Origin of the sequence: Rhodococcus sp. 27YEA6 (assembly GCF_044908235.1) — a bacterium.
Classification (GTDB): domain Bacteria; phylum Actinomycetota; class Actinomycetes; order Mycobacteriales; family Mycobacteriaceae; genus Rhodococcus_F; species Rhodococcus_F qingshengii.
Genome location: NZ_JBIYCY010000001.1, coordinates 797,721 through 855,391, shown reverse-complemented (window position 1 = coordinate 855,391; position 57,671 = coordinate 797,721). Strand labels below are relative to the sequence as shown.

The window sequence follows — 57,671 nt, the reverse complement described above, 5'->3', positions numbered from 1 at the left end:
CTTTCCGGTGTCGGCGACGACGATCCGGGGACGTCGCGCCGCCCCGACGACACAGCGCTGATCTTCTACTCGTCGGGAACCACCGGTCACCCCAAGGGAATCGAACTCACCGGCGCCAACCTCGGCCGTGCCCTCGCCACCATGTATCACCTGCTCGATCTCGACACCGACTCCGTGGCTATGTGCCCGGTTCCGTTCTTCCATGTGGCCGGACTGGGTCTCGCCCTGGTCACGACGCTCGGCGGTGGCGCTCTACTGCTCGAGACCATCGCCGGACCTCTCGAACTCGTCGCGCTGATGCAGGAGTACAAAGTCACGCATGCGGTCGCCGTTCCCGCGGTGATCAGCGTCCTGACCTCCCTTCCGGCTGTGCGCGAGGCAGATTGGAGTGCCCTGCAGTTCCTGGTCTACGGTGCCGCGCCGATGCCACTGCCCCTGTTGCAAGACGCGACCGAGGTCTTCGGGTGTAGTTTCCTGCAGGCATACGGTCTCACCGAGTCGACCGGCGGCGTCACCATGCTGACCCCGGAAGATCATCGGGCGACCGACGAGTCGACCGCGCATCGGTTGAAGTCCGTCGGGCAGCCGATGTTCGGAGTGCCCATCCGCATCGTCGATCCCGTGACACTCGAAGACGTCCCGGTCGGTACCCGCGGAGAGGTCGTCATCGGCGGCGCTCACGTCATGAAGCGTTACTGGCGTAACGAAGCAGCCACTGCGGCCACCATGTTGGACGGCGACTGGCTTCGCACCGGAGACGGCGGATCGTTCGACGAGGACGGCTATCTCTACCTCCACGACCGCCTCAAGGACATGATCGTCTCCGGCGGTGAGAACGTCTATCCGGCCGAGGTGGAGAGTGTTCTCTCCGGGCACCCCGGCATCCGCGAGGTGGCGGTAGTCGGCGTTCACTCCGATCGGTGGGGTGAGACTCCCCTTGCCGTAGTCGTTCGAGCTGCTGATTCGGATGCAACCGAAGCGGAGATCATCGAGTGGTCACGCGAGCGACTGGCTCACTTCAAGTGCCCCAGTGCGGTTCGGTTCATCGAGGAGCTGCCACGCAACGCTAGCGGGAAGCTGCTCAAGACTCGTTTGCGACAGGACTTCGCTTGAGTCCATGACACGAATTCGGGGCCGGTCGCTTCGAGCGATCGGCCCCGATTTCTGTCGTTCGATGTGAAGCACGCTCAGCGTGGGTGAATCCGGAACTCCACGCCGCCGACACTCAGCCCGGGCTCGACGGCAGACGCGCCGCTCGACGCCGCCAGATCGATTGCAGTGAGCATCGACCGCTCCCCCGGAACGAACGACACGACGCGTGATCCCAGCCTGATCGAGAGTGGTTGCGCCGAGACCGGTTCCTTTCCGAACACTTCGGCCCACAGCGTCGCCGTCCTGGCCGGATCGGGCGAGGACACGTCGACGCCGAGGATGTCGTCGACCCAGGGATCGAGGGAAACTTCCTTCTCCGTCTCATCCCAGAACCACTCGTCGGCGTCGGGAATCTCGTCGAGTTCCACGAGCAGTCCGAGATCACCGGGATGAAGTTGGACGATCCGGTGACCGTAGGCCTCGAGATCTGCCACCGTCCGAACATCGGCCGCAGCTGCACGTTCCAGATAGGGCTCGATGTTCGAAACCTGGATCGAGAGTGCATAGCCGCCCTCCCCTCCGCCCTTGCGGATCCATCTCGCCAGCGAGACCGTCTCGTCGAGCGGTGCGACGATCTCGAGAAATGCCTGCGGCCCGACGGCCAAGGTCTCGTCGGCCAAACCGATGTCTTCGAGCAGTGGATCTGTGAATCCTGGTGCCAGATTCAACGCTTCACGTAGTTGTTGACCGGTCTTGTCCAGGTCTCGTGCACCGATCACCACCTGCCGCAGGATCTCCCACGTGCCCGCGTCGTGCGTGCCCGTCACAGTCCGACCGCTTCGGCTGCGGTGTCGGCACTCTGCCAGCGTCGGAGCTCGGCACCCGGCGCCCACGTCGAGTGGGTGCCACTCGAAATCCGTTCGGGAAGGCGAAGTTTGCACAATGGTCCGTCTCCGACGCGGGCAGCGTCGAAGATCAGGCAGAAGGACGCGTCCTCGTTCATGTCGGTGGTCAACGTGATGAGATAGCCGTCGTCTTCGGCGGTACCACCCACGCGTGGTGCCATCGAGGTCTCGCTTCCATACACGCCGTCACCGAAGGAGAATCGTTCCTCGTTCCCCGTAAGCAGGTCGTGTTTGACCAAGCCGTCGAACAGGAACCACGACGGCTTACCAGAAGCCGCATAGGCGTATCGGTACTTCTCACCCGCGAAATTGCCGTTCATCATGCCGAATTCGGTGATCGAGTCACTGAGTTGCTCTTCACGCGTGGCTCCGGTGACCAGGTTCAAACGCCAGCGGTGAAGCCGGGTCTGCATGCGATCGAGAGCGAGGAAACGGAAGGCGCGCTCCCACTGATTGCCCATACCGTTGTCCGACGGCTCCGGATCACCCTGGTAGAAACCGTCCAGAACAATCTCGTCCCCCTCTTCGTAGGCGTTCACGAAGTGCAGGACATAGGTCGAATCGGCTTCGAACCACTTGATGTCAGAGGTATTTCCGCGGCGTGGGATGACTCCGAGACGCAGCGGGATATCGGGATGGAAATTCGCGACGTGCGCGCCCTTCTCCAGCAGAACCGGATCCCAGAACAAGGGGCAGTCGTTGAGGATCGCGTAGTTCTCCGTGAAGGCCATGTCGTGCGGCAAGCGCGGACCGGGAAGTGGGACGTCGACGTAGTGGACCAACTCGTTGGCCGAGTCCACCACGCCGTAGTGCATGTACGGCGCTTCCTTGCTGTAGTTGAAGAACAGCATTTCTCCGGTCTTGTCGTCCACCTTCGGATGCGCGGACACACCCCATTCGAAGGGGAACTTGCCGTTCCAGCTTTCCTTGCCGAGTGTCTCCGCCGACATCGGATCGAGACGATACAGATCTCCGCACTGGTAGAAGCTGGTGAGAGCAGTCCCCCGGTGAACGACGACGTCGGTGCTGGACGCGTCCTTCATCCGGGTGCGCGCACCCTTGCCGCCCTCGGGGCGACTGAGTTTGGGAGACTCGGCAAGCCCGGCCCACAACGCAGCGCCGGCATCCTGCTCGGCCGCCAAGCCGTCGGTACGTACGAATCGGTTGCGGTAGAACGACTCTCCGTCGCGAAAGCCCACGATGTGAATCATGCCGTCACCGTCGAAGGGGTGATACGCCTTCATCGAGGGATGGAGCGGATTCTCGGTGTTACGCAGGTAGACACCGTCGAGGTCTTTCGGAACCTCACCGAATACGACTTCGAGGTTGTCCGCTTTGAACTCGGTGGTCTGGGGTTGCCACGGGCCGGTGCGATACGGGTGATCGTCATCGGCGGGAAGGGTGGACAACAACTTGCCTACGATTTCGACGTCCATGGAATTCTCTTTTCGACTGATGGGGAAAGGCTGGGTTGGGCTGCACTTTCAGGAAACTGCGTCGACAACAAAACTGACGGTGGTGGCCGTACTTCCACCGAAGTTGAGCGTCGCAAAGCGGCTCGCACCCTCGACTTGGAAACCGCCGGCCGTTCCCGTCACCTGATGGGCCGCGTCGAGAAGCATTCGAACACCACTGGCACCCACCGGATGACCACCGCCGATCAGACCGCCGCTGGGGTTGATCGGTAGCTTGCCGCCCATGGCGATGTCACCACTCTCGATGGCTTTCCACGACTCGCCGGGCGCGGTCAGACCGATGTGGTCGATCGCGAGATACTCACTCGCCGTGAAACAATCATGTGTTTCGATCCCGTCTATCCCGGCCAGGTCGACTCCGGCCCGGGAGAAGGCACCCATCACCGCATCCCGAACGTGTGGCATCACGTAGGGATTATCGGCGTCGCGGGCCAGCTTCTGCTCGAGACCTAAACCAACTGTCCGGTGACCCCAGCCCGCGATCTGGGCCAGCGGAGTCGCCGCGGCATCAGGATGCTCTCGGAGGTACTTGTCCGTCACCAGCACAACCCCGGCGCCACCGTCGGTCACCTGACTGCAATCGAATCGTCGAACACCACCTTCCACAACGGGATTGGTGGTGTCGTCACCACCCGCATTTCCGAGTAGATCGGGCACCGCCCAACCGCGTGTCTGCGCGTTGGGGTTGTTCTTCGCGTTTGCGAAGTTGATCTGCGAGATCGCGCGAAGGTGAGATTCGTCGATCCCGTAACGCCGCCCGTACTCCTTCGACACACGGTCGAACATGTACGGCCACATGAATTTTGCTTCCTGACCTTCGTGTCCGACCCAGGCTGCAGCGCCCAGATGGCCAGCCGCGTCATCACCCGGAACCGTCTTCTCCAGTTCGATACCCATCACCAGAGCCACGTCGTAGTTGCCGGCGCGCAGGTCTGCCATCGCTGCAAGTACAGCGATACTGCCCGATGCGCACGCCGCCTCGTGCCGAGACGAGGGCACACCCCACAGGTCTGGATGCACGGTGGCGGGCATCGCGCCCAGCTGACCTTGGCCGGCAAACAATTGCCCGAAGGCATTACCGACGTGGATCACCTCTATGTCGGTGGCAGGAACCTTCGCCGCGTCCAGGGTGTGGTTCACCACCTCTTCGGCAAGGTTCGCGAAATCGAGTTCCTCACGGGTGAAGTTCCGTGCGAAGTCGGATTGGTACCCGCCGAGAATCCAAATGTTCGAAACAGTCATGACCTCTCCCCTTGCCGATCCGGCCTCGGTGACGTCACCGAGATACCCGCGCAACGGCGGTTGTAATTTCACCGCAACCGTACTACAACTAGCAGAGTAACTCTACTAATTGAAGGGTTGAAAATGACTGATGCTTTTGTCCTCGACTACGTGCGAACGCCGCGCGGTCGAGCATCGGCGCGAGGCGCCCTCCACGAACACAGCCCAGTCGATCTTGTCGTCCACCTGGCCAAGGCTTTGCAGGGTCGAACGAACCTCGCCGCAGAACAGATCGACGACGTCGTTCTCGGTTGCGCATCGCAGGTGGACGAGCAGGGCGCGAACATCGCGAGAACTGCCGCACTCCTTGCCGGTTGGGGCGACTCCGTCCCCGGCGCAACCCTCAACCGATTCTGCGCATCCGGCGTCGACGCAGTCGGCCAGAGCGCGGCCCGCATTCGCGGCGACGACGTGTCCCTCGTCGTGGCCGGTGGCGTCGAAAGCGTCTCCCGGACTCCGATGTTCAGTGATCGAGGACCGCTGTGGACCGATCCGGCAACTATCGCGCAGATCGGTTCCATCCATATGGGTGTTGCCGCCGACTTGAATGCCACGATCGAGGGGTACTCCCGCGACGAGTTGGATGCGTTCGGCGTCGAAACCCAGCACAAGGCTGCCGAGGCCTGGCGCAACGGCGCATTCGAGCGGTCCGTTGTGCCTGTCCCCGGCAGAAATGGTGAAGCCGGAATCGCGCACGACGAACTGGTCAGGGCAGAGACGACGGCAGAGGGACTCGCCGCGCTGCCTCCGGCCTTCGAAGGGCTCGGCGCCGCCGGTCAGGATGCACTCGCGCTCGCCGCCTACCCTGAGGTCGGCAAGATCGAACACCTGCACACCGTCGGATCCTCTCCCGCCATGGCCGACGGCGCAGCGCTCCTACTCCTCGGATCCGAGAAAGCCGCGGCGAGAGCCGGCTTGACCCCTCGCGCACGGATCATCGGATCCGCCTCGACTTCGGTGAATCCGGTCCTCATGCTCACTGCGGGCCAGAGCGCCGTGGAGGCAGTCATCGCGCGAGCCGGGCTTCGTCCACAGGACATCGACGTGTTCGAGTTCGCAGAGGCGTTCTCCGCACTCTGCCTACGGTTCCGCCGCGATCTTGACGCCGGGCCGGACCGCATGAACCCCAACGGAGGCACGATGGCGATGGGCCATGCATTCGGCGCCACCGGAGCAATTCTCGTCGGCGCATGTGTCGACGAACTGGTACGGAGCGACGGACGCTACGGTGTGGCCGCGGTCAGCGGCGCCGCCGGTGTCGGAGTCGCGGTGCTCGTCGAACGGATCGCCTCATGACCGTCAGTTCACTCTCCGGCCGCGTTGCCGTCGTCACGGGAGGGGGTAAGGGCCTCGGCCGTGCCGTCGCACTGCATCTCGCGAGCCGAGGGGTCACGGTGATCGTCAACAATCGGAATCGCACACTCGATTCGAGCGGCCGAGGCCCTGCAGATCAGGTTGTCGACGAAATCCTCGAAGCCGGTGGACAGGCCGTCGCCAACCACGACGACGTCACCGACCCCGAGGTCGGCCGAAAGTTGGTGGACGACGCTCTCACTCGGTTCGGACGACTCGACTTCTGCATCACCAGCGCCGCGGTCAGCTGTCCACAGATGCTTCATCGCACCACCGCCGAGAACCTCAGCACCGTCATCACGACAAACGTCGTCGGAACCGCACTGGTCGCCGCCGAAGCCTCCCGAGTGATGCGCGAAGCCGGATTCGGGCGCATCGTGATGATTGCCTCGACCGCAGGACTGCACGGAGAACCCACCGTGTCCGCCTACGCCGCCAGTAAGGGTGCCGTCATCGCACTGGGCCGCACCGCGGCCGGCGAAGGCGCGAGTCGCAATGTGTTCACCAATGTCGTACTGCCCTATGCCACTACGCAGATGACCGAGTCCGGAATGGATCCACGATTCATCGACATCATGGGGGCCGACCTGGTAGCCCCGGTGGTCACTGCTCTCGTCGATCCCGAGTCCACGACCAACGGGCAGGTGATCGTCACCGCAGGTAACGGAGTGCGTTCGGCCGACGCCGTCGAGGGCTCGACCGAATTCTTACCCACCACCACAGAACTCGATGCCAAAGCGCTCGACGCACTGCTCGTGACCAGCCGGCTCGGCACTCCTCACACCTATCCGAGCGCACAGGAAGCCTTCGCGGACTTCGCTTCCGAACTGCTCGACCACCACAATCAGAAAGCGCGCGCATGACCGACATCCCACTGGGCGACCTTGCACTGAACTTCGGTGTGAGCGCACTCGCCGTGCTCGTCTTCATCGCAGTCGTGATGGCCGTAGCCATCCGCATGAACAATCACTCGATCATCGACATCTGTTGGGGGCCTGGCTTTGCCGTCGTCGCCGCCGTCTCGTACCTGACGTCCATCGGATCGGACGGCAACGATCTGCGTCGCCTCGTCGTGCTGGCACTGACCGTGGTGTGGGGAATGCGACTCGGCCTCTACATCGGCTTCCGAAACCGTGGGCACGGGCAGGACAAGCGCTATACTGCCCTGCTCAAACATCAACAGGGACCGCTGGTTCCGTTCCTGATTCGCAAAATTTACGGCCTCCAGGGCGTCCTCATTCTCGTGGTGTCGCTGCCCGTCCAGTTCGCGATGTACGAGTTTCGCGCCCTCGGAGTCCTCGGCGCGATCGGCATCGCGGTCTGGACCGTCGGCTTCGTCTTCGAATCGGTTGGAGACTACCAACTTTCCCGCTTCAAAGCTGATCCGGCCAATGCCGGGAAGGTGATGGACCGTGGGCTCTGGGCCTGGACCCGCCATCCCAACTACTTCGGTGATGCATGCGTCTGGGTCGGACTGTTCATCCTCGCGCTTGGTGATCCATTGGCGCTGATCACGATCGTCTCTCCGATCGTCATGATCAAACTGCTGGTGAGCTACAGCGGTAAGGCCCTTCTCGAACGCGGCATGCGCAAGAGCAAGGGGCAGGCCTACGACGACTACGTCGCCCGGACCAGCGGATTCTTACCTCGTCCACCCCGTCCGGCACGAAACCACGCGTCGTGAGCGCCCCCACGAGTGGTCTCGCCGACGTCTTCGATCTGGAATCGACCGGCCCGGACCGGTGGCAAGGGTCGAACGACGGCGTTCGGCTGCCTCAGCTGTTCGGCGGCCAACTGGTAGCCCAGTCGATTCTCGCAGCCGGGCACACGGTTACCGACGGCAAAGCGATCAGTTCCGTCCACACCCACTTCCTTCGCCCGGGGTCGACGAATCGCGCGACCGAGTTCTCGGTAGATCGCCTTCGGGACGGAAAACGCCTGTCCACCAGAGGCGTCGACGTCCACCAGGACGGACGACTCGTCTGCCGTTCGACGGTCTCTGCCTCCTCGATCGACGAGGGCATCACTCACAGTCGCGCAGTACCTACCGCACTCCCGCCCGCTGAGTGCGTGACGTTGCAGGAGTTGGCCGAGGCAGACGGCGGGCTGGGAGAGGTGTGGGAGGAGTTCTCCGCCATCGAGATTCGTGTGTCCCCCATCGATTCGCAGGCCCCCACGACGCATTCGGCGGCGCCTCCGCGCAACATCTGGATGCGTTCGGCTCAGCGGCTGAGCGACGATCCGCTGATTCACGTGGCTGCTCTCGCCTATGCCAGTGATCTGATGCTGATGGCAACCGCGCTGACTCCGCACGGCTACGACATCGGGCAGGAGCACTCGCTCGACACGGACTGGACTGGTGTGTCCCTCGATCACACGATGTGGTTTCAACGCCCTGTGCGGGCGGACGAGTGGCTGCTCTTCGAGCACTCGACCCCCACAGCTCACACCGGCAGAGCAGTAGTGAATGCCGCGGTCTTCGATCAGTCCGGACTCCAGATCTGCCAGATCACTCAGGAAGCGTTACTCATTGCCCGCACCGAGTGATTCCCGACTCTTTCTGCAGACCATTCGGTACGGTCTCGCGGTGCCGCAGGGTGCGCGGCCTATGATTTCGGGGTGGTACGAGTGAATGCAGCCGGATCTTCGACACCCACCGCGTCGGCGGGCGTCACCGAGTTGCCTGCCGGCGGTCCGAACGCACTGGCCGTCACGCTCGGGTTGTTGGGGGACGAGTGGAACCTCTGGATTCTGCGATTCGCCCTGTTGGGGTCGCGGCGATACAACGACTGGCTCGCCCTCGGGGGAATCTCCAACTCCGTATTGTCCTCACGGTTGGCGGTCCTGACGGCCGGCGGAATGCTCGAGCGTCGTGAGTATCAGCAGAACCCGCCCAGGCACGAATACTCGGTCACCCGCAAAGGGCAGTCGATCTGGCCCGTCCTCATCACCATGTGGTCGTGGGAGAAGCAGTGGGCGCCCAATGAAACCCAGCCGCTTCCACCACTGCGGCACAGCACCTGCGGAAACGACTTCACCCCGATCCTGCGCTGCAAGGAGTGCGGCGAGGACGTGGACGTACGATCCCTGGACTCCCAAATGGGTCCGAGTGGGGACTTCTCACGCAGTGTCCCGGAAGCAACATCGCGGCGACGCTCCACCAAGTCCGAACGCCGTCCGGAGATTCTGGCTCACACGATGGAACTTGTCGGCAATCGCTGGTCAGCGGCGATCATCGGTGCAGCTTTCCGAGGCGCTCGCCGCTACGGAGAGTTCGCCGAGATCACCGGTGCACCACCGGCGATAGTCGCGGATCGCTTGAAGCACCTCACCGAGATCGGTGTGATGGAAACGCGTCCGCTTCCGGATCGCCCACAGTGGTCGGAGTATCGACTCACCGCCAAGGGCACGGCGTATTTCCCCGTGGTGATGTGCATGATCTCCTGGGGTCAGCGTTGGTTCAGATCCGCGGACGGCCCGGACATCGTTCTCCATCACAAGGCCTGCGGTAAACGGTTCGAAGCGCGCTTGGGTTGCAGTGTGTGTGGTGAAGAGTTGAGGTCTTCGGACATCGAGGCCGTCGACCTCACCACCTCGGTTCACGTACCCGGGTCCGGTTGGTCCTGAGGTCCCCGCTCAGCCGGCAGTGCGGATCCGGTCGAAGCTCCGGCCTCGGTGTTCGAGCGGCAGCCTGTCCCCTCGCCCGAACAGTTTGTTGCGCAGCGTTCCCTCATCGTAGTCGCCCTGGTAGGCACCTCGTTTGGTCAGCTCCGGAATCACATGCTCCACAATGTCTTCGAAGGTTCCGGGAGTTACCGCGTACGCGAGATTGAAACCGTCGACGTCGGTCTCGGACACCCACTCCTGCAACTCGTCGGCGACCTCCGCGCCGGAACCGACAACGATCGGGCCGAGCCCGCCGATGCCCGCCCACTCCGCGATGTCCCCCACCGTCCATTCGCCGCCTTTCTCGTCGGCCTGACGAAACGATGCGACCGCGGATTGAATGGCATTGCTCTCGACGTTCCCGATCGGCTCGTCCGCTCGGTATCCGGAGAGGTCGATTCCCATCCACCCCGAGGTGAAAACGAGCGCGCCTTCACTACTCGCGTAGCTGCGGTAGTCCTCGAGCTTCGCCTGGGCCAACTCAGGGGTTCGGTCGGTGATGATCGTCAACAGTGTGTAGATGCGGGCCGAGTACGGATCTCGCCCGACCTTCGTCAGTTCGTTTCGGATTCGAGCAACGGTGTCTTTGAGAATCGCCTTTGTCGGTGCACCCACAAAGATCGCCTCGGCATTCTCAGCGGCGAACCGCACCCCACGAGGCGACGCGCCGGCCTGGAAGATGACCGGCGTCCGCTGCGGAGAAGGTTCGGAGATGTGGATGCCCGGAACCGTGAAGTGCTTGCCTTCGTGCTCGATCGGATGAACCTTGGCGGGGTCTGTGTAGACCCCGGTGGTTCTGTCACGCACCACCGCGTCGTCTTCCCACGACGTTTCCCACAACTTGTAGAGAACTTCGAGGTACTCGTCCGCGTGGTCGTAGCGATCGTCGTGCTGGAGTTGGTCGTCCTCGCCCATGTTCCGCGCGGCCGAGGGGAGGTATCCGGTGACCACGTTCCACCCGATTCGCCCGTTCGTCAGGTGGTCGAGGGTGCTCAAGCGCCGAGCGAACGGGTAGGGATGCTCGAAAGCTGTACCTGCGGTGATCCCGAAGCCCAAGTGCTCGGTCACGGCAGCCATCGCCGACGCCAGCAGTAGCGAGTCCGAGACCGGTACCTGCGCGCCCTGCCGCAGCGCTGCGTCGTGATTGCCGCCGTACACGTCGTACGTTCCCAACACGTCAGCCAGGAACAGCCCGTCGAATCGTCCACGCTCGAGGAGCTTCGCCAACTCCGTCCAGTACGTCAGATCCGTGTACCTGGACGACTGGTCCTCCGGGTGGCGCCACAGACCTGGCGATTGGTGGGCGACGCAGTTCATGGCAAAGGCGTTGAAGCGGATTCTGCGGGTCATTCCCGCACGATGCCGTGCCTGCTCCGCGGTGAACACCATTGCGATCAGTGCGATCGGTTCGGCTCCTGCTTGCACCCGGCGATACCGTCGACTTCGCGACCTCGTCGGCGGGCCGCTACACTGACTAGCGCAGCTGTGACGCCCGAGGCTTCGTGCCGACAGGTCGAGCGGATGCAGCAGCAGTATCGGGAAGCGAAAACCCCGGCAGCACAGGGTTTTCAGCGCTTGTCGGTACGCTCCCCGCCCTCGTAGCTCAGGGGATAGAGCATTCCTCTCCTAAAGGAAGGGTCGCAGGTTCGAATCCTGCCGAGGGCACCAGGTGGGACTCTCCCCACATCGGCGCGACCAACGTGCCATTCTTGAATTCATGACGACGCCTCACTCCACGGCAACTCCCCCGAAGAACATGTCTTTGATCCCGGGTGGGACGTACTGGATGGGCTCCGAAGATTTCTATCCGGAAGAACGCCCAGTTCACCAGGTCACAGTCGACGGATTCTGGATGGACACGACGGCGGTGACGGTCGCCGAGTTCCGACGCTTCGTGAAGGCAACCGGCCACGTCACCACTGCTGAAATCGCCCCGGACGCCGCCGACTATCCCGAGGCCGATCCAGCCCTCCTCGTCCCGGGATCGTTGGTCTTCAATTCGCCACCCGGCCCGGTTTCACTTGACGACTACACCCAGTGGTGGTCGTTCACTCCCGGCGCCGATTGGCGCCATCCCGAGGGCGCCGACAGCAACATCGGGGGACGTGAACGGCACCCCGTCACCCACGTGTCGTACTTCGACGCCCAGGCCTATGCCGCGTGGGCCGGCAAGGAACTCCCGACCGAGGCCGAGTGGGAGTTTGCCGCCCGCGGTGGACTCGATCGCCAGGCGTACGTGTGGGGCGATCACGACTCTCCGGGCGGGCGGCCCGGTGGCAACGTGTGGCAGGGCCAGTTCCCCCGGGAGAATCTGCTCGAGGACGGTTACGAGCGCACCGCTCCGGTCGGAAAGTTCCGGCCCAACGGCTACGGACTGTTCGACATGGCCGGGAACGTGTGGGAATGGACGGCCGATCACTACACGTCCGACCACGCCCACAGTTCCAAGAACGTCGCGCCGGCCTCGTCGTGCTGCATTCCTCGTAATCCCCGAGCGGAGTTCGCCACGGAGGCGTTGGTGGGCGAACCCTACGCACGACGGGTGATCAAAGGCGGCTCACATCTGTGTGCACCGAACTACTGCTTGCGATACCGCCCCGCCGCGCGGCAGGGCGAATCCGAGGAGTCCTCGACCTGCCACGTCGGCTTCCGGTGCATCATCCGCATTCCGCAGGAGTAGATCAGAAGGGCACGTCCCCCAGGATGGCCACCCGCTCCATGACGCGACGATGCGGGAAGTAGTCGCTCGCAGCGTAGTGCTGGGTGGCCCGGTTGTCCCAGAAGGCAATGGAATTCGGCGCCCACTTGAAGCGGCACTGAAAGTCCGGGACCTTGACCTGCGCGAACAATAGGTTGAGCAGATCGTTGCCTTCGACAGGATCCATATCCGGAATGTGGGTGGTGAAGAGGCTGTTGACGAACAGAGTTTTACGCCCGGTCTCCGGATGCTTACGCACCATCGGATGCAGAACCGGCGGGTACTGCTCCTTCATCTGCTCCAACTTCTCCGGGCTCATGCCGCGTCCGAAGGACGGTACAAAATCGTGGATGGCGTCCTTGCCGTCGATCAAGTCCTTGATCTCGTCGGGGAGGCAGTCGAAGGCGTTACCCATATCGGCCCAGAGCGTGTCACCACCGGCAGGCGGTACGTCGATCGCCCGAAGTACTGAACCGAGCGGCGGCGTCTTCGTCCAGGTGACGTCGACGTGCCAGATGTTCTCCGTTCCTGGACTGTCCTCTCCGCGTTCGAATCTGACGACTGCCGGGACCTCTCCCTGCGGGAGAAGTGGATGAACCTCGAGTTCACCCCAATGGGCCGCGAAGTCACGATGATTCACGCTCGAAATCGGCTGGTCCCGAAAGAACACGACCTTCCATTCGAGGAGGGCCCGACGCACGTCCTCGATCTGCTCCTCCGACGGATCATGCAGGTCGATGTCGCCGATCTCGGCACCGATGAACGGTGTGACGGGTGTCAGAGTGAACCGCTCGTACGGCCTCGATTCAACGCCTTCCGGATTGCGCCTCATTCCGCGTGGTCCGAATTCGATTGTGTGATTGCCGATTTGGACTGTTCTTGATGATGTAAGGGTAGCCATCGAATGACTCCGTCCTGTCGTGTCGTGTCGCGGGGTCACAAGTCAATCGACGCGTGCAACCGCTTTGCTCGTGTGCGTTTGTGTGCGCTTTGGGGCGCGGTCAGTGCTCCTACCGCGAGATCGACCAGATGATCCACCGTCGTATCGAAATCTGCCTGCACAACGGGGTTTTCGTCTTCCCGGCGTTGCTCGAAGATGGCCAGAGCGGAGACGCTCATGTTGAACGTCAGATCGATCCGTTCGACCGCGACGCGGCGAGATAGATGCGGCAACGCCCGCGTCAACCTGACGACAACTTCGTTGATCCCCTCGCTGACCTCGCGGAACTCAGCACTCTGCGTATCCACCGACGGTGAGATTCGGGCAATGAACCTCGCATAGTTGGAACCGTCGACCGTCGCCAGAAAATCTGCCAGCGGGTACAGAAAGGCTTCGACCAAAGCACGGACCAAGTCGGTCCGCCCACTGGCGTCGATGTCGTCGAGATACGTCAGTCGCGCTGCGTTGATCTGATCCATCCGATGCCGGAATACGGCCAGCACCAGACCGTCTCGCCCACCGAAGTGATACTGAACTGCAGAGTTGTTGCGCTGCCCGGCCGCAGTCGCCACGTCCCGCATGGACACTTCGTGAATACCTTGCTCGGCGAACATCCGCTCGGCGACGGCGATCATGGCGTTCTTGGCATCCAACGAGGCAGGCATACACCGACCATATAAGTCACTGTCTTAATTCCGCAAGCCCCATCCCCTGTGCGCGGTTAGGGAGTGCAGGGACTCCTTAACCACTCACGGGGGTAGTTGTCCCAGTCAACGAGACATGCGCCGCCAACTGAATTCCGATCGATACGCTCCAGATTAAGACGACCGCTTAATCCGCCCGGTTTTGCACACGCCAAGGAGCCTGCTGGTGAATCGCCATTCCATTCCGATCATTCCCGAGACGCCGAACGTCGCGGCCGCCGTGTACTACCCCGATCAGAATCCCCCGTACACCCGCCCGGAACCGCTTCGCCCGCCGGCCGGGGCCCCGAACGTGCTGCTGATCATGATCGACGACGTCGGATTCGGCGCACCCTCCGCGTTCGGTGGCCCGTGCCGCACCCCCACCGCCGAGCGTTTGGCCGAAACCGGCGTGAAATACAGCCGATTCCACACCACGGCTCTGTGCTCGCCGACGCGTGCCGCCACACTGACCGGGCGCAACCACCACAGTGTCGGTATGGGTGTCATCTCCGAAATGGCCAACGCGGCACCGGGATACAACGGGACCCGCCCCGCCTCTGCCGCCACGGTCGCACGCGTCCTACAGGGAAACGGCTATGCGACAGGTGCTTTCGGCAAGATGCACCAGACCCCGACGTGGGAGACCACCGCTGCCGGGCCGTTCGATCGGTGGCCGGTCCGTGAGGGTTTCGACAAGTTCTACGGTTTCCTCGGTGCCGAGTCCGACCAGTTCACCCCGGTTCTCTACGAGGACTTCACGATGGTCGACTTACCCAAGACACCACAGGAGGGTTACCACCTGTCAGAGGATCTCGTCGACCACGCGATCGAATGGATCGAGGGCGTCAACACGATGGACCCCGACAAGCCGTGGTTCTGCTATCTCCCCTTCGGTGCGTGCCACGCTCCACTCCAGGTTCCGGACCGATACCTGAACAAGTACGTCGGCGAATTCGATCACGGGTGGGATCGCCAACGCGAGATCACCCTCCAAAAGCAGAAGGAACTGGGCGTCGTCGCTCCTGATACCGAATTGGCCCCGTGGGCTCCAGGGCTCCCACACTGGGACGAACTCGACGACGACCAGAAGAAGGTCTCGGCCCGTTTGATGGAGTTGTACGCGGCGTTTCTCGAGCACACCGACGACGAGGTAGGCAGGCTCGTCGACCGGTTGCAGGACATGGATGTACTCGACAACACTCTGGTGCTCTACATGATGGGTGACAACGGCGCTTCCGCGGAAGGCGGAATGGAGGGCTCGTTCAACTACCTCGCCGGCCTCAACGGTTACAAGAGTGCGACATCCGACGTACTGGCGCGCTACGACGAATTGGGGACCGAAACCAGCTACCCGCACTATCCGGCGTCGTGGGCTCTGGCTCTCGACACCCCTTACCAGTGGGCCAAGCAGGTTGCGTCCCATTACGGCGGTACCCGAAACGGTCTGATCACCCACTGGCCCAAGGGGATCGACAAGCCAGGAATCAGGGAGCAGTGGCATCACTGCGTCGACATCACGCCGACAATCCTGGAAGCTGCCGGTATTCCGGCACCGACCAGCGTCGACGGAGTCACCCAGAAACCGATGGAAGGCGTGGCGATGAACTACACCTTCGCCGAGCCCGATGCCGAAGAGCGCCACACCACACAGTATTTCGAGATCTTCGGCAACCGCGGAATTTACGATCACGGTTGGACCGCAGTCACGGCCCACCGCGCACCCTGGCTGATGGCCACTCACGGCCTCGAGCTCACACCGATGAGCGAGGACCGTTGGGAGCTGTACGACACCTCGGTCGACTGGTCGCAGGCCCGCGATCTCGCGGACGAGCATCCCGAGATCCTCGCCCGGCTCAAGGAAAAGTTCCTCGTCGAGGCGGCCAAATATCAGGTGCTGCCGCTGGACGACAGAACGGTCGGTCGCCACGCCACCGCGGAATCACGACCCCCGCATCCGATGATGGGCCGCAAGACCCTCACGCTGTACCCACACATGAACGGTCTGGTCGAGAAAGCCGCGCCGACGTTCTTCAACCGCTCGTACACGCTGACCGCAAGTCTGGGTAGCGTCGCCGACGGCATGCTGGTCAGCCTCGGTGGCCGGTTCGGCGGATTCGCTTTGTACATACTCGATTCCGTCCCCGTCTACTGCTACAACTTCAGCGGCGGTGGTCGGACCTTCGTGCGTGGGCGCAACCCGCTGGCACCCAATGCACGCGAGGTGTCCGTCCACTTCGAGTACGACGGCGGCGGAATCGGCAAGGGTGGAACCGCAACCCTGAGCGTCGACGACGAGGTGGTCTCCGAAGGCCGGATCGAGAAGACCACTCGGGCGATCTTCAGCATGAACGAACAGCTCGACGTCGGCATCAACCGGGGAAGCCCGGTCGCGGAAGAGTTCGCGGACAAGGGCACGTTCCGCTACGGCGGCAAACTCCACAGCGTGACCGTCGACTTACGATCCACCCGAGATGTGGTGTCCGCAGAGGAACGGGAGAAAATCTCACTCGCCGTGCACTGATCGACCAGGCGACGCTCGCCGATTGTGCAGCCGCGCGCGATATCTGCCGTGCGGCTGCACAATCGCCCTGCGTCTATCCGACCGTGTACATCTGCAGGCACGGCCCCACCGGGCGAGCTTCCAGGATGTCGCGGGCCTTCTCACGCGCTGCGTTGAACTCCCAGGGCGCAGTGGTGCCCGGCACTCCGAGTCGATATCTGCTCAAGGCACATGAACGCTGCGGTTCCGGTAGACGATCCAAGGCAGGTACCGCGTCGACGGAGAGCCCGCGTAAGTAGGAAACGTCGATGCTCTTGCCGCCCTCGAACCGTTCCACGTTCTTTTGCGCGATGTACGCGTCGGGGTTGAACACCGCGAAGGCCAGCAGCGCGGCGGCCGAAGTGGCGAGAACAGCTGTGGGCAGCCACTTCCCGGACATCCGAATACCTGCGACGAGCAACAACACGAACACGAAGCCAAGAAGCAGCTCGGTCGCGAAGACGCTGACCCGGAGCACCGTGAAACCGTACTGATTCTCGTACAACCACATCCGGTGCACAGCGGACGCCACGATCACCAGGCTGAAAACACACAGGGCACCCAGCAGTCCGCGGGCAAGACGCCTCGATCCAGCGTCGCGGCGGTCGATGTACCGCACTGCGACGGCGATGACGAGCAGCGTCAGCACGGTAACCGCCATGAGCTGCCAGAAACCCACACGCGCATAGTCCGCATAGGTCAGTCCATCGGTCACCTGTACGTGCTCGTCTCCCCCGAACAGCGTCTTCGTCTGTACTGCAACAAAACCGAGGAACAGCACGTTGAGTACTCCGAGCGGGACCGCCCACTCCCACATCGGCAACGGCGTCGCCTGCGCAGGTGCAAACGCGTCCACCGTCGGCGTTCTGCGGCGCAGATACACCGCAACCAGCGTGCCGAACGCCATCACGACGCCGGCAAAGATCCGTGCTCCCGGGTTCGACACCGAGATGGCAGGAGCGAAGCCGTCGAAGATCTTCGCGAACTCCGGATCCGCACTCACGAACAAAGATCCGAAAATCAGCAGGAGAAGAATCGATACTGCGCTTACGACGACAACTCGCGCCGCCGGCACCCGCGGAGCAGAGCGGGTAGCAAGTTTTCGACGACGAACGAAGTTGACCGTCCGGTGGGGTGCCCGCCAGGGAGCGACCGTTCCCAGAAGTATTCCGGTCCACGTCCGCCCGCCGATCAGAGTCCACGTGAACAGAACCCACGCAGCTACGACGCAGAGGAACACCAACCACTCCGCACCGCGAACGGCGGCAACACCCAGCAGTGCGAGCATCCCGATGGCGGCGACCCACTGCGTCACGGTCATCCGCGGCGGCGTCAGAATCCCGAAGACGATCACCACACTGGCACCCACGATCACGTACGCGATACTCGCGAACCCTGGGTCGAGGATCAGGGCCGCAAGCACCCCTACTGCGGCCGCGCCGAGGAGCATCGAGCGGGTGGCCATCGACGTGCGATCGGGACGCCAGAACCGGCTGGGACGCTTGGGTTTTACGGCCGGCATCGGCGGTTTCGGTGGAATTACTATCGGAGCGCTCATGTGATCTCCTATGTGTCTGGTTCAATTTTCAGGGTCGGAAGTACAGACGAATGCCGATGAAGACATGCGCCATCGCGAGATCTCTCGATCTCGTCAGGGACTTTGATTCAGTTCTGCGGCAGCACTACTCGAATGCAACAACCCGACGCGGCATCGACGACGGCAATCCTGCCGTCATGTAATTCGACCGCCCACTTCGCGATCGCGAGGCCGAGTCCGGTGCCCCCGTCGGTCGAGCCGCCGCGGATGAAGCGGTCGAACACTCGCTCACGGGCCTGTGGTTCGATGCCGGGGCCGTCGTCGTGGACGTCGAGCACCAACTCCCCCGCGCTGCCGGTACGTACTCGGATGACAACTTTGGTGTCGACGTTCCCGTGCTGAACCGCATTGTCCACCAGGTTGGTCACCACCTGGTGGAGGCGATCCGGATCGGCGACCACGGACAATTGTGGAGGCTTGACGTCTATCTCGATGTCGCCCGCACTCACACTCGACAGCTCGCGTAAGAACGGCTCGACCTCGAAACGGCGGCGTTTCAACGGCATTGCGCCACCCTCGAGTTTCGAGAGATCGAGAAGGTCGGCTACCAGCGCGCCCAGTCGTTCCGTTTGCCGCAGCGCCGATTTCATCATCGCCGGATCCGGTTCTTCGACACCGTCGACGACGTTCTCGAGCATGGCTTGCAAAGCGGTGATGGGCGTGCGCAGTTCGTGGGAGACGTTGCCGATCAACTCGCGGCGGTACCGGTCGTCGGCCCCGAGGTCCTCGGCCATCCGATTGAACGCATGGGCGAGTTCGCCTACTTCGTCTCTGGAAGTCGCTCGTACTCGCCGCGAATAGTCGCCGCGCGCCATCGCCTTCGCCGCGGCCGTCATCTCGCGAAGCGGTGACGTCATCCCGTGTGCGAGCACCTGAGTAACGCCTAGAGCGACAACCAACGCCGTCAGTAGAGCAAAACGAAACGGTTGTTGCGACGTCAGCCAGAAACCACCCGCGGCGAACACCAGTGCTGCGACAACCAGGAGGCCGACCTTCACCTTGAAGGACCGCATCGGGTCCAGCGGCCGCGGCCACCGTGCAAAAAGACGGTCGACGACGCTCATCGCGGCACGTCCCAGGCGTACCCGACCCCGTGAACGGTCCGGATCACGGAAGGTCCGAGCTTGCGTCGCAGCGCCTTGACGTGGCTGTCGACGGTCCGACTGCCCGCTCCCTCACCCCAGCCCCAGATCTCCTCGAGCAGCGACTCCCGCGGGATCGCGGCTCGCGGCCGCTCCGCCAGATAGGCGATGAGATCGAATTCGGTGCGAGTCAGGTGAACTTCTTGCGCATCACGGCGCACTCGACGTTCGGTCAGGTCGATCACGACGTCACCGAACTCGAGGAGGTCGGCCACCGGGCGAGCAGCGTGCTCCGCGCGATCCGCACGCCGAAGCAGAGCCTGCACCCGGGCGACGAGCACACGCATGCTGAACGGCTTGCTCAGATAGTCGTCGGCCCCGACGCCGAGACCGATCAGCATGTCCGTTTCATCGGCGCGAGCGGTCAGCATCAGCACGGGCACCGGGCGCACGGCCTGGATGCGGCGGCAAACTTCGAGGCCGTCGAATCCCGGCATCATCACGTCGAGCACCACTAGGTCGGCATCCATCTGCTCGCAGCGGGTCACAGCGCTGGGACCGTCGAATGCCAACTCGACGTCGTAGCCCTCGGCACGCAGCCTCGCTGCGATGGACTCGCAGATACTGACCTCGTCGTCGACCACGAGCACTCTTCGCTGACTCATGGAACTGACTGTATTCGGCCCTCGTGGATGAACCTGGGAGGACTTGTGAAGGTTCTGTGCAGGTTCTAGAACCTGCGGATGTTGTTGATCGGCAGATCCGCCAGCGGCGTCAGTCCGGTCGGAACACCAACTCCGTAGGCGTTGAACACCATTCCGAATCCGGCGTAGATGCCGACGTGCGTCGCACCGGGGTAGAAGGTGATGACGTCGCCGGGCGCGAGGGCCCACCGAGGAACCGGCTGTCCGACGTTGGCCTGCTGTTGGCTGGTCCTTGGCAGATTCACTCCGGCCTGCCGAAACGCCCATTGCACCAGCCCGGAGCAGTCCCACGAGTTCGGCCCGACTCCGCCCCATTGGTAGGGCTTTCCGGTCTGAGTGCTCGCTGCTGCCAGCGCGATCAGGCCTGCCGGACTCGGAATGGGGAGTGCGGCTGATCCGCTGCTGATGCTTCCTGCGCTTCCCAGGCTGCCGGAGCTCCCGCTACTGCCGCCGCTGCCGAGGCTCCCCGGGTCGGCCGAGGCGGGGGCAGCGGAGAGCAACAGGACGCTTCCGGTCAGCAGAGCAGCGACCGTTCCCGTGCGGAGTGTCGACTTCTTCATGCATCCGTCCTTCGTGGGAGTCGTTTCGGCGCGCGGCAGCGCACCTCGATAGCCGTGAACTGGTAAGACACGTGAAAACAAACACTTCGTTCGGATGTTAACGGCGTAGACGTGGTGTTCGGACAGGAATCATTGATCCCATTTGTCGGTTTTCGACAAACAGGCCTTACGTCCCGGCCTGGCAAAGATCAGGGAATGATCGGGGATTTCCCGGATCCGTCGGAGCCGGCGGATCCCTAGATTCGAAATCATGCGCTCATACCTCCTTGTCGCCGCGGTCATCATCGGAGCCACCACGGCACTCGTCGGTTGCTCGACGCTCCAGCGCGCAGTGGAGATTCAATCGGATCTCGACGGACTCACCAGGTCGGGTGTCGTCGGGTCGATCGCAACACTCGACGACGGCACCACGACGGCTGTCATGACCAGCGGCGTGCCCAACCGGACCAACGGCGATTCGATCGGCAAGAATGATCGCGTCCGGATCGGAAGTGTGACAAAGACATTCACAGCTTCGCTCGTTCTGCAGTTGGTCGCCGAGGGCAAGGTCGACCTCGACGCACCGATCGAGCAGTATCTCCCGGGCCTACTGCACAGCAGTGACATGGACGGCAGTGGCATCGACGGTAGCGCGATCACCGTGCGGCAACTGCTGCAACATCGCAGCGGCCTTCCCGAGTTCGCCGGAGAACCCGGCGCCGACGAATGGATTGCAGCAAACGAGAACCGAACGCTGACGCCGTCCGCCGCGGTCGCCATCGCCCTCGGCAAACCGGCGCAATTCGTCCCCGGAACGTCGTTCGTCTACACCAACACCAACTACATCGTTCTCGGAATGCTCGTCGAATCCGTGAGTGGCCGCAGCTACGCCGATGAACTCCGGTCTCGGATACTCGATCCGCTGGACTTGGAAGACACGTACCTCCCGCCGGCCGGTGAGCTCGACATCAGGGGCGATCACCTGACGGGCTATCAGGATCTCGACGGTGGCCTGACCGACGTTTCCCGCACGGAACCGTCGATCCCCTGGTCTGCCGGAGCGATGGTCTCGACGGGCACAGACCTGAACACGTTCTGGCGTGCACTACTCGACGGGCAGGTGGTGCCGGCCGAGCAGCTTGCCGAGATGACCACCCCTCAGGTCGCCGCCACCGAAGCCGAGGGACTCGGGTACGGGATGGGCGTCGGCGCCACCGAACTTCCCTGCGGCGTCACCTATACCGGCCACAGTGGCGGGATCTACGGGTACTACACACTGTCCGGCGCGACGCCGGACCGCGCGTTCACTGTGACGCTGACGTCGACGCCGAAGGACCAGCCGGACACCGTCGCGATACTCTCGCACGCACTCTGCCCCTGACGCTGTTACCAGTATTGATAACGTTTTCCATCAGTGTCCGCGACGAAAATGACCGCGTCGGCGCCGTCCAACTCCGAAGGTTTCAGCGGCAGGTGGCCGGGCAGGATCGCCTCTCCCGCGGTGACGGACGGGTCAAGTGCTGCGCGAAGTGCGGGCGCCGGAAACAGGGCACGCCGACTGGTCGCATCGGCCAACGCTCCCTGCAGAGTGCCCGGATCACTGTCGGGGTTGGCGTCGGTTGCCACGAATACGTAGCGCTCCCCGAGGACAAGTCCGACAAGTGAGCCGGCGCTCCCCCAGCTGACCACGTCGCCGTTGACGGGCATGTCGGACGGCACTCGCAGGAGATGGGCATTGTGTGCGAAGAGCAGGATCGGCCCGCGTCGCTGCTCCTGGGCGACGACCGCCAACAGGTTCTCGGCCATCATCTCGGCACGCAGACTGAGCAGAGTGCCGATGCGATCAGGAGCGGAACTCGCCATCGCGGAGTGATAGCGCAAGAGCCCCAGAGCGGTGCGTGAATGTGCAAGGGCCAGGTCGTACCCGGCCGGGTCGGCGGGCCGCAGCACAGGTGCGGCGCGCCGCAGGACGCTGGCGAGGTCGTCCGCAATGATGCGCAGGGCACGAGCCTGATCGGAGTTGCCGACGGACGCAGCCGGTTCGAACATCGCCGCCGGGTTGGTCCAGTCGGTGTCCTGCCCGAGCAGAAGGTCGATGTCGTCGAACGAGTGCGGCCGCATCGCAGCGGGCAGGAAGTCACCTGCTGCAGACAGCGCGCCACGTGGGCTCGGTGCGCCGGAATACTCCACCGGAGCGTCGAAGCCGTAGAAGCGAACTCGGTCGGCCGGAGCGCGGCCGTGGTTGTACTCGCGTAGCCATTCTACGAGTTCGCGGTTTCCCGGTACCGCACCGAATCCGTGGCTGAAGCCTGTGGCGAGCACCTTCTCGATGTCCGCCTCTCCCCCGTTCACGTAGTCGTCGACAAGCAAAGCCGCAAAGACATCTGTTTCGAGCACGATCGACCGATATCCTCGTTCGACCAGTTGGCCGAGAAGTTCGTTGCGCAGCAACGGAAAAGCCTTGATCCCATGAGTCGGCTCGCCGAGAGCGAGCAGAGCCGGCACCTCGGTTCGCGCTGCGAGCAGTTCGTCGACGGCACGACCAAGACTTGCCGCGTCTTCGAGTTGGCGGCCGAACTCACTCAGCGCTGGGGCAGTGGACATGATCATCCCTTTCGAAGGTGGACTGCCTTCGACAGTATCGTTGAAGATTCGAGTGAAACTTTCACCGGCAATTACCTGGGGTATACCGTGAAAAGCCTCAATCGGAGGTGATCAGTGCGGCCCATAGACCTTGCCCGTGAACACGGGTTGTCCGCACAGGCGATCCGCAACTACGACGATGCCGGCATCCTCCCTCCGACCGAGCGCAGCACTTACGGCTACCGGCGATACACCCCAGTGCACGCGCAAGCCCTGCGCACTTTCCTCGCATTGCGCGGCGGTCACGGGCACCAGCGGGCCACGGAAATCATGCGGGCGACCAACCAGGGCGACACCGAGTCCGCCTATCGCCTGATCGACAGTGCGCACATGACGCTGCTCGCCGAGCGAAAAACTCGCACCGAGGTAGCCACAGCGCTGGGGACTCTGTCCACCATGGCACCGGCACTGGTGCACGGTCCAGCGTTGACGGTGGGTGAGCTGGCGCGCCGTCTCGGCGTTCACCCGGCGACACTGCGCACATGGGAAGAGCACGGCATCCTGCGCCCCGAGCGCGAACGAGCAACGGGTTATCGCGAATACGGTCCGGAGTGTGTGCGCGACGCCGAGATCGCACGGCAGCTGCGGCGCGGTGGCTATCGGCTGTCGCAAGTCGCTCAGTTTCTCGATTCTCTGCGCGAGGCCGGCGGAGCAGACGCATTGTCAGCGTTCCTCGAATCCTGGCAAGACCGGCTGACCACACGCAGTCGCAACCTTCTCGCCGGCGCAGCTCAGCTCGATGCCTATCTCACGATGCTGGATCAGACCTCGCCTGGTTGCCGATCAGCAAACGGTTGAGGCGTCAGTTCACAAGCCGCGCAAGGCTCCTCACCATCTCACCGACGGTGTCGGTCGACGGCCACGGGAATTCCGGGAGATCGGCCCGCAACATCACCTGTCCGTGCAGCGAAGTCCAGATCGATACCGCATCGACAAAAGTGTCTGTGCTGGCCGACCTCCCAGCGGCGACGCACGCGTCGAGGTTGGTCACCAGCGTGTTGAAGGCGGCCAGTCCTCGCGTATCCGATTGTGGTGACTGACCTTTCGGCCTGGACCACCCGAACAAGACCCGATACCGAGCGGGCTCGGAAATGCCGAACTCGACGTATGCCGAGCACCCGGCATACAGACCCTCGACCGGGTCGGGGTGTGCGGAAACGGCGTCGGCCACGGCGAGATGCAACTGCTCCAGCGATTCGGAGACCACCGCTTCGACAATGGCATCGCGATCGGAAAAGTGTCCGTAGATAGATGGTGCGGATATCCCGACTTCGCGAGCGACTGATCGGAGCGTCACCGCCTGATCCGATCCGGCGCGGGCGATGAGCGTCGCCGCTGCGGCGACGATCTCTCCGCGGAGCCGTGCGCCGCTTCCTCTCGGATTTCGGGCGCGAGTACTCCGAGAACCACTCGTCCCAGTTTCATCGGCATCTTCGGAAACATCACTCACCCGACAAACTTTACACATGTAAGGCGAGGGGGTACGTTCTCATCACTAAACATTCGTAAGGTTACATTCGTAAGGACATGATGAATTCCCTCGAACCCACTGACCGGCGACGATGGGCAGCACTGGGCGCCCTCTGCACATCCCTCGTCGTAGTCACGATCGACAACACCATCCTCAACACCGCTATCCCGACCCTTGCCCGCGAACTGCGGGCGACCACCGTCGACCTGCAATGGATCACCAACGCATACACATTGGCGTTCGCCGCCTTGCTCATCACGGCAGGTGGACTCGGCGCGAGATTCGGTCACCGTCGGATACTTCTGACCGGCCTCACCTTGTTCGCCCTCGGGTCAGCCTTCGCTGCCCTCTCTCACACGTCAATGCAGCTGATCGGATGGAGAACAGTGATGGGGGCAGCCGCCGCACTGGTCATGCCGGCGACGCTGTCACTTGTCGTCTCGATGTTCGCCCCGCAGGAGAGAGGCCGGGCGATAGGAATCTGGTCTGCAACCGCCGGACTGGGAATCGCGATCGGCCCCGTGGCCGGTGGCGTACTTCTCGAACATTTCAGTTGGGGAAGCGTCTTCTGGATAAACGTCCCACTGGTCGCCGGTGTGATCGCCGCGACGGTTTTTCTTGTGCCCCCGGCAAGAGGGATCACGAAGGGTTCGTTCGACATCCCCGGACTCCTGCTGTCCGCCGGCGGACTGGCTTTGATCGTGGATGCCCTCACCCAGGCAAGCCTTCGCGGATGGTCGTCGCCCGTCACGGTGCTGGAGATCGTCAGCGCAACAGCACTTCTCGCCGGATTCGTCTGGTGGGAGCTGCGGGCCTCGGCACCGATGACCGACGTGCGCATCTTCACCAGTCGAGTGTTCAGCACCTCCAATGCCATCTTGGCCGTAACATTCTTCGCCCTTTTCGGAGTTCTCTTCACGTACACGCAATACCTCCAATTAGTTCGTGGTTACGGTCCATTGGTCGCCGGCGTCGGTGCAGTTCCGTTTGCGATAGTGATGGCGACTGTCGCCTCCAGCAGCGATCGTATGGTCGGCCGATTCGGCGTGCGCAGTTCGATCGCGACCGGTCTCGCAGTCATGTCCGCGGGACTGTTGGTCCTGTCGATCGCAGCAGATAGGTACGCACCGTTCGGAATCCTGGCTGCGATCATGGCACTGGTCGGCGCGGGGATGGGGTTGGTCATGGCTCCGGCCACAACCACGTCGATGTCTTCGGTTGCGCCCCAGCAGGCTTCGATGGCCAGTTCGATCAACAGCGTCGTGCGAGAGTTGGGTGGAGTTCTGGGCGTCGCCGTCATCGGGACGGTCGTAGCCACCGTTTTCCGGTCCCGCTTCGAACCCGGAGTCGGCACTTCCACAGCCGATCCGGCGCAGATCCATGCCGGCGCTCCCCCCGCGAGTGCCTTGACCGACGCAGCGAACCAGGCTTACACCTCGGCGATGAGTACCGGAATCCAAATCTGTGCCGCAGTCGCGTTCGTCGGTGCGTTGGCCGTCATTGCACTGTTTCCCGCACCACGTCGCCCGGTTTCTTGTCCTCCCGCAGACCTCGCCAACTCGGATGACGCAGACGCTCGGTCTTCGTCCAATCCATGAACCGCACCTCACCGACGAGTTCCGGCCTCACCCACACCGCACCCTTGCGGTCATCTGCTGGAAGTTCCTCCCCGAACGGACTTTCCTTCTGACGCAGCGGTTCCAGTGTCGCAAGTAAAGACTCCAAGTCGCGATCACTGAAGCCGGTACCGACGCGCCCAACGTAGGTCAATCCATCCTCACCCGGAATTCCCATGAGCAGCGCCCCGATCCCCTGTGCTCGATTGCCCTGCCCGGTGCGCCACCCTCCGATCACCACCTCTTGAGTGCGCCAGTTCTTCACCTTGATCCAACTCGACCCACGCCGCCCCGGAAGGTAGACCGATGCACGACGTTTGGCGACAATCCCTTCCCATCCGGCATCGGTACTCACCTCCAACGCGTTCTCCGCCGTGCCCTCGATCTGTGGAGGTACCTCGAGCTCACCGACCTTGCCCGCCAACGCATTCAACACGGTGCGCCGGTCCGAGTAGGATTTCCGCAGCAAAGACACTCCGTCGAGGTACAGAAGATCGAAGGCCAGGAACACCGGCTCCCCACCTCGCTGGAGAAGACCGAAATCGGTGACCCCCGCGTCGTTGTACGCCACCACTTCACCGTCGAGAACCACGTCATGACCGTCCAGCACCTCGGCCAACCCGGCAAGGGAGGGATAGTCCCCGGTCTTGTCGTTACCCGCGCGACTGCGAAGTGACATTGTGCCCGAATGATATTCGAGAATCACTCGAATCCCGTCCCACTTACCTTCGAAAGCCCACTCCTGCGAGTCGAGACCTTCGAGCGTTCCAGCGGTGGCAAGCATCGGCTCGAGATTCTTCGGAAACTCCGTTCCGAAACTCGCGTTCTGATCCTTCATCAGATGCATCAACCACTGGTCACCCTTCGTCCGGATCAGCGCGAAGCGTCCCTGCACCCGTTTCCCACTGAGGCGCACGATCACCTCGTCTTCACGCCACTTCTCGGTCTCGTACGTCCCGGAATCCCAAATCGTCATCGAACCGCCGCCGTACTCCCCCTTCGGAATCGTGCCCGAGAACGTGGCGTACTCGAGCGGGTGATCCTCGGTGTGCACGGCCAACCGATTCTCTCCGGCACTGGTCGGCACGCCCTTCGGAACAGCCCAGGACACGAGCACACCATCCCGCTCCAGCCGAACGTCGTAATGCAATCGTCTGGCGTGATGTTCCTGAATCACAAAGGTATTGCCCGCTGTCTCCTTGGTCACCGCAGCAGGGATCGGCTCCGGCGTCCGGTCGGCCGACCGCTTGTTGCGATAGTGCGTCAACGTGTCGGCTACAGCCGCCGAGACCGGCGGATCCAGATCGCCCAGCAGATCACCATCGGATTCGACGCGCTCCAGAACCTCGTCGAACAACAGATGTCGTAGTTTCGGATCGTCGAGTTCGTCCCAACTGCGCGGCGCGGCAACATAGGGTTGATCGCGACCGCGCATCGAGTACGGCGCAATGGTTGTCTTGGCTGCGTTGTTCTGACTCCAGTCCACGAAAATCTTGCCTGCCCGCACATTTCGAGCCATCGTCGCGGTGACGAGATCCGGGTGAAGCTTCTCGAGTCCGGTGGCGATCTGCTTGGCGACAGTCGACGCACCGCTGCCGTCCAAGGCTCGATCCAGTGGAACGTAGAGGTGAATTCCCTTGCTACCACTGGTTACCGGATAGGCAGTCCACCCCAGAGTTGCGACCAGATCTCGAATCGACCTCGCCACCTCGGCGCACTCGGTCAATCCGACGCCTTCGCCCGGGTCGAGATCGAATACCAGTCGTGTCGCCGGACCACGCTCGGAACCGTCGAATCGCCATTGGGGAACGTGCAATTCGAGTGCGGCCTGCTGCCCCAGCCACGCCAGGGATGCAACGGAATCGAAGACCGGGTAAGTGACGACACGATCAGAATGTTGCAGCGACGCACGCGTGAGCCACTGCGGGGCAGACGACGCAAGGTTCTTCTCGAAGAAGGACTGACCGTCCACGCCATTGGGCCAACGCTTACGAGTGCCCGGTCTACCGACGACATGCGGAAGCATGACTGCGGCGATACGGGTGTAGTAGTCGATGACTTCGGCCTTCGTGGTGCCGCTCTCGGGGTAGAGGATCTTGCCCAGATTGGTCACGGACACCGTTGTGCCGTCGAGCGTGATCTGACCCCGATCCGTCGTTGCCATTTCCTCATTGTGCTGGATAGTGCTGCATCTGGCAGTAGAAATCTGGTGGATCGGAAACCTGCCGCTGCGCCAGGCCACGGGCAAGACTGGATTCTCGATGGGAGAGGAGACCACGATGACAGTTCGCAGTTCCGTGGAGCCGTTGGTCGACAACAACTGGCGGATGTTCGCCACCTGTAAGACGGTGGACCCCGCCGTGTTCTATTCGCCGGGTGAAGAACGCGGACGCAATCGGGCTGCACGGGAAAATTCCGCGAAGCAGGTGTGCTTCCGCTGCCCGGTCATTCGGGACTGCCTGACCTTTGCACTCGACACCGCTGAACCACACGGAGTATGGGGTGGGACGACACCGTCGGAGCGCCTTGCACTACGACGCTCAGCTGCGTGAACTCCGCTCACACGAGACCCCCGTCACGTTCGTACCGGACAAACAGGCAAGATGGCCTTGTGCCTATGACACGACGCGCTGTTGCCGTGACCGCGATCTTCGCTTCCTCGATCTTGTTGGGCTCGTGTTCGTCGCAGCCGGAGGCACCTGCGGCAGCGGACACCACGACCACGGTTCCCGAGGCATTCACCAAACTGCCCTCGACCACCGCCGTGGACAAGTGCGGACCCCAGAGCGGGACCACCCTCGAAGACGGTGTCTTGACCATCGCCACCGATTCGCCGGCGTACGCGCCGTGGTTCGTCGACAACACTCCGTCCAACGGCAAGGGCTTCGAGGGGGCGGTGGCCCGGGCCGTCGTCGACAAACTCGGGTACAACGCCGATCAGGTTCGCTTCACCACGGCCGCCTTCAACGACGCACTGAAACCAGGCCCCAAGGATTTCGACTTCGACGTCAATCAGTTCACGGTTTCCGGGGATCGCCGCGAGAACGTCGACTTCAGCTCGCCGTATTACGCAGTGGCGCAGTCGGTGATCGCCTCGCGCGGGAGCAAAGCCGCTGAGGCAAAGAATCTTGCGGATCTTGCCGGCTACCGACTGGGCGCTCAGACCGGTTCCACCAGCCTCGCGGCGATCACGGACACGATTGTTCCGACCACTGCGCCACGCAAGTTCGCGACCACGGACGATGCGAAAGCTGCGCTGGCCGCAGGCGAGATCGACGCACTGGTCGTCGACATCCCGACCGGATTTCACATCACCGAGAACGAACTGCCCGGGTCGGTCATCGTGGGTCAGTTTCCGCGGCCCAACGCGGTCACCGAATTCTTCGGGTTCGTGCTCGAGAAGAACAGTCCTCTGACGGCGTGCGTCTCTGCCGCCGTGGATGCGCTCTACGCCGACGGCACCCTCGAGAGACTCGCAACCGAATGGATCACGGACAGCGCCGACGCGCCAGTCCTCGAGTAGTTCAGCCGGCGCGCCCACTGATCGCGCCGACGAAGACCTTCGGGATGTCTGCCGGTGTCGGAGCGAAGTGGCTGTTGCCGCCGGTGAGAGCCGAAATCTGCTCGAGCACATCGGTATCGGCGTCATCGGTGACACCGATGGTGATGATCGGTACCGGCCGCGTCGGGTCCTGCTCGCGAGTCAGGGTGTCGAGAAGTTCCTGCAGCGAGATACTCGACGGATCATCGTTCGCACCGTCGGTCAGTAGAATCACCGAATTGATCGAGGCCGGATCGTAGGTCTGTTGCATGGACCGATACGCGGCGAGAACGCTGTCGTACAAACCTGTTCCGCCGCCGACGATCGAAGAGAGGCTGTCGATCCGAGACAGCAGTTTGCTCCGATGATCCGTGTCGCCTTCAGTTGCATCCATACGGGCGACAGGTTCGAGTTCGCGGTAGTCCGTGCCCTCGCCGAGGTCTACGGAGAATGCCCAGAGACCCAATTGTGCGTTGGCGGGAAACATTCGGATCGCAATGTCACCGGCCTGTGCAGTCGCGGCCATTCGAGTGACCCCGTCCTGCATGTAGTCCATGGACCCCGAGACGTCGACAACTGCCAGTGCACGGGAAGGCCTGGACAGAATCTCGTACCGCGCAAGCGCTTTGGCGACCACAGTCGGATCGGACGGCACCAGCGAGCCAACTTTTCCCACTCCACCGGCGACCGGCGGGGCCTGATCCGCGCCGCGGAACCCGAGGCCGGCAAGTACGGAGCGCCCGGTGTCCGATGTCAGCGCTGCCGCCAGCAGTTTGCCGGCGTCGACCGCCGCCGACGAGTCTGCACCCACACCTGCCATCGGGTAGTCCATGAAGACCGAACCGGAAGACGGTACCGACGCGGTGAGTCGACTGTCCGCATGTGCGGCGAGATAAGCCTCGAAGGTCTGCTCGGTCGTCACCGCGGTCCCGCCGTCCGCGTCCACGGTTTGGATGCGTCCGGTCGAACCGGTTTCCTTCAGATTTCCGTACTGCGCTTGCGCCACCGGGACCAGGGCTGCCGAAATGGACGTGAGGTCCCCGCCCCGCGACTGGGCCTCGGCAAAGGCTGCCACGATCGGTGCGCTGGAGACGGCACTGGTGAGGGGATCGCCGATGTGCAGTGCTGGAGCGCCGAGGACATCCGTCCAAGCGGCGGGTGCCTCGCTTCCCGGCGCCGAGACAGTGACAACAGGGGTGGACGCGACCGAGTTGCTGATCCGGCGAATCTCCTGCCCGCTAGCCGAAACCTTGTCCAACCATTCGCTCGAATCAGGGATCCACAGTGCGGGTGCCGAACCGTCGGCGATCGCCGCGACGGTGAGCACGGGATCTTGCGGCGTCACACTGAGCGAGCTGCACCCGAGTTCCGTAGCGGGGATGGCAGCGGCGACAGCTTCGAGTCCCGAGGCGATCGACGGATCGGCGGCCACGGTCACGGTTTCCGGGTTCTCACAGCTGGTTGCCGTCGCAGCTGTGACAGCACTCGCACCGAGTTCTCCCTTGTCGCTGACGCTTTTGAACGTCACGGCGAATGCTGCGGTTCCACCGACTGCGACTACTGCCAAGAGTCCGATCAGAACCTGCACGGATCGAGGCATGGACGCAGGTGGTGCGCCGTACCCATGACGAGACGACATTGATCGAATCCTTTCCGGCGGGACCCGCATCAATAACCAACCGATGCCCGGTTTATCCCGCCGAAAAGAATCCTAACTCATGTTAGCGGTGAAGTAGCTCGATGTGGAAATCTCCACAACTAGGTGTAGATCTGGACAAACTGGGCCAGCGACTTCTCCACATCGCCTTTGAGCGCCCGCGCCACACTCGAACCGATCGGGCCGAACAACGGCGCGCCGCCCAACTCGACTGTCAGCGCGAGTTCCGACCCGTCGCCCTTTGCCTTCACGTCGAGTTCGAGACCGAGCTTGACCCCGCCCTTGCCGTCTCCCTTGAGCGAGATCGCCTTCGGGACGTCGTACTTCTTGATGGTCCACCGAACGCGGTTGCGCAGGCCCTTCACAGTCACGACCGAGCTGATCTCGGTGCCGACACCCAGTTGTTCGGGAAGTTCACTGCGCCATCCGTCGTGAACCACGAGCCAGTTTTCGTATCCACTGAGATCGGACGCCTTGTCCCACACTTCCTGAGGAGGAAGCGGAACGTCGATTTTCACTGTGAGCTTTGCCATGGCAGAACAATAAGCCCCGTGCGCCTTTTCCGTAACCAGAGGTACCAGAAAGACGCACGGGGCTTTGCCCCTCTTAGTGGCTGACAGCCTTTTCGACGCCGACGCCGGTGAGGGAGCGAACTTCCATCTCCGCCTGCTTTGCCGGATCTTCGATCTTGTTACGTCCGATGTACGTACCGACGATGCCGAGGACGAATGCCAGCGGAATCGAGACGATGCCGGGGTTCGAGAGCGGGAACCAGGCGAAGTCGGAGTTCGGGAACATCGACGACGGCTTACCCGACACCGCCGGGGAGAACACGATCAGCGTCAAGCAGCTGATCAAACCGCCGTAGATGCTGAAGAGCGCACCGGTGGTGTTGAACTTCTTCCAGAACAACGAGTAGAGCAGGGTGGGCAGGTTCGCCGAGGCCGCCACTGCGAAGGCGAGAGCCACCAGGAAGGCGATGTTCTGCCCCATCGCCATGATGCCGAGAACGATGGAGACGAGTCCGATGACCACGACGGTGATTCGAGAAACTCGAACCTGCTGCTCCTCGGTTGCGTTGCCGCGCTTGATCACACTGGCGTAGATGTCGTGAGCGAACGACGCCGAAGCAGTGATCGCGAGACCGGCAACGACGGCGAGGATGGTCGCGAAAGCCACCGCGGAGATGATGCCGAGGAAGATGGTGCCACCGAGCTCGAAGGCGAGTAGCGGAGCGGCCGCGTTCTCCTTACCAGGCGCTGCCAAGATCTTGTCCGGTCCGACCATGCTTGCCGCGCCGTAGCCGAGAACCAGTGTGAACAGGTAGAAGGCACCGATGAGCGCGATCGCCCAGGTCACCGAGCGGCGAGCTTCCTTGGCAGTGGGCACCGTGTAGAAACGCATCAGCACGTGCGGCAGGCCCGCGGTGCCGAGCACCAAAGCGATTCCGAGAGAGATGAAGTCGAGCTTCGTCATTCCGGAAAGACCGTACTTGGCACCGGGGCCGAGGATGTCGCGTCCCTGCACACCCTTGGTGGTGGAACTGTTGACCATGTCCTGCGCATTGGCGAGCAACTGAGAGAAGTTGCCGCGCACTGCCCACAGAACGAGTACGAACATGATTCCGGCTCCGGCAACGAGCAGAACTGCCTTGACCATCTGTACGTAGGTGGTGCCCTTCATGCCGCCGACCAAGACGTACACGATCATCAGCACACCCACGATCGCGACGACGATCGACTGTCCCACCTTGCCGTCGATATTGAGCAGCAGCGCGACAAGTCCACCGGCGCCGGCCATCTGGGCAAGAAGATAGAAGAGGGAAACGGCCAGAGTGGACAGGGCTGCCGCCATGCGCACCGGACGCTGCTTGAGCCTGAAGCTCAGGACGTCGGCCATCGTGAATCTGCCCGTGTTCCTGAGTAATTCGGCGACCAGGAGCAGTGCAACCAACCAGGCGACAAGGAAGCCGATGGAGTACAGGAAGCCGTCGTAGCCGTACACGGCGATCGCACCTGCGATACCGAGGAACGATGCCGCCGAGAGGTAGTCACCGGCGATGGCGAACCCGTTCTGCGGGCCGGTGAACTGCCCACCGCCGGTGTAGAAGTCGGACGCCTTCTTGGTGGTCCGGCTGGCGCGGATCACCAGCGTCATGGTCACGACGACGAAAGCGAGGAAGATCGCGATGTTGAAGGCTGGGTTTCCTACGTCCGTTCCGGACGCGGCGAGTGTGGTGATCACTGTGCGGGACCTTCCAGTTCTTCACGGATGGCGGCGGAGCGGGGATCGAGCTCACGACCGGCGAACTTCACGTACCACGCGGTGATGGCGAAGGTCGTGACGAATTGCCCGAGGCCGAGGATGATGCCGAGATTGATGTTGCCGAGGACCTTGGTGGCCATGAAGTCGTGGGCATAGGTAGCCAGGACGACGTACACCGCATACCAGAGCAGGAAGAATGCAGTGATGGGGAAAACGAACTTGCGCAGACGCGTTCGGAGTTCTTGGAATTCGGGACTCGCTTGCATGTCTATGAATGCCTGGGCATCCGGGGTGCGTCGCTCTTGCGGCGACCCCTCACTGATTTCTGCTGTGGACACTGCCGGCTCCTCGCCTCGCGTGTGAAGTGAACTACGCACAGACGTTAGTGAGATCGGAGTCACATGAAGACGCTGTGGCGCCAGTCACACGGTGAGCAGTCGCGCGCTGCGCCGAACGGTCAGGCAGGCGCGACCAACGGCAGAGGGTTCGGGCGGTGAAAGTCAGGGTTGGCGGAGATCGTCTTCGCGATCGGAGCCCATTCCGAGACGTTCCGGGGCGTGCATCCGCGTGAAGATTCGCGCAATATCTGCCGGTATCTGCTTCGACGACACCTTGCTCACGACGATCATCGTGAGGAACGCCAGCGGCACGCTCACCGCGGCCGGGAACGCGAAAATGGCTGCCGGCCAGCCACCGAGGACGTCCTCCGACAAACCACCCAGGACGGCGACAGTAGCGGCAGTGCCCGCAACACATCCACCGACAACCATCCCCGCCCCCGCGCCGACGGCAGTCAGACCGCGCCACCAGATACCCAATACGAGCAGTGGGCAGAGCGTCGACGCAGCGACTGCGAACACCAAACCGACGGTTCTCGAGAGGTCGACCGACACCACCGCCAGCGACAGCACGAGAGGAACGACCCCGGCCAGTAGCGCTGCAATACGGAAGTCTCGAACTCGACCACGGAGAACATCGGTACTGACGACGCCGGCGATGCTGACGAGCAATCCGGACGACGTCGACAGGAAAGCGGCGATGGCACCGGACGCCACGAGGGCTGCCAGCAGTTGTCCGCCCCACCCCGAGAACACCGAGCCCGGCAACAGCAGCACCGCCGCGTCAGAGGTGCCGGTGATCAGAAGTTGCGGGACGTACAGACGAGCGAAGACGCCGAGGAGTGTCGGAAACAGGTAGAACACGCTGACCAGACCGACAACGGCGAGCGACGTCAGACGGGCTGCCCGGCCGTCGGGGTTGGTGTAGAACCGGACGAGAACATGAGGAAGGCCGAGCGTTCCGAGGAAGGTCGCGAGCATCAGCGAGTACACCTGGTACATCGGGTGCGGCCCACCGAAACCCCAACCCGGGGTGATCCAGTCGGAGTTCTGCGCGGGCGCTCCGGCGACGACAGGGACAGCGGCTCCCGCGTCGAGGACCATGGACATGCCTTCACCGAGAGTGTGCTCCCCCGGCCCCAGGGTCATCGTGCCTTCGACCGCTCGCCCGTCGACTGTGCCGCCGCTGACCGTCACCGGCTCGGACACCTGGACGACGACGTCGGTGGTGATGTCGACGGTCGTCGCAGTGGTGACCGTCGGCGGCATCGACGCGCCGACGTCGTGGTGATCGCCGAAGAAGTAGAAGGTCAGTGCCACAGCGGGAATCGCGACGGCAGTCAGTTTCAGCCAGTACTGGAAGGCCTGAACGAAGGTGATCGAGCGCATCCCGCCGCCGACGACGTTGGCGATGACGATGACCCCGACCGCTACGCCGCCGATCCAACTGGGAACCCCGAGCAAGATATTGAGCGTCAGTCCCGCGCCTTGGAACTGTGGAATCAAATACAGGATGCACACCATCGCGACCACGAGCATCGCGAGCTTGCGCAATCGCGGTGAGCCGAGACGGAACTCGGCGAAATCGGGGACGGTATACGCACCGGAACGCCGAAGCGGCGCTGCGACGAACAGCAGCAGGGCGAGGTATCCGGCGGTGAAGCCGATGGGATACCAGAGTGCGTCGGCGCCGTACTTGGCGACCAGCCCCGCAACACCGAGAAACGAAGCAGCAGAGAGGTACTCGCCGGAGATGGCCGTCGCATTCCACCGCGCACTGACGGTTCTGGACGCGACGAGAAAGTCCGAGGTGGTACGAGCGAGCCGAACGCCGTAGATTCCGATAGCCACCGTCGCGACAGCTGCTGCCACGATGCCGAGCACCGTCAACACCGGGATAGGTTGTCCTCCCACAGTGCCGCGCTCAGTCGTCCACGATGTCGTTGAAGTCCTGCTCGTTTCGCTCCGCACGACGCACGAACACCCAACCGGTCGTCAACAGCAAGGGATACACGGCGCCGCCCATCACGAGCCACGGCAACCGGATGCCAAGGACCGCGACCTCCGACAGCGTCGGGAAGAGATGCGTCAGCAGCGGCACCGCACACAGGAGCCCGGCTGCGACGACGGCAAGGCGAATCGCCAGTCCCAACTGCGCGCGAACGAGACCGCGGATCATGGCGTCACCGACTTCGGTCTGTTCCTGCACCTCCACCCGTGTTCGCACGATCCGTGCGCCACTACGTTGCGCCAACACAACGCGCTCACGCTGCGGAGGATCGGACTGCGACGTCACCGCGACAACCAACTCTGCTTGGGCGCACGAACCAGTCGATCCTTGAGTTCACGGGTGTGTCTGCGACTGACCGGAAGCTCGACGGGAGGCTTGTCGCCGTGCGGGCGCAGACAGACCACCAATCCACTGCCTACTGTTCGGATGCCGGTGACCAGCGCCAGAGATACCAGGTAGGAGCGGTGCACACGCAAGAAGCCCGCGTCGGCCCAGCGTGATTCGAGCGTCGAGATCGGGATGCGCACCAGGTGCGACTTTCCAGCGGTGTGCAAACGCGCGTAGTCCCCGTCGGCTTCCACCCACTCCACCGAGGAACGCTGAACGAGCGTCGTGACACCGCCCAGTTCCACCGGGATCACCTCGTCCGTGGGCGCAGCTTCGGGTTTGCTCTCACTCTTGGTGCGCCCGGCCAGCCCCACGATCCGCTGAACGGCCTGAGCGAGACGCTCCTCCCGGAGCGGTTTGAGTAGGTAGTCGACGGCGCCGAGATCGAATGCGTCAACCGCTCGATCGTCGTGCGCTGTCACGAACACCACGGGCGGTGGCGTCGCGAAATTGGAGAGGATGCCGGCCAGTTCGAGACCGTCGAGTCCGGGCATGTTGATGTCGAGAAACACCGCGTCGATGCTTCCACCGCGCAGTATCCGCAACGCTGTCGTCGCATCCGATGCCGTGTGAACGTGCGCCACCGAGTCCTCGGCGCGCAGCAAGAAGGCCAGCTCGTCGAGGGCTGGTTTCTCGTCGTCGACGGCAAGGACGGTCAGCTGGGCATCAGTGTCAGTCTCGTTCACAACAGGTCCATGTTCCCACGACGGTTTCAGCCTGATCATCGAAGGCGAGAATCAGACGTGAATACCCTGCTTGAACTTGGGAACACGCATGCTGACCTTCGTACCGGCACCCGGCGCTGTCTCCACCACGAGTCCGTAGTCGTTGCCGAACGCGGCACGAAGTCTGTCGTCGACGTTGGCCAAACCGACGTGAGCAGCTTCTCGTGCGCTGGGTCGCCCCGATCCCGACTCGATGGCGTCGAGCGAACCGGAGCGCAGTAGTTCGGGGTCCATCCCCACACCGTCGTCCTCGACGCTGATGATGCAGTCCGGTCCCTCGTCCGCAGCCACGATGCTCACGGTCCCGCCCTCCGGCTTACTCGAAATGCCGTGACGAACCGCGTTCTCGACCAGCGGCTGGAGGGCAAGGAAAGGAAGAACCACGTTGAGGACTTCGGGTGCTATCTGAAGGCGGACGTTCAGAGCCTCCCCGAATCGCGCGCGTTCGAGGGTCAGGTAACGATCGATGTTGCGCAGCTCGTCGGCAAGCAGGGTGAACTCACCCGCAGATCGGAACGAGTACCGCGTGAAGTCCGCGAACTCGAGGATCAGTTCTCTGGCCCGCGCCGGATCGGTTCGAACAAACGATGCGACCGTGTTGAGCGCGTTGTAGATGAAATGAGGACTGATCTGTGCGCGCAGGGCACGCACTTCGGCTCGATCCAACAGGGCTCTGGACGCGTCGAGGTCGGCGAGTTCGATCTGACTGCAGGCATATCGTGCCACCTCGGTGACCGCTCCGAGCATTCCCGGCCACGGGTCCTCGCTGGTGACGATTCCCAGTACGCCGACCACGCCGATGTCCTCGATCAGCAGGGGCTGAGCGATCAGCGCTCGCACATGGTGATCGCTCGGTCCGCGCACCAGGTCCGAGTGCGTGACGAGTACCCGGCGTTCGCCTTCGATCGCACGAATGGCGGCGTCGTGGAATTGTTCGGACAACGCTTCGTGACGGCCGTCCCACGCCAACAGGTTTCCCGACGCGTCTGCCAGGCCCAGACCGGAGCCGCCGGTCAGCTCACGTAGGTGAGGCGCCGCCTCGGCGGCCGAATTCTCGTCGAGTCCACGCCGAAGTGGCCGCGCGGCAAGCGAAGCCGTATGGAGAGCGGCATGGACGGCACGTTCGGTGGGGGTGGTCACCTCACGTCTGGTGCGCATCCACACAGCCGTCAGCGCCCCGGCCACTGCGAGAATCAGCACGCTGAGAAGCGCGACCACGGCCGGACTCACCGCGAGTCCTCGTCCAGTTTCCGTATCAGTGTTTTCGGAGCCACCGTGCGGTACGCATCTTCGACGACGTCGGCTACGTCGTTCCAGAATTTCTCGTCCTCGGTCTCGTCGGCACTCGGAACGTCGAGGTACACGCCGATCCATCCCCGGCCACCCACGTACGGAGGGACGAAGAACCTCGACGGGTCACGACTGACCCAATCTGCCTGCGCCCCAGGTGGGGCCGCGGCCCAGATCGCGACGCGATCGTCGTGGTGGTGATCTGCCATGGTGACGAACTGCGGCGCCTTGCGCACGAACCACGACGCTTCACCGTGGCTGACCCGCTCGGTCGCCTCCGGCAATGCCAGTGCAAGAGCGCGGATTCGTGCCGAGGCCTTCATCGATTCACGACCCGCAGGTGTTCGGTGCCGGAACACCTGCAAATCGATCCTTCACCCACGCGACAGCTCCCGGCACAGCGGCGCCGTCCGCATGACCTTCACCCGGTCGCGCCTGGAATTCGATGACGTCACCGTCGGCGCAGGCGCGTTCGACTGCCGCCTCGGTCCATTCCGGACGGATCAGGTTGTCGTTGGTACCGACGACTACGTACATCGGACCGCTCGCGCGTTGACGGGGAAGAGCAACATCGCTGAGCCACGCGTGAATTCGGTCCGCATCCTCGGCGGTGGCCGGCCGCGTGTCGGCGGGCGTCACCTTTCCGACCAGACCCAACTTCTCCGTCGCCCGAGCGGTCAGGCACGAGGTGAGCAGGTCGTAGTTCTGCTCGAATGCGCCGCGCACGTAGTCGGTTCGTTCGAGGTCCGGATGGGTGAGGGACAGCCCTTCGAGTACATAGGGCAGCAGCAGTTGCTGAGGCAGTGACAGATTCACCTCGGAATCACTCGAGATGATCGGCGAGATGTCCGCTGCCGGGGACAGGTTTGCTGCACCGACGAATTCGAGTCCGTCGCCGTAGGTGTCGGCTTCCTCGGCTGCCGCCCAGGATGCCTGCCCGCCTTGGGACAGCCCCAGAGTTGCCCAACGAGTCGAGGTGTCCGGAACGACGTTGCGCGCCGCTCGAACCGCGTCGATGACGTTGAACGCCGCGGTGTCCGGTTGCAGGTAAGGATGCGGGTCCGGAGTGCCGAGGCCCTCGAAGTCGGAGACAGCGACCACGTATCCCGAGTCGAGGAACGGCGCGACCAGGCCGATCGTGCCGAACAGGGTCGGCGAGGCCGACGGCGCGCAGTCGTCCGAAATACCCGTCGTGCCATGGCCGATGGAGACGATCGGCCAACCGCCCTCCGGCGGAGTTCCAGGCGGCGTGAACACCGTTCCCGACACCTGAGTCTCTCGGCCGTCGTTACCGGAGGTGGAGCCGTACAGGATTTTCACCGCGCTTGCTCCGGACGCCGCCACTTCGGCTGTGCTGGTGAAGGGTTCACTGTCGAACACGACGCCACGTTGCGCACTGCTCTCGACCGACGGGGTTGTCGTGGTCGAGGTGTCGGTGACGGAGACATCCGGCGAGGCATCCGATCCGCAGCCGACGCTCACGAGAAGTGCGCTCGCCACCACGACTCCCCAGACTGCGCGAACCCTCGAACTCCGAACAGTCATACGCAGTGTTCCCCTCTATTTGCCCGCACCGCTACCTGCTCGGCGACGCCTGACACGTTCCTCTGCTGCGGCCTCTTCGATGTCGAGTCCTTCCAATACGGTACGCAATACCTCGTCGTCGAGATCTCCGTCGTCACGTGCGGCGATCAGCGCAACTCGTTGCGAGCGCAGTGACTGATGCCGGAACTTGTCGAACAGAGCTCCCGCATTCCACAAGGCGGCCTCGCGATCGGCGTCCTCGTCGACCTCCTGGAGTTGAAGCCTCGCCTGCATCGAGCGTCGTACGCGTTCGACGATCGCCTGCAGTTCCTTCCCGTCGATCCCCGGCGGAGGGTGCGCGGCCGCGTCTGCCAACGCCTTCTCTCCCGCCTTGCGAGAAATGTTGCGGGCCAACTCCATCTGTTCCTGCGTGCGCAACTGCTCGTAAGGATCTGCGACGTCGAGGCGACGGATCATGAACGGCAAGGTAGATCCCTGGATGAGCAATGTCCCGACCGCGACGATGAACGCGATCGCCTGGATGACGCCGCGTCCGGGGAACGGCTCGCCGGACGAGAGTGCAAACGGGATACCGCCGGCCGCAGCAAGAGTGACGACGCCGCGCATTCCCGCCCACGAGACCACCAGATTCTGTTTCCACGTCAGTTGATTCTCGCGATCACGGCGCAGGGTTACACCGAATCGCACACGCGAGTAGCTCAGGAACAGCCACACCGGCCGAATCACGATGACAACGGCCAGGACTGCGAGACCGTACGCGAACACGTGAAGCACCGGAAGTCCGTCGGCGACAACATCGTCGATCACGAAGCTCAGCTGGAGCCCCATGTACGCGAAGACGAACATCTCGAGAAGAGTGTCCAGGCTCGACCACACCGAGCGCTCCTGCAATCGCGTCATGATCGACGCGTCCGTCGAATAGTGCCCGATCACCAGACCAGCGACCACAACGGCCAGAACACCGGACGCGTGTAGTTCTTCGGCGGCCAGGTAGGCAGCGAACGGAAGCACCAACCCCAAGCCGGTTTCCAGTGGAGAGTCGTACATGCGGGCACGAACGAACTTGACGACAAACGCGAGCACCAAGCCGACGACAACGCCGCCGATCACTTCGTACGCGAAGAACAACAGGGGCGAATCGGTGGCAATTCGCGTTCCGGTCACTGCTGCGACGGCGACGGTGAAGAGCGTGAGCGCGGTGGCGTCGTTGACGAGCCCCTCGCCCGTCAGGATGGCGATCACCCGTTTCGGGAGCCCGAGCTTCTGACCGACCGCCACCGCGCTGACGGCGTCGGTCGGCGCGATCACGGCCCCGAGCACCAGGGCGGCGCCGATCGTGAACTCGGGCACCATCCATTCGGAGAAGAAGGCAACCACGAACGCCGTCACCAACACCATTCCGACGCCGAGGCGCAAGATCGGGGCCAAGTTGCGTTTGAAGGTCGCCACCGAGAATTTCAGAGCGGCCGAGTAGAGAAGCGGCGGCAGGACCACACCGAGAATGACGTGGGGATCGAGTTCCGGCCGCGGCATACCGGGTATGAAGGATGCGACCGAACCTACCGTCACCAAAACCAGCGGAGCCTGCAGGTTTCGTCGATTGGACAGCCCGGTGACTGCGATGGCGGCAATGACGACCAGCAGAATCCAGGTGAAGTTCACGCGTTCATTCTGCCCGCCGACCCTGGGAGTTCACCCAGCGGACGCACAGAAGCCCGCAACCTTTTCGGTGACGGGCCCCTGAGCAACGGTGCTACCGAAAAACGGTATGCCGAATCCGGTATTACTGCTTTTCGGGAACAGCCTTCTTGGCGGCCTCAGCTGCCTTGTCGATCTGATCGCCGTACTTGTTGCCGGTCTTGTCGTCGGCGATGTCGGCGACCTTGTCGATAGCGTCGTGAACCTTGTCGGAGTTCTCCGCTGCGAGCTCCTGGCCCTTTTCGACCAATCCCTTGACGTTGTCCAAGAAACCCATGTCCGTGTCCTCTCCCGGTGCTGACGCACATCCTTCGGCGGAATCGTTCCTCCGCGCCCTTCGATTCTCACAGGTCGACGGCCTCTGCGCCAGAAAGCAGGTCCGTGCGTTCGAGCCGTGCGCAACTCGAGGTAGCGTTAACCCGCCAATAGCTGATTGACCACCCATCGACATCGACAGGTGCCCGGTTTGAATGCAGGACTGCGCGGGACGGGGAGCGACCCCTACCCCACGCGTGAACTGCTGTCCCGGTGGTGGTCGGATCGCACCGATTACACCTGGCTCCCCCGATTCCTCGACACTCGCGGGCTGACCGTTCCCGGACGCAAATTAGTCGCGGTGTGGTGTTTTCTCTTCGCCCTGATCGCGGCGACCATGCAGTTGAGCCGCTTCGGTTCCGACACCGCCCTGGCGCGGTCGATCTTCGCCCTCGGAACTATCAGTGGCGCCTATGCGGGCTACCGCTGGGCGCGTAACGAATCGTGGCCAACTTGGCGACAATCCGTGGCCTTTGTCGTCTGGGCCGACCTGTGGCTCGCCGTCACTCTCTTCTTCGCCGTGCGCACCGCTTTCGTCGGAACCATCGGCTGCATCTTGTTCATCATGATCGGCTTCTATGCGGCGATAGTTCACAGCCCTCGCGTTGCCATCAGCCACATCGGTTGGGCTCTTGCTGTCTGCACGACGCTCGCTGCCATGGCGATGTCCGAGCCGGTCAACGACGACTGGGTGGTCGTGAATCTCTATCTGATGGTTGCCGGTGTGGTTTTCTCCACCGCATGGATTCTGCAGATCGTCTGGCTGCGCCTGACCGACGACGCACGCAACGCCCACCGGGACTACCTCACCGCGACACTCAATCGCCGCGGACTCCAGGACGAGGCACAGCATCTGCTGCGCAGTGATCGAACGCAGGCTCTGATCGCACTACTCATCGACGTCGACTCGTTCAAAAACCTCAACGACACACACGGCCACGTCGCGGGCGACGACGCGTTGACCGCTGTCGCCGACCGCCTCCTCGCTGCCGCCGGACCCGATGCGGTGGTGGCTCGAATCGGTGGAGACGAGTTCGTCGTCCTGCGCGGAGTCGATCGAGGAGATATCGAGCGGGTCGCCACCGAGATACATTCGGCGGTCTCGTCCGACTCCGATCCCTATCCTGTGTCCGCCAGTACCGGCGTCAGCGTCTATCTGAGTCCCGAGACGGACTTACCGGATCGAGCTGTAAACGAACTGATCGAGCACGCAGACAATGCGATGTACCGAGCCAAGAAGCGCGGCGGCGATCGCATTGCCTGGGTGCAGATGTTCAGGCGCTGAAACTACTCACTCACTGTGGGCATGGTGATGCTCGCCGGGCAGGTCGTCGGGTGTCGCGAACATCTTTCGTTTCTCCCCGTGCAGGCGTGCGCTGATCCACCACGAGAGTTCCACGAGTACAACGCCGATCGCGCCGAGGGTGATCGCGAGCGTCGTCGCAGCGACGTTGCTCGGATCCAGTTTGAAGAACTCGCGGGTGAACGGCAGCGCGAACAGGATGAGGTATCCGGCCACCGACCCGCCGATCAGAACGAGCTTCCACCAGACGTACGGCCGAGCCACGACGGCCAGAACCCACACGGCGATCATGATCAACGTGATGAGCGCACTGGTTCCGGCCTGGATCTTCTGGGTTTCCGTCTGGTCCGGGCCTTGGTAAGCCAATATGTAGGAGATGAACGTGGTGATGCCGATGATCAGGCCCGACGGCAACGCCAGACGCATCACGCGCGAGACGAAACCGGTTCGCGCGCGCTCGTTGTTGGGTGCCAGAGACAAGATGAAGGCCGGGATACCGATCGTGAACCACGCTGCGATCGTGACGTGGCGGGGCAGGAACGGGTACGGCAGCGGTTCGAAGTCGAAGACCTGGGACAGGACGCCGGTGATGCCGATCAGGAACGCAAGCACCACCGAGTAGACGGTCTTGGTCAGGAACAGATTCGACACACGCTCGATGTTGCCGATCACTCGGCGGCCTTCCGCGACGACGTACGGGAGCGTCGCGAACTTGTTGTCCAGCAGCACGATCTGGGCCACGGCTCGGGTAGCCGGGCTGCCCGAACCCATCGAGACTCCGATGTCGGCGTCCTTGAGGGCGAGCACGTCGTTGACGCCGTCACCGGTCATCGCGACGGTATGTCCGCGAGACTGCAAGGCCGCGACCATTTCCCGCTTCTGATCCGGTCGCACTCGACCGAACGTCGTTGCTCCGTCGAGAGTGTCCGCCAGCTTTTCCTGATCGCTCGGCAGCTCTCGCGCGTCGATGGGACGGTCGCCGCCTTCGAGTCCGAGGGATCCGGCAACGGCGCCGACGGAAACCGCGTTGTCGCCGGAAATGACCTTGACCGCGACCTTCTGGCTGGCGAAGTACTCCAACGTCTCCTGGGCGTCCGGGCGCACTTTCTGCTCGAGCACGACCAGAGCTTCGGGGGTGACGGTGCCAGGGGCGTCGGCGTCGTCGACGGGGAGGTCGCTGCTGCCGAGCATGAGGACACGAAGTCCGCTCGAACCCACTTCCTCGGCCTTGCGGGCCATTTCCGAGTCGGGATCGAGCAGCACGTCCGGGGCACCGAGTACCCAGTTGCCGTGACTGCCGTACGACTGGCCGCTCCACTTCTTCGCCGAGGAGAACGGCGCCACCGCTGTCGCTTCGCCCCACCCGGAGTCGTCGGAGAGAGACTCGCGAATCGCCAGGACACTCGCGTTGGGGCGAGGGTCGGACGCGGCCATCGCGCTCAACGCGGACTTGACCGCAGTCTCCCCCGATCCACCCGGTGCGACGTCGACCTCGGACAGCCGCATACCGTTCTCGGTCAGCGTTCCGGTCTTGTCCGCGCACACCACGTCGACACGAGCCAGACCCTCGATCGCCGGCAACTCCTGAACGAGGCACTGGCGCTTGCCCAACCGGATCACACCGACCGCAAATGCAATGGACGTCATGAGCACAAGGCCTTCGGGAACCATCGGAACCAGAGCTGCCACCATGCCGTTGAGTGCCGGTCGGATCGGCAGGCCGATCGTGAAGAGCTGATTGAAGATGATCAGCGCACCCGCCGGAATCATCAGGTAGGTGATGAACTTCAGGATCTTGTCGATGCCGCTGCGCAGTTCGGAATGCACGAGGGTGAACTTGCTCGCCTCTTCGGCCAGCTTGGCCGCGTATGCATCGCCGCCGACCTTGGTGGCGCGGTATGCACCGCTGCCCGCGGCAACAAAACTGCCCGACAACACTTGCTGGCCACTCGCCTTGTGAACCGGATCGGCCTCACCGGTGAGCAGCGATTCGTCGACCTCGAGTGCAGCCGAACTGACCACCTCACCGTCGACGACTATCTGGTCACCGGATCCGAGTTCGATAATATCGTCGAGCACAACATCTTTGGGCGCCATCGCCACGGCGACGCCGTCACGCCTGACCATGGGCTTGGCCTGACTCACGATGGCCAGAGCGTCGAGCGTGCGCTTGGCGCGGATCTCCTGGATGATGCCGATACCGCTGTTCGCGATGATCAGCAGTCCGAACATGCCGTCGATGATCGAACCCGTCGCGAGCACGATCACCAACAACACGGTCAGGATCGCGTTGATGCGAGTGAAGACGTTGCCGCGAATGATGTCCTTGACCGAGCGGGACGCCCGGTCCGGTACATCGTTGGTTTGTCCCGACGCGATCCTTGCTGCAACCTGATCGGCGGTCAGACCGCGGGCGACGTCGACGTCGTCCGGCAATCGCTCAGGCGCTACCGCCACTGCTGTCTCTTCTGAACTGGTGTGCTCGTGAGCCATGGTCAAAGATTACGCACCCGGAGCAACTAATCAGGGTCGGACTCGTGTGGCAATGACGGCTACACGAAGATCACACCCGTGCGCCGCGGTTCTGCGATGCTGGTCGGAACGAGCAGAGAAGGCCATCGAGGAACGGTATGAAATACGTCTACAACGGTCTAGACGAGGCGCTTCGGTGCGAACGGCCCGTCGACCTGCCGATTTCTCTCGACCTCAACCGGACCGACAACGTGGTTGTCTGGTTGTCGGCGATTCGGGTTTACTCGTTCGGGATGATGTTCGCGATTGATGCCCGCTACGAGGATCCGGCACTCTCGCTGAGTCTCGGCACTTACGACGGGCGTCCCACGTTCACACATTTCAGCGCGCCGCTACTCCTCGGCCTCGGTTTCGCGGACGGATCATCGGTGACAACCGCGCAAAGAACGCGAGGCTCGCTGCTGGAGTTACGCACGGCTGAAAGCCGCTCGGGCTCAGTGCGCGGTGAGTATTTGCTGGCTCCGATACCGCCTGCCGGGCCGATCGATGTCGCAACTGCATGGCCTCAGCTGGGAATGGACGAGAAGGTTGTCACCCTCGACGGAGAAGGCATCGCATCCGCATCCGAAAGTGTCACACAACTATGGGAACCGAAACGACAACCCGATCCCGACCTCACCAGTGAACAAGTGACACATCAACTGCAGTACCAACGTGGGGGTTGGTTCGGAATCCGACTGGATTGAGGAAGATCCCGGGTGACTTTCGAGCACGGGCCGCAGTCAGCCCAGCGGTATCCACCACTTCGACGGCGGTGTCGGTGACAACGCGTCGATCCTGCCGCCCGGCATCGGGACCGACACTGTTGTGCCCGCATCTGCAGCCGACTCGTCGAGGCGAATGATCGGCTCCGACCACGAGTGAAACGCGAGGTTGAACGTCGCCCAGTGAATCGGGACGAAGACACCGCGCGACCCGTCGCCCTTGTTGAGGTCGATGTGCGTCTGCACTGCCTCTTCCGGATTCATGTGGATGTCCGGCCAGCGCACGTCGTACGCACCGACGGGGAGAAGCGTCAGATCGAAAGGCCCATAGGTTTCACCCAGCTGTTCGAAACGCGATGTGTATCCGCTGTCACCACCGAAGAAGACCCGGTGCTTCGGCCCGGCGAATACCCACGACGCCCACTGCGTCGTGTTCCGGACGAGGCCACGACCGGAGAAGTGACGAGCCTCCGTGCACGTGAGGACCAGGTCGTCGATTTTTGTCGACTCGTCCCAGTCCAATTCCACGATCCGGTTCTCGGGCACCTTCCAGTGCCGCAGGTGAGCCCCGATACCGATCGGCACGACGAACGGGGCGGTCTGTGTACGAGTCAGGGTCTTGACCGTAGCCATGTCGAGATGGTCGTAGTGATCGTGAGAGATGACTATCGCATCCACTGCAGGCAGTTCGGTCAAAGCCACCGGAGTGGGGTGCATGCGCGCGGGACCTACTGTGGCCGAGGGTGATACGCGTTCACTCCACACCGGATCGGCGAGAACGCGGTAGCCGTCGACCTCGACGAGAACGCTCGAATGGCCGTACCACGTCACCGCCGCGTCGCCGGCTGCCGCCGGTGCCAGCGGAGTGGCCAACGGAATCGGCCGACGCGGCCGACCCGTCGACCCTCGCGTGGCCATCGACTTGAACATTCCGACATCGGTGCCCGGAACCAGTGTGCTGCTGGGCTCCGAGTTGTGGAACTGGCGGTCCCGGTATCGCGGGGACATCGCCGCATACGGTTGCACCGTGTTTCGCGAGGCCCCGATCTGCGTCGGGATGCCCCATGCGGCTCGCGCCACCCACCCCGTCGCCGCGGCAACAGCAGCAACTCCGAGAACCGTCGTCTTCTTCATTCAGACGAGCGTAGCCACTATCTGCCCTGCGTGCCCGGCGCCTGTTTTCCCTGCAACCAGCTTTACTTACCCTTGAATACGGGAGGGCGGTTCTCGATGCGGGCAGCGCGGGCTTCCTGGACGTCCTCGCTGAGCCAGGCGGCGTGAAGCGCGTCGAGCTGCTCGGGAGACTGCTCCTCCATGGTGCCGTCGTCGTTGAGAACCATCTTCATGTGCCGCAACGACAGCGGTGCGAGATTCGCGATGCGGTGTGCCCATTCCTGAGCGTCGTCGAGGGTTCCGATTTTGTTGGCGAGGCCGCGAGTGAAGGCTTCTTCGGCGCCGATCTGTTCGATGCCGAGCAAAATGGTGCGCGCGGGACCGCCGCCGACCAGCGACGCGAGCCGACGCATCGTCCACTTGTCCACCGAGACACCGAGGGTGGCGGCCGGGATTCCGAAGCGAGCGCTCGGCGCCACGACGCGAAGATCCGACGCGATGGCCAGTTGCGTGCCCGCGCCGATGGCCGGACCGTTGACAGCGGCAATGACGGGGATGGGCGCCGTGTCGATAGAGCGAAGCATCTCGAACAGACGATCGGTGAAGCCCTCCATGTAGACGTCGCCGGAAAGGTCCGCGCCTGCACAGAACGCCGATCCCTCACCGGTGATGACGACGACGTGCGCGTGCTCGGCTACCGCCGCGTTCATCGCGTCCCGTATTGCGATGCAGAGTTCCGCGCTGAGCGCATTACGACGCTCGTGACGCTGCAACTCGATGGTCACGACGTTGCCGTCACGGGAGAACCCGATCATGTCCGCTCACTTTCGTTTCTGGAAGGCTCGACACAGGGATGTTCCGAGGCGCCGATACCGTCCGCATACTTCTCTGCAGCTAAGTTCTGTACATCAGGAGGTTAGATTACCGATGAGTACAGACGACCTTGCCGCACAGCAACCACACCCGGTTGACGTGGTGGTGATCGGCGCCGGACAGGCCGGACTCTCCGCCGCGTACTACCTGCGCAAGTTCGGAATCGAGCCCGAATCGGGGTTCGTGGTGCTCGATCATGCGTCGGGGCCGGGCGGGGCGTGGCAGTTCCGTTGGCCGAGCCTGACACTGAGCACCGTCAACGGCGTCCATGACCTCCCGGGAATGTCCTTCGCGGAAACCACCGGTACAGACGCCGAACAGGTGCCTGCATCGGTGGCGGTCCCCCACTACTTCGAACTGTACGAAAAGCAATTCGAACTTCCCGTCCACCGCCCGGTACACACGCGAGTGGTGTGTCCGAGGGAAGAGCGCCTGCGGATCGAGACCGACCAGGGAGTATTCGCGGCGCGAGGCTTGATCAACGCGACGGGGACCTGGGAGCGGCCCTTCATCCCCCACTATCGCGGGGCCGAGTCGTTCCGTGGCCGACAACTGCACACGAAGGACTATCGAACCGCTGCCGAGTTCGAAGGCAAACATGTCGTCGTGGTCGGCGGCGGGATCTCGGCTGTCCAACTGCTCGACGAGATCTCACGCGTCACGACCACTACCTGGGTGACGCGGCGCGAACCCGAGTTCCGCGACGAGCCGTTCACGCCGGACATCGGCCGCGCTGCGGTTGCCATGGTCGAAGATCGTGTACGACGCGGCCTGCCACCGGGATCCGTTGTCTCGGTGACCGGCCTCCCGGTAACGCCTGCCATCCGGGCAGCACGTGAGCGTGGTGTGATGAATCGACTGCCGATGTTCTCCGAAATTCTTCCGAACGGCGTGAAATGGGCCGACGGTACCGTCGCCGACGCCGATGTCATCTTGTGGTGCACCGGTTTTCGTAGCTCACTCGATCACCTGGCGCCGTTGCACCTGCGCGGACCGGGTGGCGGAATCCCGATGACCGGGCGCCTCGCCACGCAGGTCGAAGCCGACCCTCGCGTGCACCTGGTGGGATACGGACCGTCGTCGTCGACGATCGGAGCCAACCGCGCCGGCCAAGCGGCAGCGCGCGAACTGACCGCGTACCTGGGAATCGGCGAATGAACAGAATCCTTGTTCCGGGCGAAACCTGCTGGCGCATCGAACCGGCGGACAATCTTGCCTGCATCGTCGACGCCGCTGACTACTTTCATCATGCGAAGTCCGCAATGCTGCAAGCTGAAAAGCGAATCATGTTGATCGGCTGGGACTTCGACACGCGCATCAAACTCGAACCAGGCGAGCAGACTCTCGACGGCCCCAACCGGTTGGGAATGTTCCTCCGCTGGCTCGTCCGCGAGAAACCCGACCTCGAAATCCTCGTACTCAAATGGAACATCGGCGCGTTCACCGCAATCGGCCGCGGCATGACTCCCGTCTTCGTGTCCAACTGGCTGACCGACGAGCGCCTACGGTTCGAGATCGACGGCGCCCACCCGGTTGGTGCGGCGCACCATCAGAAAATCATCGTCATCGACGACGCTCTGGCGTTCTGCGGCGGCATCGACATGACTGTGGACCGCTGGGACACCTCGGATCACGTCGACCGAAACAATTATCGAATCACGCCGAGCGGAAGGCGTTACGGCCCTTGGCATGACGCAACCACGGCGGTCGACGGCAATGCGGCTGCGGCCATCGGCGAATTGGCGCGGGCACGCTGGAAATCCGCAACCGGCGAGGATCTGACACCGGTCAAGAGCACTGCGACTCCGTGGCCCGTCAATTTGGCTCCCACCTTGCGGGTGGTCGACGTAGCCGTCGCCAGAACATTGCCGGAACTCGGCGAGCGCGCGGAGGTTCGTGAGATCGAGGCGCTGTATCTCGCGGCCATCGCCGGCGCCGAACACACGCTGTACATCGAAAGCCAGTACCTCGCATCACGCACGCTGGCCGAGGCGATTGCCGCGCGTCTACGTGAGGCCGACGGGCCGGAAATCGTTCTGGTCATTCCCCGCAATGCCGATGGATGGCTCGAACAAAAGGCGATGGACGGGGCACGCCACGACCTGCTGCATTTGCTGTGGTCGGCCGATATCCACGACCGTTTCGGTGCGTTTTATCCCGTGACCTCTTCTGGCGCACCTATTTACGTACACGCCAAGGTTCTCGTGATGGACGATCGCCTCCTGCGAATCGGGTCGTCGAATCTCAACAACCGTTCGATGGGCTTCGACACCGAGTGCGACATCGCCGTCGAATCCGACGACGACGCAGATGTCGAGTTGCGCGCCTCGATCATCGGATTGAGGCGCCACCTACTCAGCGAGCACCTCGACGTCACCGAGGAAGAAGTCGACGACGCGTTGGGCGAGCAGTCACTGTTGTCGACGGTTCGCGCTCTCTCGACCTCCGACGCTCGCAGTCTGCGCGAATTCGACCGGAACACAGTCGACGGCGAAGACCACGTGCTCGCTGAAAATGCACTGATGGATCCCGAGCGCACGCCGCCCAGACTGAGCGATCGAATCGAAGGATTGCGCCGCCTGCTCGGCAAACGCTGAGACTCTAGAACACGCGCACGCAGTGCCCGGTTGCCAGCGCGAGTTCGACGAGCGTTGCACCGTGAACACTCGGGACGAGCGCGAGGAGAAACGTATCGCTGTCGCTGTCGAGCCAGGCAAGTGAAACGCCCGTATCGGTGATGTTGTCGCCGATACGGGCGAGAAGCGATTCGAGTCCGGCAGCTCGATCGAAGGCCACGACAAGACTGTCCGACCACTCCCACGATCCCGCCGGCGCCGACGTGAGCACTCGCAGCTGACCCAGAACCTCGGCAGCATCCTCGTTCCAGTCCACCCAGACCAGGCGTTCTTGTTCGTGCAATGCGTCGACGAGAGCAAACCACGCCATTTCCGGGTGTGGCTTCTCGAGCGTCTGTGAGTACAACTCGTTCTGTACTTCGACATACCGTTCCGGTTGGTCGATCGCGAGAGTCACACGATCGATGACAACAGCGCTGTCAGGGGCGAGCAGTTCGGCGATCGCGCGCAACGCGTCGCGAGCAGTTCCACTCACTATGGCTCCAAGTTCAATTCGGTCATCGGTGCGGTTTCCACATTCTGACATGCGTGTGCGCCTCGTTCGGACGTGTCCTCGATGTCGGGACACGAGCCAGATGCTTGCCGTGAGTTCCACGAATTCCCGGGCAGCACTACTCGCCGAGCTACCAAATTGGACTATCCGGCTATCCCATTCGCCGCACTTGTCCGTTTACCCTTTCACCTGGCCTTACAATCCGGATATAGTCATCGGCGATCCAAGAAGCCAACTGGTATGTAGCGAGCCAGCGAACAGTCTGTTACCGTTCAGCTAACTACCCCTTCTGGTCAAACCGGATCGAAGGGGTTCGGGCAATGACCCACGGGGGGTTGACGTGAAGGGGCCATGTTCCGCATGAAACACGATTCACACACGACAACCTCTTGGTGGTCGATCGGCGAATGGCGCCTGGGATGGAAGGTCATCGCCGTTCTCGCATTGCCGATGATCGTCGCCGTCGTCCTCGGAGCCCTTCGCGTTCAGACGGAACTCGAAGAAGCCGCACAGCTGAGTTCCTCGTCCGAGCGCGCCCTCGCTGTGCCCGCCGCGATCAATCTCGAATCCGCGCTGTACGAGCTCGCCGAAGCCGCATCGGCACGCACTGACACCGGCCCCGCCACACAAGCGGTTTCGGACGCAATGGATCAACTGGTCGACGCCGCGCGCGCGTTCCAGTCCGACGACGATCTCAACGACCAAGTGACTTCGGCGCTCGCAGAGAGCCGTTCCATCACGGAGGAGGTCGCCGCCGGCGCGGTGGCTCCCGCACGCTTGGTTTCGCGGGTCGGCGAAGTCTCTCGCGCACTCTCGAGCACCTTCACCAGCGTCGTCGAGCATTCTCAGCGTCCGGCGCTGCGCGAAGAGGGTGGCCGACTCTCAGCACTCTGGGATGCGCGACGAGCACTGGCCGAACAACGAATCCTCTTCGGCTCAGGTGATCCGGACCAGCAGGCTCGTACCTCGATGGTCAGTGCCGCCGGTGCCGAACTGGTCGCTCTGAACAACATTCTCGCCATCGACGGGAGCAACGACACCGTCCGGACCCTCAGCAACTCCGCTCAGAACCGGATCAACGCACTCGGATCAACCCCGTCGACCTCTCCTCTGGGGAGCCGCGTCGGTACCGATCTGAAATCCGGAAACGACCAGTACAACAGCCTGACCGACACCACCGTCACCGAGTTCGGCGATACCGTCACCGCTGAATCCAATGCAGCACGAACCGCAGCACTTCGTGACACTGCAATCGTGCTCGGCGCGGTCCTGCTGGCACTGGCCATCGCCCTCGTCATCAGCCGATCGCTCATCGATCCGATCCGTCGGCTGCGATTTGCCGCATTGCAAGCAGCACGACGCGGACTCCCCGACGCGATCGAACGAATTCGCGCAGGTGCCAGTATCGACGACGTCGACTTCGCCCGTGTACCGATCCGCACCCACGAGGAAATCGGCGAGCTTGCACGCGCGGTGGACGACATGCACGGTCAGGCCATCACGCTGGCCGGCGAGCAGGCCACCCTGCGGCGCCAGGTCAACGACATGTTCGAAACGCTGTCGAGGCGTAACAAGTCCCTCGTCGACCAGCAACTCGGTTTGATCGAACAGTTGGAGCAGGACGAAGACGACCCTCGTCGCCTCGAGAATCTGTTCCGGCTCGACCACATCGCCGCGAGAATGCGTAGAAACGGCGACAACTTGTTGGTTCTCGCCGGAACCGATGTACGCCGCGCCAGAACCGCCCCCGTCGCTCTCGGCGATATCCTTCGTGCGGCGGTATCAGGCGTCGAGGAATATCGACGCGTCGAACTCGGGCAGATACCGCCCGGAGTCGTCACCGGTCATGCTGCCCCGGACGTCGTTCACCTCATCGCTGAACTGCTCGACAATTCTCTGCGGTACTCCCCGCCGGAGACCACCGTCTCCATCAACGCTGCCCGCACCATCGACGGCTCCATGATCGTCGAGATCGCAGATCTCGGTATCGGCATGTCGCCTGCCGATATCCTCGATGCCAACGAGCGCCTCGCCGCCGGCGGCGAGATGAGCGCGGATACAGCGCGTCGCATGGGTTTGTTCGTCGTGAGCCGAATCAGTCGTCGCTACAACATCTCTGTGCGCCTGCGCCCGACGGCAACGTCGTCGACGCACAGCGGCATCACCGCAACGGTGCTCCTACCGACGTCGATACTCGATTCTTCTCGGGGACCCGAGATCCGCACGCCGCGAACCGGACCCGTGCCCACGCTCGATCGGACTCCGCCGCCCGCACCGTCTGAACCGTCCTGGTCAAAGCCCGTCCCGACCGAATTGGCACCCCCGCAGCCTGCGACCAGAAGTTTCGCAGATCTCCCGCGTCGAACGCCCAGCAACAGCACCGACCGGACTGAGACGTTCGCCCCGATCACACCGCAATCCATTCCCACGACAACAGCGCCTTCGGGGTTGCCACGTCGCACTCCGGGCACAAGTGGAGTACCGGCGGTCAGTACCTCGACTCCGACCACTGCTGCACCCGCCACCTCCGTGTCGTCCTTCGCTCCTCTGCCCGATCCCGAAGGCACAAGCGCATCGACGTCCCTTCCCGTGCGTACTCCTTCGCCGGAATTCACCTCGCCGGCACAGGGTCCCGAGATCCCGGTGGGTCCACACCCGTCGACAACCCCGCCGCCACGGCACCGGCTCTCAGCCCCGACGCCGACAAATACTGCGGCGTTCTTCTCCTCGCGCACCCGTGACGGGCTCTCTGCTCGCGCATCGGCGCGCGCTGACGGCGCGGGAGAGGGCAACTCGAACGGCGTACTCGCTGCCCCGACCACGATGCCGATTTTCGCCCGGATGGTGTCCGAGTGGCTCGTGGACCCGACGGCGGAGACGTCAGCTGCTTCCACCGGCAGTGCGTGGACCACCGACGCGGATCAAGGCTGGCTGGCCGCTCGGACCTCGTTCGAGATGCCGGTCACCAAGATCGCCGATTCCGGACTTCCCATTCGAGACCGCGGAGCCCGCCTGGTTCCCGGCGCAGTCGGGAGAGGTGGAACGACACAGCGCCATGCATCCAATCCGGCGGACGTCCAACGTGGTTGGAGCAGTTACCAATCCGGAGTACAACGAGGGCGACGGCGCGCCGCCGACCATCAGCCCGATGGCGGACAGTCTTTCGAATCGTCCACGATGTTGCACAACGATGAAGGAGAACAGTGAACACTGTCGGAGCCCAAGAGACTCCCCGCGCACTCGACTGGCTGGTATCGGCTTTTGCCCGAGACGTGCCGGGTGTGAGTCACGCGATCATCGTCTCAGCCGACGGGTTGTTGACGGCCTCGAGCACACATCTTCCGCTCGATCGGGCCGATCAATTAGCCGCTGTCACTTCCGGACTCGCCAGCCTGTCCGCGGGGGCGTCACGCCTCTTCGACGGTGGAGCCGTCATGCAGTCCGTCGTCGAGATGGAGAACGGCTACCTGCTTCTCATGGGCGTCGGTAGTGGCGCTTACCTTGCCGCTCTCGCTGTCGCCGGATGCGACATCGGCCAGATCGGTTACGAAATGGCGACTCTCGTCGATCGCGTCGGCACCACCATGGACATTGCCCCGAGAACATCGCAGGGTATTTGAGTTCGATGCCTCACCATCAATCCGAGTACGACGACGCCGAACCGAGCTTGGTCCGGCCGTACGCGCTCACCGAAGGTCGGACCCTGCCGTCCATCGACCTCCCACTCGAAGCGATCATCGCGACGATCGAAGACGCGGTCTCGAACAATCTTGCACCGCAGGATATTCGTGCATCGATCGTCGCACTCTGCGAGCAGCGGATCTCGGTTGCCGAGATCGCTGCCCACCTGGGTGTTCCGATCGGAGTCGTACGGGTACTGGTTGCCGACCTCGTAGTAGCCGGATCACTGGAAATACATGCCACTCTGCGAAGCGACGCATCTCGAGTCGAGCGACGCGAACTGATCGAAAGGACCCTCAGTGGACTTCGGGCACTCTGACTCATCGTCTCGCGTGAAATCGACAAAAATCGTGATCGCCGGGGGTTTCGGTGTTGGCAAGACAACACTTGTGGGGACCGTCTCCGAAATCGTCCCCCTTCGCACGGAGGCCATGGTCACCGACGCCAGCGACGGTATCGACAATCTCGGATCCACTCCCGACAAGAGCACCACGACGGTCGCGATGGACTTCGGGCGCATCACTCTCGCCGACGACCTGGTCCTCTATCTGTTCGGAACCCCGGGACAGCGCCGCTTCTGGTTCATGTGGGACGACCTGATCACCGGTGCGATCGGTGCGGTCATTCTGGTCGACACGCGTCGCCTGGAAGACAGCTTCGCCGCAGTCGACTTCTTCGAGGCGCGAGGCCTCCCGTTCATCGTGGCGGTCAACCGTTTCGACGGCGCACCAATCCATTCGGCGAGCGATCTCCGCCAGGCGTTGGCTCTACCCAACCGGGTTCCCATGATCGAGATCGACGCCCGAAACCGCGAATCAGCCAAACGCGCGCTGATCGCCGTCACCGAATACTCCCTCGAACGACTTGCAGCTGAAGCAGTCGTCTAGATGAATCACCAGATGCGAATCGTCGCCGAAAGGAACTGGCATGTCGGATGAAATGCACCATTTCTCGATGGGAATCTGGCTGCTCGGACTCGCCTACGTCGTGTCCGTGGTCGGGTCGGTAGTCGGCCTGGCGTGCACCAGGCATTCAGCGTCGGCGACGACAACCGCCACACGCATGCGATGGCTCGCCATGGCTGCCTTGTCGATCGGTGGCGTCGCCATCTGGCTCATGCATTTCATCGCCATGCTCGGATTCGCAGTCCCCGGCAGTCCCATTCGATACAACCTCGGATGGACCGTGATCTCCGCGATCATCTCAGTAGGGGCCGTGTTTGTCGGCCTGCTGATCATCGGGACCGAATTTCGCTGGACGCGGCTTCTGATCGGGGGCGTGGTAACCGGTCTCGCCGTGAACATCATGCATTACACGGGTATGCGCGCCTTGCGCTTTCAGGGCGAGATCCACTACGACCTGCTCTTCGTTGCACTGTCGGTTCTCATCGCAGTCGTCGCCGGAACCGCTGCACTGTGGTTCACCATGGTGCTCGAGTCCACGATTCTGCGTTTTGTCGCCGGAATCATCATGGGCATCGCTGTCGTCGGTATGCACTACACCGGAATGGCCGCTGTCGAGGTTGTTCACGACGCGGCAGCCCCGGCGCCACAGGGACTCGAAGTGTTCTCGTTCCTCTTCCCTGTCTTCGTTCTCGGCCTGCTGGCGTTGGCAGTTCCGATTGTCGCAGTGCTGACAGCACCCAACCGCGCGACGGCACGAATGGAATCCGCCGCCGACGATCTGGCGTTCGAAGCACGAGAGTTCGCGATCTCGAACTGAGCAGAGTACGGGGCGAGTTCACGTAAATCGACAACGCCCCGTACATTTCGGGGATGGTGGATGCCGGACACAACCCCCAGCCATCGACTCGCGCAACGCTCGTCGTGATCGGTGGTTTGCCGGCCACCGGCAAGTCGACGATCGCGCGGGCGCTTGCGCAGCGTCACCAAATCCCCTTCATGCGGATCGATACCATCGAACAGGCGCTGATCCGCAGCGGTATAGCTGACGCGTCCGGGACCGCCGGATACATCACCGGGTACGCGCTCGCCGCCGAACAATTGCGACTGGGACTTTCGGTCGTGGTCGAATGCGTCAACCCCGTCGAGGCGACACGAAACGCCTGGTCCGCTACCGCACAACATAATTCGGCGCGCCTGCTCGGTGTCGAGGTCATCTGTTCGGATCCCGACGAGCATCGCAGACGCGCTGAACGGCGAGTCGTCGACATCCCGGATCTCGTACTACCGACGTGGCAGGAAATTCTGGATCGAGACTACGAGCCGTGGACTACGGAACGGCTGGTGCTCGACACCGCAATCATGGACTCCGACA

At 62.9% G+C, this 57,671-nt stretch carries 52 protein-coding genes and 1 tRNA gene (2 of these 53 cut by a window edge); 24 read left to right on the top strand and 29 right to left on the bottom strand.

Annotated features, from left to right (window positions below; genetic code table 11):
• Window positions 1-1,113, top strand: the 3' portion of a protein-coding gene (locus tag ABH939_RS04215; protein ID WP_404649361.1) for a long-chain-fatty-acid--CoA ligase. The gene continues 531 nt to the left of window position 1, outside the view; 1,113 of the gene's 1,644 nt are visible here — the last part of the coding sequence; its start codon lies off the left edge, out of view; it ends in the stop codon at window positions 1,111-1,113.
• Between the two features lie 74 nt (window positions 1,114-1,187).
• Here ABH939_RS04215 and ABH939_RS04210 read toward each other — a convergent pair whose 3' ends face one another.
• The 3 genes from ABH939_RS04210 to ABH939_RS04200 are packed head-to-tail and all read right to left on the bottom strand — an operon-like array spanning window position 1,188 to window position 4,714.
• Window positions 1,188-1,919, bottom strand: a complete 732-nt coding sequence (locus tag ABH939_RS04210) for a hypothetical protein (protein ID WP_050654673.1) — start codon at window positions 1,917-1,919, stop codon at window positions 1,188-1,190.
• Entirely contained in the window at window positions 1,916-3,433 is a 1,518-nt protein-coding gene (locus ABH939_RS04205) for a carotenoid oxygenase family protein (protein WP_003940450.1), read from the bottom strand. Before ABH939_RS04205 ends, ABH939_RS04210 begins: the two co-directional genes overlap by 4 nt.
• Before the next feature lie 48 nt (window positions 3,434-3,481).
• A complete protein-coding gene (locus ABH939_RS04200; RefSeq protein WP_030534916.1) occupies window positions 3,482-4,714 on the bottom strand; it encodes an acetyl-CoA acetyltransferase in 1,233 nt (410 codons plus the stop codon).
• Window positions 4,715-4,837: 123 nt separating this feature from the next.
• Between ABH939_RS04200 and ABH939_RS04195 the strand changes: the two genes are divergently transcribed.
• From ABH939_RS04195 to ABH939_RS04175, 5 genes are all read left to right on the top strand, one after another.
• Window positions 4,838-6,049: an acetyl-CoA C-acyltransferase gene (locus ABH939_RS04195; RefSeq protein WP_404649360.1), complete on the top strand. Its 1,212-nt coding sequence runs from the start codon at window positions 4,838-4,840 to the stop codon at window positions 6,047-6,049.
• Entirely contained in the window at window positions 6,046-6,969 is a 924-nt protein-coding gene (locus tag ABH939_RS04190) for an SDR family NAD(P)-dependent oxidoreductase (protein WP_404649359.1), read from the top strand. The genes ABH939_RS04195 and ABH939_RS04190 overlap by 4 nt, the downstream gene beginning before the upstream one ends.
• On the top strand, window positions 6,966-7,790 hold the full coding sequence (locus ABH939_RS04185; RefSeq protein ID WP_003940080.1) for a DUF1295 domain-containing protein: 825 nt from the start codon (window positions 6,966-6,968) through the stop codon (window positions 7,788-7,790). Before ABH939_RS04190 ends, ABH939_RS04185 begins: the two co-directional genes overlap by 4 nt.
• A complete protein-coding gene (locus tag ABH939_RS04180) occupies window positions 7,787-8,653 on the top strand; it encodes an acyl-CoA thioesterase II (protein ID WP_054827295.1) in 867 nt (288 codons plus the stop codon). The genes ABH939_RS04185 and ABH939_RS04180 overlap by 4 nt, the downstream gene beginning before the upstream one ends.
• Window positions 8,654-8,734: 81 nt before the next feature.
• The gene (locus tag ABH939_RS04175; protein WP_003940366.1) at window positions 8,735-9,733 is read left to right on the top strand and encodes a helix-turn-helix domain-containing protein; all 999 of its coding nucleotides are present in this window, start codon (window positions 8,735-8,737) and stop codon (window positions 9,731-9,733) included.
• Between the two features lie 9 nt (window positions 9,734-9,742).
• Here the strand turns inward: ABH939_RS04175 and ABH939_RS04170 are convergent, their stop codons facing one another.
• Window positions 9,743-11,122 (bottom strand): LLM class flavin-dependent oxidoreductase, encoded by a 1,380-nt coding sequence (locus tag ABH939_RS04170; RefSeq protein ID WP_404649358.1) that lies wholly within the window; start codon window positions 11,120-11,122, stop codon window positions 9,743-9,745.
• Window positions 11,123-11,364: 242 nt separating this feature from the next.
• Here ABH939_RS04170 and ABH939_RS04165 point away from each other — a divergent pair.
• Window positions 11,365-11,440 (top strand) — tRNA-Arg (locus ABH939_RS04165).
• Between the two features lie 49 nt (window positions 11,441-11,489).
• Window positions 11,490-12,452, top strand: coding sequence for a formylglycine-generating enzyme family protein (locus ABH939_RS04160; RefSeq protein WP_404649357.1), 963 nt, complete (start codon window positions 11,490-11,492; stop codon window positions 12,450-12,452).
• Between the two features lies 1 nt (window position 12,453).
• Here the strand turns inward: ABH939_RS04160 and ABH939_RS04155 are convergent, their stop codons facing one another.
• On the bottom strand, window positions 12,454-13,371 hold the full coding sequence (locus ABH939_RS04155) for a TauD/TfdA dioxygenase family protein (RefSeq protein ID WP_404649356.1): 918 nt from the start codon (window positions 13,369-13,371) through the stop codon (window positions 12,454-12,456).
• A 35-nt stretch (window positions 13,372-13,406) separates the two neighbouring features.
• On the bottom strand, window positions 13,407-14,075 hold the full coding sequence (locus ABH939_RS04150; protein WP_404649355.1) for a TetR family transcriptional regulator: 669 nt from the start codon (window positions 14,073-14,075) through the stop codon (window positions 13,407-13,409).
• A gap of 205 nt (window positions 14,076-14,280) precedes the next feature.
• Between ABH939_RS04150 and ABH939_RS04145 the strand changes: the two genes are divergently transcribed.
• Complete coding sequence (locus ABH939_RS04145; protein ID WP_404649354.1) at window positions 14,281-16,617, top strand: arylsulfatase; 2,337 nt, start codon at window positions 14,281-14,283, stop codon at window positions 16,615-16,617.
• A 73-nt stretch (window positions 16,618-16,690) separates the two neighbouring features.
• Here the strand turns inward: ABH939_RS04145 and ABH939_RS04140 are convergent, their stop codons facing one another.
• From ABH939_RS04140 to ABH939_RS04125, 4 genes are all read right to left on the bottom strand, one after another.
• Window positions 16,691-18,193, bottom strand: a complete 1,503-nt coding sequence (locus tag ABH939_RS04140; protein WP_404649353.1) for a DUF4153 domain-containing protein — start codon at window positions 18,191-18,193, stop codon at window positions 16,691-16,693.
• A 107-nt stretch (window positions 18,194-18,300) separates the two neighbouring features.
• Window positions 18,301-19,296, bottom strand: a complete 996-nt coding sequence (locus tag ABH939_RS04135) for a HAMP domain-containing sensor histidine kinase (protein ID WP_003940274.1) — start codon at window positions 19,294-19,296, stop codon at window positions 18,301-18,303.
• Entirely contained in the window at window positions 19,293-19,979 is a 687-nt protein-coding gene (locus tag ABH939_RS04130) for a response regulator transcription factor (protein ID WP_058037854.1), read from the bottom strand. Before ABH939_RS04130 ends, ABH939_RS04135 begins: the two co-directional genes overlap by 4 nt.
• Window positions 19,980-20,044: 65 nt before the next feature.
• The gene (locus tag ABH939_RS04125; protein WP_029255974.1) at window positions 20,045-20,578 is read right to left on the bottom strand and encodes an NlpC/P60 family protein; all 534 of its coding nucleotides are present in this window, start codon (window positions 20,576-20,578) and stop codon (window positions 20,045-20,047) included.
• Window positions 20,579-20,828: 250 nt separating this feature from the next.
• Between ABH939_RS04125 and ABH939_RS04120 the strand changes: the two genes are divergently transcribed.
• On the top strand, window positions 20,829-21,938 hold the full coding sequence (locus ABH939_RS04120) for a serine hydrolase domain-containing protein (RefSeq protein WP_404649352.1): 1,110 nt from the start codon (window positions 20,829-20,831) through the stop codon (window positions 21,936-21,938).
• A gap of 5 nt (window positions 21,939-21,943) precedes the next feature.
• Here ABH939_RS04120 and ABH939_RS04115 read toward each other — a convergent pair whose 3' ends face one another.
• A complete protein-coding gene (locus tag ABH939_RS04115; RefSeq protein ID WP_221741777.1) occupies window positions 21,944-23,167 on the bottom strand; it encodes an erythromycin esterase family protein in 1,224 nt (407 codons plus the stop codon).
• Between the two features lie 108 nt (window positions 23,168-23,275).
• Between ABH939_RS04115 and ABH939_RS04110 the strand changes: the two genes are divergently transcribed.
• Window positions 23,276-23,998, top strand: a complete 723-nt coding sequence (locus ABH939_RS04110; protein ID WP_192712281.1) for a TioE family transcriptional regulator — start codon at window positions 23,276-23,278, stop codon at window positions 23,996-23,998.
• Between the two features lie 4 nt (window positions 23,999-24,002).
• Here ABH939_RS04110 and ABH939_RS04105 read toward each other — a convergent pair whose 3' ends face one another.
• Window positions 24,003-24,650: a TetR/AcrR family transcriptional regulator gene (locus tag ABH939_RS04105; protein WP_285181751.1), complete on the bottom strand. Its 648-nt coding sequence runs from the start codon at window positions 24,648-24,650 to the stop codon at window positions 24,003-24,005.
• A 77-nt stretch (window positions 24,651-24,727) separates the two neighbouring features.
• Here ABH939_RS04105 and ABH939_RS04100 point away from each other — a divergent pair, with 77 nt between their 5' ends.
• On the top strand, window positions 24,728-26,269 hold the full coding sequence (locus tag ABH939_RS04100; protein ID WP_285181750.1) for an MFS transporter: 1,542 nt from the start codon (window positions 24,728-24,730) through the stop codon (window positions 26,267-26,269).
• Here ABH939_RS04100 and ABH939_RS04095 read toward each other — a convergent pair.
• Window positions 26,169-28,451 (bottom strand): ATP-dependent DNA ligase, encoded by a 2,283-nt coding sequence (locus ABH939_RS04095; RefSeq protein WP_003940540.1) that lies wholly within the window; start codon window positions 28,449-28,451, stop codon window positions 26,169-26,171. The genes ABH939_RS04100 and ABH939_RS04095 overlap by 101 nt on opposite strands.
• 115 nt (window positions 28,452-28,566) lie before the next feature.
• On the opposite strand from ABH939_RS04095, the gene ABH939_RS04090 reads away from it, so the two are divergent.
• Entirely contained in the window at window positions 28,567-28,839 is a 273-nt protein-coding gene (locus ABH939_RS04090; RefSeq protein ID WP_037128762.1) for a WhiB family transcriptional regulator, read from the top strand.
• 65 nt (window positions 28,840-28,904) lie between these two features.
• Window positions 28,905-29,810, top strand: coding sequence for a transporter substrate-binding domain-containing protein (locus tag ABH939_RS04085; RefSeq protein ID WP_404649351.1), 906 nt, complete (start codon window positions 28,905-28,907; stop codon window positions 29,808-29,810).
• Between the two features lies 1 nt (window position 29,811).
• Here ABH939_RS04085 and ABH939_RS04080 read toward each other — a convergent pair whose 3' ends face one another.
• The 12 genes from ABH939_RS04080 to ABH939_RS04025 all read right to left on the bottom strand — a co-directional run bounded on the left by ABH939_RS04080 (window position 29,812) and on the right by ABH939_RS04025 (window position 42,021).
• Window positions 29,812-31,467 carry a substrate-binding domain-containing protein gene (locus ABH939_RS04080; RefSeq protein WP_047272598.1) on the bottom strand — a complete coding sequence of 552 codons (1,656 nt, stop codon included), beginning with the start codon at window positions 31,465-31,467 and terminating at the stop codon, window positions 29,812-29,814.
• A 119-nt stretch (window positions 31,468-31,586) separates the two neighbouring features.
• Window positions 31,587-32,018 (bottom strand): SRPBCC family protein, encoded by a 432-nt coding sequence (locus tag ABH939_RS04075; RefSeq protein WP_003939735.1) that lies wholly within the window; start codon window positions 32,016-32,018, stop codon window positions 31,587-31,589.
• A 73-nt stretch (window positions 32,019-32,091) separates the two neighbouring features.
• Window positions 32,092-33,729 carry a cation acetate symporter gene (locus ABH939_RS04070; RefSeq protein WP_007727752.1) on the bottom strand — a complete coding sequence of 546 codons (1,638 nt, stop codon included), beginning with the start codon at window positions 33,727-33,729 and terminating at the stop codon, window positions 32,092-32,094.
• Window positions 33,726-34,088 (bottom strand): DUF485 domain-containing protein, encoded by a 363-nt coding sequence (locus tag ABH939_RS04065; protein WP_003939976.1) that lies wholly within the window; start codon window positions 34,086-34,088, stop codon window positions 33,726-33,728. Before ABH939_RS04065 ends, ABH939_RS04070 begins: the two co-directional genes overlap by 4 nt.
• Before the next feature lie 162 nt (window positions 34,089-34,250).
• Entirely contained in the window at window positions 34,251-36,002 is a 1,752-nt protein-coding gene (locus ABH939_RS04060) for a cation acetate symporter (protein ID WP_030534942.1), read from the bottom strand.
• Window positions 36,003-36,012: 10 nt separating this feature from the next.
• On the bottom strand, window positions 36,013-36,384 hold the full coding sequence (locus ABH939_RS04055) for a membrane protein (protein WP_003939880.1): 372 nt from the start codon (window positions 36,382-36,384) through the stop codon (window positions 36,013-36,015).
• Window positions 36,381-37,172, bottom strand: coding sequence for a LytTR family DNA-binding domain-containing protein (locus tag ABH939_RS04050; RefSeq protein WP_003939723.1), 792 nt, complete (start codon window positions 37,170-37,172; stop codon window positions 36,381-36,383). Before ABH939_RS04050 ends, ABH939_RS04055 begins: the two co-directional genes overlap by 4 nt.
• Before the next feature lie 51 nt (window positions 37,173-37,223).
• On the bottom strand, window positions 37,224-38,441 hold the full coding sequence (locus tag ABH939_RS04045; protein ID WP_030534943.1) for a sensor histidine kinase: 1,218 nt from the start codon (window positions 38,439-38,441) through the stop codon (window positions 37,224-37,226).
• Entirely contained in the window at window positions 38,438-38,824 is a 387-nt protein-coding gene (locus ABH939_RS04040; RefSeq protein ID WP_064074074.1) for an MmcQ/YjbR family DNA-binding protein, read from the bottom strand. Before ABH939_RS04040 ends, ABH939_RS04045 begins: the two co-directional genes overlap by 4 nt.
• Before the next feature lie 4 nt (window positions 38,825-38,828).
• A complete protein-coding gene (locus ABH939_RS04035) occupies window positions 38,829-40,046 on the bottom strand; it encodes a lipase family protein (RefSeq protein ID WP_404649348.1) in 1,218 nt (405 codons plus the stop codon).
• Window positions 40,047-40,061: 15 nt separating this feature from the next.
• Window positions 40,062-41,708 (bottom strand): Na+/H+ antiporter, encoded by a 1,647-nt coding sequence (locus ABH939_RS04030; RefSeq protein WP_042451113.1) that lies wholly within the window; start codon window positions 41,706-41,708, stop codon window positions 40,062-40,064.
• Window positions 41,709-41,829: 121 nt separating this feature from the next.
• A complete protein-coding gene (locus tag ABH939_RS04025; protein WP_003940164.1) occupies window positions 41,830-42,021 on the bottom strand; it encodes an antitoxin in 192 nt (63 codons plus the stop codon).
• A 180-nt stretch (window positions 42,022-42,201) separates the two neighbouring features.
• On the opposite strand from ABH939_RS04025, the gene ABH939_RS04020 reads away from it, so the two are divergent.
• Window positions 42,202-43,344, top strand: coding sequence for a diguanylate cyclase (locus tag ABH939_RS04020; RefSeq protein WP_042451115.1), 1,143 nt, complete (start codon window positions 42,202-42,204; stop codon window positions 43,342-43,344).
• Between the two features lie 6 nt (window positions 43,345-43,350).
• On the opposite strand, the gene ABH939_RS04015 is transcribed toward ABH939_RS04020, so the two are convergent.
• Window positions 43,351-45,855, bottom strand: a complete 2,505-nt coding sequence (locus ABH939_RS04015; RefSeq protein ID WP_404649346.1) for an HAD-IC family P-type ATPase — start codon at window positions 45,853-45,855, stop codon at window positions 43,351-43,353.
• Window positions 45,856-45,992: 137 nt separating this feature from the next.
• Here ABH939_RS04015 and ABH939_RS04010 point away from each other — a divergent pair, with 137 nt between their 5' ends.
• Window positions 45,993-46,580, top strand: a complete 588-nt coding sequence (locus ABH939_RS04010) for a hypothetical protein (RefSeq protein ID WP_054188848.1) — start codon at window positions 45,993-45,995, stop codon at window positions 46,578-46,580.
• Between the two features lie 36 nt (window positions 46,581-46,616).
• On the opposite strand, the gene ABH939_RS04005 is transcribed toward ABH939_RS04010, so the two are convergent.
• The gene (locus ABH939_RS04005; protein ID WP_007727770.1) at window positions 46,617-47,732 is read right to left on the bottom strand and encodes an MBL fold metallo-hydrolase; all 1,116 of its coding nucleotides are present in this window, start codon (window positions 47,730-47,732) and stop codon (window positions 46,617-46,619) included.
• Between the two features lie 62 nt (window positions 47,733-47,794).
• Window positions 47,795-48,526 (bottom strand): enoyl-CoA hydratase, encoded by a 732-nt coding sequence (locus ABH939_RS04000; RefSeq protein ID WP_003940192.1) that lies wholly within the window; start codon window positions 48,524-48,526, stop codon window positions 47,795-47,797.
• 112 nt (window positions 48,527-48,638) lie between these two features.
• On the opposite strand from ABH939_RS04000, the gene ABH939_RS03995 reads away from it, so the two are divergent.
• Together ABH939_RS03995 and ABH939_RS03990 are read left to right on the top strand one after the other, a co-directional pair.
• Complete coding sequence (locus tag ABH939_RS03995; RefSeq protein ID WP_042451119.1) at window positions 48,639-49,742, top strand: NAD(P)-binding domain-containing protein; 1,104 nt, start codon at window positions 48,639-48,641, stop codon at window positions 49,740-49,742.
• Window positions 49,739-51,181 (top strand): phospholipase D-like domain-containing protein, encoded by a 1,443-nt coding sequence (locus ABH939_RS03990; protein ID WP_208690346.1) that lies wholly within the window; start codon window positions 49,739-49,741, stop codon window positions 51,179-51,181. The genes ABH939_RS03995 and ABH939_RS03990 overlap by 4 nt, the downstream gene beginning before the upstream one ends.
• Before the next feature lie 4 nt (window positions 51,182-51,185).
• On the opposite strand, the gene ABH939_RS03985 is transcribed toward ABH939_RS03990, so the two are convergent.
• Window positions 51,186-51,695 carry a hypothetical protein gene (locus ABH939_RS03985; RefSeq protein WP_058037916.1) on the bottom strand — a complete coding sequence of 170 codons (510 nt, stop codon included), beginning with the start codon at window positions 51,693-51,695 and terminating at the stop codon, window positions 51,186-51,188.
• A gap of 378 nt (window positions 51,696-52,073) precedes the next feature.
• Between ABH939_RS03985 and ABH939_RS03980 the strand changes: the two genes are divergently transcribed.
• The 6 genes in view from ABH939_RS03980 to ABH939_RS03955 are tightly spaced (at most 53 nt apart) and all read left to right on the top strand, a layout consistent with a single transcriptional unit that may run on beyond the window.
• Window positions 52,074-54,920: an ATP-binding protein gene (locus tag ABH939_RS03980; protein ID WP_228401241.1), complete on the top strand. Its 2,847-nt coding sequence runs from the start codon at window positions 52,074-52,076 to the stop codon at window positions 54,918-54,920.
• The gene (locus ABH939_RS03975; protein ID WP_003940329.1) at window positions 54,917-55,333 is read left to right on the top strand and encodes a roadblock/LC7 domain-containing protein; all 417 of its coding nucleotides are present in this window, start codon (window positions 54,917-54,919) and stop codon (window positions 55,331-55,333) included. Before ABH939_RS03980 ends, ABH939_RS03975 begins: the two co-directional genes overlap by 4 nt.
• Window positions 55,334-55,338: 5 nt before the next feature.
• Window positions 55,339-55,713 (top strand): DUF742 domain-containing protein, encoded by a 375-nt coding sequence (locus ABH939_RS03970; RefSeq protein WP_007727785.1) that lies wholly within the window; start codon window positions 55,339-55,341, stop codon window positions 55,711-55,713.
• Window positions 55,694-56,281 carry an ATP/GTP-binding protein gene (locus ABH939_RS03965; RefSeq protein ID WP_003940118.1) on the top strand — a complete coding sequence of 196 codons (588 nt, stop codon included), beginning with the start codon at window positions 55,694-55,696 and terminating at the stop codon, window positions 56,279-56,281. Before ABH939_RS03970 ends, ABH939_RS03965 begins: the two co-directional genes overlap by 20 nt.
• Before the next feature lie 40 nt (window positions 56,282-56,321).
• On the top strand, window positions 56,322-57,116 hold the full coding sequence (locus tag ABH939_RS03960) for an MHYT domain-containing protein (protein WP_003939865.1): 795 nt from the start codon (window positions 56,322-56,324) through the stop codon (window positions 57,114-57,116).
• Between the two features lie 53 nt (window positions 57,117-57,169).
• Window positions 57,170-57,671 carry the 5' portion of an AAA family ATPase gene (locus tag ABH939_RS03955; RefSeq protein WP_058226099.1) on the top strand. The gene runs 35 nt beyond the window's last position, so the window shows 502 of its 537 coding nt (coding positions 1-502); it begins with the start codon at window positions 57,170-57,172; its stop codon lies off the right edge, out of view.

Coding starts and splice junctions, on each gene's coding strand:
- ABH939_RS04205 (WP_003940450.1), bottom strand. CDS start 3,433: ATGGACGTCGAAATCGTAGGCAAGTTGTTGTCCACCCTTCCCGCCGAT.
- ABH939_RS04200 (WP_030534916.1), bottom strand. CDS start 4,714: ATGACTGTTTCGAACATTTGGATTCTCGGCGGGTACCAATCCGACTTC.
- ABH939_RS04195 (WP_404649360.1), top strand. CDS start 4,838: ATGACTGATGCTTTTGTCCTCGACTACGTGCGAACGCCGCGCGGTCGA.
- ABH939_RS04190 (WP_404649359.1), top strand. CDS start 6,046: ATGACCGTCAGTTCACTCTCCGGCCGCGTTGCCGTCGTCACGGGAGGG.
- ABH939_RS04185 (WP_003940080.1), top strand. CDS start 6,966: ATGACCGACATCCCACTGGGCGACCTTGCACTGAACTTCGGTGTGAGC.
- ABH939_RS04170 (WP_404649358.1), bottom strand. CDS start 11,122: ATGACCCGCAGAATCCGCTTCAACGCCTTTGCCATGAACTGCGTCGCC.
- ABH939_RS04160 (WP_404649357.1), top strand. CDS start 11,490: ATGACGACGCCTCACTCCACGGCAACTCCCCCGAAGAACATGTCTTTG.
- ABH939_RS04155 (WP_404649356.1), bottom strand. CDS start 13,371: ATGGCTACCCTTACATCATCAAGAACAGTCCAAATCGGCAATCACACA.
- ABH939_RS04150 (WP_404649355.1), bottom strand. CDS start 14,075: ATGCCTGCCTCGTTGGATGCCAAGAACGCCATGATCGCCGTCGCCGAG.
- ABH939_RS04140 (WP_404649353.1), bottom strand. CDS start 18,193: ATGAGCGCTCCGATAGTAATTCCACCGAAACCGCCGATGCCGGCCGTA.
- ABH939_RS04135 (WP_003940274.1), bottom strand. CDS start 19,296: ATGAGCGTCGTCGACCGTCTTTTTGCACGGTGGCCGCGGCCGCTGGAC.
- ABH939_RS04130 (WP_058037854.1), bottom strand. CDS start 19,979: ATGAGTCAGCGAAGAGTGCTCGTGGTCGACGACGAGGTCAGTATCTGC.
- ABH939_RS04125 (WP_029255974.1), bottom strand. CDS start 20,578: ATGAAGAAGTCGACACTCCGCACGGGAACGGTCGCTGCTCTGCTGACC.
- ABH939_RS04120 (WP_404649352.1), top strand. CDS start 20,829: ATGCGCTCATACCTCCTTGTCGCCGCGGTCATCATCGGAGCCACCACG.
- ABH939_RS04115 (WP_221741777.1), bottom strand. CDS start 23,167: ATGATCATGTCCACTGCCCCAGCGCTGAGTGAGTTCGGCCGCCAACTC.
- ABH939_RS04100 (WP_285181750.1), top strand. CDS start 24,728: ATGATGAATTCCCTCGAACCCACTGACCGGCGACGATGGGCAGCACTG.
- ABH939_RS04095 (WP_003940540.1), bottom strand. CDS start 28,451: ATGGCAACGACGGATCGGGGTCAGATCACGCTCGACGGCACAACGGTG.
- ABH939_RS04090 (WP_037128762.1), top strand. CDS start 28,567: ATGACAGTTCGCAGTTCCGTGGAGCCGTTGGTCGACAACAACTGGCGG.
- ABH939_RS04085 (WP_404649351.1), top strand. CDS start 28,905: ATGACACGACGCGCTGTTGCCGTGACCGCGATCTTCGCTTCCTCGATC.
- ABH939_RS04080 (WP_047272598.1), bottom strand. CDS start 31,467: ATGTCGTCTCGTCATGGGTACGGCGCACCACCTGCGTCCATGCCTCGA.
- ABH939_RS04075 (WP_003939735.1), bottom strand. CDS start 32,018: ATGGCAAAGCTCACAGTGAAAATCGACGTTCCGCTTCCTCCTCAGGAA.
- ABH939_RS04040 (WP_064074074.1), bottom strand. CDS start 38,824: ATGAAGGCCTCGGCACGAATCCGCGCTCTTGCACTGGCATTGCCGGAG.
- ABH939_RS04035 (WP_404649348.1), bottom strand. CDS start 40,046: ATGACTGTTCGGAGTTCGAGGGTTCGCGCAGTCTGGGGAGTCGTGGTG.
- ABH939_RS04025 (WP_003940164.1), bottom strand. CDS start 42,021: ATGGGTTTCTTGGACAACGTCAAGGGATTGGTCGAAAAGGGCCAGGAG.
- ABH939_RS04015 (WP_404649346.1), bottom strand. CDS start 45,855: ATGGCTCACGAGCACACCAGTTCAGAAGAGACAGCAGTGGCGGTAGCG.
- ABH939_RS04010 (WP_054188848.1), top strand. CDS start 45,993: ATGAAATACGTCTACAACGGTCTAGACGAGGCGCTTCGGTGCGAACGG.
- ABH939_RS04005 (WP_007727770.1), bottom strand. CDS start 47,732: ATGAAGAAGACGACGGTTCTCGGAGTTGCTGCTGTTGCCGCGGCGACG.
- ABH939_RS04000 (WP_003940192.1), bottom strand. CDS start 48,526: ATGATCGGGTTCTCCCGTGACGGCAACGTCGTGACCATCGAGTTGCAG.
- ABH939_RS03995 (WP_042451119.1), top strand. CDS start 48,639: ATGAGTACAGACGACCTTGCCGCACAGCAACCACACCCGGTTGACGTG.
- ABH939_RS03990 (WP_208690346.1), top strand. CDS start 49,739: ATGAACAGAATCCTTGTTCCGGGCGAAACCTGCTGGCGCATCGAACCG.
- ABH939_RS03980 (WP_228401241.1), top strand. CDS start 52,074: ATGAAACACGATTCACACACGACAACCTCTTGGTGGTCGATCGGCGAA.
- ABH939_RS03970 (WP_007727785.1), top strand. CDS start 55,339: ATGCCTCACCATCAATCCGAGTACGACGACGCCGAACCGAGCTTGGTC.
- ABH939_RS03960 (WP_003939865.1), top strand. CDS start 56,322: ATGTCGGATGAAATGCACCATTTCTCGATGGGAATCTGGCTGCTCGGA.